This window comes from Paraburkholderia solitsugae (genome assembly GCF_013177695.1).
Classification (GTDB): Bacteria; Pseudomonadota; Gammaproteobacteria; order Burkholderiales; family Burkholderiaceae; genus Paraburkholderia; species Paraburkholderia solitsugae.
Genome location: NZ_WOEY01000028.1, coordinates 57,132 through 106,210, shown reverse-complemented (window position 1 = coordinate 106,210; position 49,079 = coordinate 57,132). Strand labels below are relative to the sequence as shown.

43 protein-coding genes and 1 tRNA gene (1 of these 44 only partly in view) are annotated in these 49,079 nt (G+C 62.7%); 24 read left to right on the top strand and 20 right to left on the bottom strand.

What is annotated here, in order from left to right; all coding sequences use genetic code 11:
- The coding region (locus GNZ12_RS07730; protein WP_328805964.1) for a DNA translocase FtsK at positions 1-3,446 on the top strand (3,446 nt) is incomplete at its 5' end.
- A gap of 221 nt (positions 3,447-3,667) precedes the next feature.
- On the opposite strand, the gene GNZ12_RS07725 is transcribed toward GNZ12_RS07730, so the two are convergent.
- Positions 3,668-4,957 carry a lactonase family protein gene (locus GNZ12_RS07725; RefSeq protein ID WP_172309782.1) on the bottom strand — a complete coding sequence of 430 codons (1,290 nt, stop codon included), beginning with the start codon at positions 4,955-4,957 and terminating at the stop codon, positions 3,668-3,670.
- A gap of 172 nt (positions 4,958-5,129) precedes the next feature.
- Here GNZ12_RS07725 and GNZ12_RS07720 point away from each other — a divergent pair, with 172 nt between their 5' ends.
- A complete protein-coding gene (locus GNZ12_RS07720) occupies positions 5,130-5,282 on the top strand; it encodes a DUF3096 domain-containing protein (RefSeq protein WP_073429502.1) in 153 nt (50 codons plus the stop codon).
- 231 nt (positions 5,283-5,513) lie between these two features.
- Here GNZ12_RS07720 and GNZ12_RS07715 read toward each other — a convergent pair whose 3' ends face one another.
- A complete protein-coding gene (locus GNZ12_RS07715) occupies positions 5,514-5,759 on the bottom strand; it encodes a hypothetical protein (RefSeq protein ID WP_054035019.1) in 246 nt (81 codons plus the stop codon).
- A 230-nt stretch (positions 5,760-5,989) separates the two neighbouring features.
- On the opposite strand from GNZ12_RS07715, the gene GNZ12_RS07710 reads away from it, so the two are divergent.
- Positions 5,990-7,870, top strand: a complete 1,881-nt coding sequence (locus tag GNZ12_RS07710) for a glycoside hydrolase family 15 protein (RefSeq protein ID WP_172309781.1) — start codon at positions 5,990-5,992, stop codon at positions 7,868-7,870.
- A gap of 179 nt (positions 7,871-8,049) precedes the next feature.
- Positions 8,050-9,327, top strand: a complete 1,278-nt coding sequence (locus GNZ12_RS07705; protein ID WP_172309780.1) for a polyhydroxyalkanoate depolymerase — start codon at positions 8,050-8,052, stop codon at positions 9,325-9,327.
- Between the two features lie 87 nt (positions 9,328-9,414).
- Here GNZ12_RS07705 and GNZ12_RS07700 read toward each other — a convergent pair whose 3' ends face one another.
- Positions 9,415-10,047 (bottom strand): TetR/AcrR family transcriptional regulator, encoded by a 633-nt coding sequence (locus tag GNZ12_RS07700; RefSeq protein ID WP_172309779.1) that lies wholly within the window; start codon positions 10,045-10,047, stop codon positions 9,415-9,417.
- A gap of 230 nt (positions 10,048-10,277) precedes the next feature.
- On the opposite strand from GNZ12_RS07700, the gene rsxB reads away from it, so the two are divergent.
- The 3 genes from rsxB to GNZ12_RS07685 all read left to right on the top strand — a co-directional run bounded on the left by rsxB (position 10,278) and on the right by GNZ12_RS07685 (position 12,310).
- Positions 10,278-11,114, top strand: a complete 837-nt coding sequence (rsxB, locus tag GNZ12_RS07695; RefSeq protein ID WP_172309778.1) for an electron transport complex subunit RsxB — start codon at positions 10,278-10,280, stop codon at positions 11,112-11,114.
- A 20-nt stretch (positions 11,115-11,134) separates the two neighbouring features.
- The gene (nth, locus tag GNZ12_RS07690; protein WP_074285000.1) at positions 11,135-11,779 is read left to right on the top strand and encodes an endonuclease III; all 645 of its coding nucleotides are present in this window, start codon (positions 11,135-11,137) and stop codon (positions 11,777-11,779) included.
- Between the two features lie 96 nt (positions 11,780-11,875).
- On the top strand, positions 11,876-12,310 hold the full coding sequence (locus GNZ12_RS07685; protein ID WP_172309777.1) for a DUF1841 family protein: 435 nt from the start codon (positions 11,876-11,878) through the stop codon (positions 12,308-12,310).
- Positions 12,311-12,503: 193 nt separating this feature from the next.
- Here the strand turns inward: GNZ12_RS07685 and GNZ12_RS07680 are convergent, their stop codons facing one another.
- Positions 12,504-12,887, bottom strand: a complete 384-nt coding sequence (locus tag GNZ12_RS07680) for a c-type cytochrome (RefSeq protein WP_172309776.1) — start codon at positions 12,885-12,887, stop codon at positions 12,504-12,506.
- A gap of 59 nt (positions 12,888-12,946) precedes the next feature.
- Entirely contained in the window at positions 12,947-13,315 is a 369-nt protein-coding gene (locus GNZ12_RS07675) for a c-type cytochrome (RefSeq protein WP_172309775.1), read from the bottom strand.
- Positions 13,316-13,755: 440 nt separating this feature from the next.
- On the opposite strand from GNZ12_RS07675, the gene GNZ12_RS07670 reads away from it, so the two are divergent.
- The 5 genes from GNZ12_RS07670 (at position 13,756) to GNZ12_RS07650 (ending at position 18,871) form a co-directional block, all read left to right on the top strand.
- Positions 13,756-14,598, top strand: coding sequence for an AAA family ATPase (locus GNZ12_RS07670; protein ID WP_063495172.1), 843 nt, complete (start codon positions 13,756-13,758; stop codon positions 14,596-14,598).
- Between the two features lie 72 nt (positions 14,599-14,670).
- Positions 14,671-15,846, top strand: a complete 1,176-nt coding sequence (locus GNZ12_RS07665; RefSeq protein ID WP_172168581.1) for a vWA domain-containing protein — start codon at positions 14,671-14,673, stop codon at positions 15,844-15,846.
- A gap of 40 nt (positions 15,847-15,886) precedes the next feature.
- Positions 15,887-17,107 (top strand): benzoate/H(+) symporter BenE family transporter, encoded by a 1,221-nt coding sequence (locus GNZ12_RS07660; RefSeq protein ID WP_172309774.1) that lies wholly within the window; start codon positions 15,887-15,889, stop codon positions 17,105-17,107.
- Positions 17,108-17,267: 160 nt separating this feature from the next.
- Positions 17,268-18,221 (top strand): transaldolase, encoded by a 954-nt coding sequence (gene tal, locus GNZ12_RS07655; protein WP_172309773.1) that lies wholly within the window; start codon positions 17,268-17,270, stop codon positions 18,219-18,221.
- 236 nt (positions 18,222-18,457) lie between these two features.
- On the top strand, positions 18,458-18,871 hold the full coding sequence (locus tag GNZ12_RS07650) for a VOC family protein (protein ID WP_172309772.1): 414 nt from the start codon (positions 18,458-18,460) through the stop codon (positions 18,869-18,871).
- A gap of 5 nt (positions 18,872-18,876) precedes the next feature.
- Here GNZ12_RS07650 and GNZ12_RS07645 read toward each other — a convergent pair whose 3' ends face one another.
- The 6 genes from GNZ12_RS07645 to GNZ12_RS07620 all read right to left on the bottom strand — a co-directional run bounded on the left by GNZ12_RS07645 (position 18,877) and on the right by GNZ12_RS07620 (position 24,523).
- The gene (locus tag GNZ12_RS07645; RefSeq protein WP_172309771.1) at positions 18,877-20,001 is read right to left on the bottom strand and encodes an FUSC family protein; all 1,125 of its coding nucleotides are present in this window, start codon (positions 19,999-20,001) and stop codon (positions 18,877-18,879) included.
- A gap of 125 nt (positions 20,002-20,126) precedes the next feature.
- Positions 20,127-21,677 (bottom strand): monocarboxylate uptake permease MctP, encoded by a 1,551-nt coding sequence (gene mctP / locus GNZ12_RS07640; protein ID WP_172309770.1) that lies wholly within the window; start codon positions 21,675-21,677, stop codon positions 20,127-20,129.
- Complete coding sequence (locus GNZ12_RS07635; protein ID WP_172309769.1) at positions 21,677-21,925, bottom strand: DUF3311 domain-containing protein; 249 nt, start codon at positions 21,923-21,925, stop codon at positions 21,677-21,679. The genes mctP and GNZ12_RS07635 overlap by 1 nt, the downstream gene beginning before the upstream one ends.
- A gap of 443 nt (positions 21,926-22,368) precedes the next feature.
- A complete protein-coding gene (locus GNZ12_RS07630) occupies positions 22,369-23,292 on the bottom strand; it encodes a class I SAM-dependent methyltransferase (RefSeq protein ID WP_172309768.1) in 924 nt (307 codons plus the stop codon).
- Positions 23,289-23,762, bottom strand: coding sequence for a DNA-deoxyinosine glycosylase (locus GNZ12_RS07625; RefSeq protein WP_172309767.1), 474 nt, complete (start codon positions 23,760-23,762; stop codon positions 23,289-23,291). Before GNZ12_RS07625 ends, GNZ12_RS07630 begins: the two co-directional genes overlap by 4 nt.
- Positions 23,762-24,523: a chorismate--pyruvate lyase family protein gene (locus tag GNZ12_RS07620; RefSeq protein WP_172309766.1), complete on the bottom strand. Its 762-nt coding sequence runs from the start codon at positions 24,521-24,523 to the stop codon at positions 23,762-23,764. The genes GNZ12_RS07625 and GNZ12_RS07620 overlap by 1 nt, the downstream gene beginning before the upstream one ends.
- Positions 24,524-24,767: 244 nt before the next feature.
- On the opposite strand from GNZ12_RS07620, the gene GNZ12_RS07615 reads away from it, so the two are divergent.
- The gene (locus tag GNZ12_RS07615; RefSeq protein ID WP_172309765.1) at positions 24,768-25,274 is read left to right on the top strand and encodes an OmpA family protein; all 507 of its coding nucleotides are present in this window, start codon (positions 24,768-24,770) and stop codon (positions 25,272-25,274) included.
- Positions 25,275-25,386: 112 nt separating this feature from the next.
- Here GNZ12_RS07615 and GNZ12_RS07610 read toward each other — a convergent pair whose 3' ends face one another.
- Entirely contained in the window at positions 25,387-27,189 is a 1,803-nt protein-coding gene (locus GNZ12_RS07610) for a hypothetical protein (protein ID WP_172309764.1), read from the bottom strand.
- Between the two features lie 272 nt (positions 27,190-27,461).
- Here GNZ12_RS07610 and GNZ12_RS07605 point away from each other — a divergent pair, with 272 nt between their 5' ends.
- Positions 27,462-27,731 (top strand): FHA domain-containing protein, encoded by a 270-nt coding sequence (locus GNZ12_RS07605; RefSeq protein WP_172309763.1) that lies wholly within the window; start codon positions 27,462-27,464, stop codon positions 27,729-27,731.
- 157 nt (positions 27,732-27,888) lie between these two features.
- Here the strand turns inward: GNZ12_RS07605 and htpG are convergent, their stop codons facing one another.
- A complete protein-coding gene (gene htpG, locus GNZ12_RS07600) occupies positions 27,889-29,787 on the bottom strand; it encodes a molecular chaperone HtpG (protein WP_172309762.1) in 1,899 nt (632 codons plus the stop codon).
- Positions 29,788-29,916: 129 nt separating this feature from the next.
- A complete protein-coding gene (locus GNZ12_RS07595; protein WP_172309761.1) occupies positions 29,917-31,371 on the bottom strand; it encodes an aminotransferase-like domain-containing protein in 1,455 nt (484 codons plus the stop codon).
- Between the two features lie 279 nt (positions 31,372-31,650).
- On the opposite strand from GNZ12_RS07595, the gene GNZ12_RS07590 reads away from it, so the two are divergent.
- The 6 genes from GNZ12_RS07590 (at position 31,651) to GNZ12_RS07565 (ending at position 39,501) form a co-directional block, all read left to right on the top strand.
- Positions 31,651-32,340, top strand: a complete 690-nt coding sequence (locus GNZ12_RS07590) for a VOC family protein (RefSeq protein WP_172309760.1) — start codon at positions 31,651-31,653, stop codon at positions 32,338-32,340.
- A gap of 75 nt (positions 32,341-32,415) precedes the next feature.
- Positions 32,416-33,612, top strand: coding sequence for an aminotransferase-like domain-containing protein (locus GNZ12_RS07585; protein ID WP_172309759.1), 1,197 nt, complete (start codon positions 32,416-32,418; stop codon positions 33,610-33,612).
- 56 nt (positions 33,613-33,668) lie between these two features.
- Positions 33,669-34,133 carry a RidA family protein gene (locus tag GNZ12_RS07580; RefSeq protein ID WP_172309758.1) on the top strand — a complete coding sequence of 155 codons (465 nt, stop codon included), beginning with the start codon at positions 33,669-33,671 and terminating at the stop codon, positions 34,131-34,133.
- A gap of 181 nt (positions 34,134-34,314) precedes the next feature.
- Positions 34,315-35,226: a PhzF family phenazine biosynthesis protein gene (locus tag GNZ12_RS07575; RefSeq protein ID WP_172309757.1), complete on the top strand. Its 912-nt coding sequence runs from the start codon at positions 34,315-34,317 to the stop codon at positions 35,224-35,226.
- Between the two features lie 469 nt (positions 35,227-35,695).
- Complete coding sequence (locus tag GNZ12_RS07570) at positions 35,696-38,071, top strand: bifunctional diguanylate cyclase/phosphodiesterase (protein WP_172309756.1); 2,376 nt, start codon at positions 35,696-35,698, stop codon at positions 38,069-38,071.
- A gap of 221 nt (positions 38,072-38,292) precedes the next feature.
- Complete coding sequence (locus GNZ12_RS07565; protein ID WP_172309755.1) at positions 38,293-39,501, top strand: chromate transporter; 1,209 nt, start codon at positions 38,293-38,295, stop codon at positions 39,499-39,501.
- 72 nt (positions 39,502-39,573) lie between these two features.
- Here the strand turns inward: GNZ12_RS07565 and GNZ12_RS07560 are convergent, their stop codons facing one another.
- From GNZ12_RS07560 to GNZ12_RS07550, 3 genes are all read right to left on the bottom strand, one after another.
- Complete coding sequence (locus tag GNZ12_RS07560) at positions 39,574-40,032, bottom strand: CopD family protein (RefSeq protein WP_169486642.1); 459 nt, start codon at positions 40,030-40,032, stop codon at positions 39,574-39,576.
- A gap of 269 nt (positions 40,033-40,301) precedes the next feature.
- Positions 40,302-42,626: a DNA topoisomerase IV subunit A gene (gene parC / locus GNZ12_RS07555; RefSeq protein WP_172309754.1), complete on the bottom strand. Its 2,325-nt coding sequence runs from the start codon at positions 42,624-42,626 to the stop codon at positions 40,302-40,304.
- Positions 42,627-42,688: 62 nt separating this feature from the next.
- Complete coding sequence (locus tag GNZ12_RS07550) at positions 42,689-44,674, bottom strand: DNA topoisomerase IV subunit B (RefSeq protein ID WP_172309753.1); 1,986 nt, start codon at positions 44,672-44,674, stop codon at positions 42,689-42,691.
- A 54-nt stretch (positions 44,675-44,728) separates the two neighbouring features.
- Between GNZ12_RS07550 and GNZ12_RS07545 the strand changes: the two genes are divergently transcribed.
- The gene (locus tag GNZ12_RS07545; RefSeq protein ID WP_172309752.1) at positions 44,729-44,977 is read left to right on the top strand and encodes a hypothetical protein; all 249 of its coding nucleotides are present in this window, start codon (positions 44,729-44,731) and stop codon (positions 44,975-44,977) included.
- Between the two features lie 147 nt (positions 44,978-45,124).
- Here GNZ12_RS07545 and GNZ12_RS07540 read toward each other — a convergent pair whose 3' ends face one another.
- Together GNZ12_RS07540 and GNZ12_RS07535 are read right to left on the bottom strand one after the other, a co-directional pair.
- A complete protein-coding gene (locus tag GNZ12_RS07540) occupies positions 45,125-47,047 on the bottom strand; it encodes an ATP-binding cassette domain-containing protein (RefSeq protein WP_172309751.1) in 1,923 nt (640 codons plus the stop codon).
- Positions 47,048-47,283: 236 nt separating this feature from the next.
- Positions 47,284-47,685 carry a DUF4399 domain-containing protein gene (locus tag GNZ12_RS07535; protein ID WP_172309750.1) on the bottom strand — a complete coding sequence of 134 codons (402 nt, stop codon included), beginning with the start codon at positions 47,683-47,685 and terminating at the stop codon, positions 47,284-47,286.
- Positions 47,686-48,012: 327 nt separating this feature from the next.
- Between GNZ12_RS07535 and GNZ12_RS07530 the strand changes: the two genes are divergently transcribed.
- The 3 genes from GNZ12_RS07530 (at position 48,013) to GNZ12_RS07520 (ending at position 48,969) form a co-directional block, all read left to right on the top strand.
- Positions 48,013-48,204 (top strand): rubredoxin, encoded by a 192-nt coding sequence (locus GNZ12_RS07530; RefSeq protein WP_074285028.1) that lies wholly within the window; start codon positions 48,013-48,015, stop codon positions 48,202-48,204.
- Between the two features lie 231 nt (positions 48,205-48,435).
- Positions 48,436-48,510, top strand: a tRNA-Arg gene (locus GNZ12_RS07525).
- Positions 48,511-48,759: 249 nt separating this feature from the next.
- The gene (locus GNZ12_RS07520; RefSeq protein ID WP_172309749.1) at positions 48,760-48,969 is read left to right on the top strand and encodes a hypothetical protein; all 210 of its coding nucleotides are present in this window, start codon (positions 48,760-48,762) and stop codon (positions 48,967-48,969) included.
- Here the strand turns inward: GNZ12_RS07520 and GNZ12_RS07515 are convergent.
- Positions 48,930-49,079: the 3' portion of a helix-turn-helix domain-containing protein gene (locus tag GNZ12_RS07515; RefSeq protein WP_172309748.1), read on the bottom strand. Its footprint extends 669 nt past the window's final position; 150 of the gene's 819 nt are visible here — the last part of the coding sequence; its start codon lies off the right edge, out of view — the gene reads right to left on this strand; its stop codon occupies positions 48,930-48,932. The two genes, GNZ12_RS07520 and GNZ12_RS07515, sit on opposite strands and share 40 nt — an antisense overlap.

Here is a 49,079-nt window from a genome sequence, read left to right as displayed (position 1 = left end):
GCCCGGGCATGGCGGGTATGGCCGGTCTGGCGGGTGCAGTCGCCGCTCCGGCTGCTGCCGCGCAAGTGGCGCCCACCATGGCGGCAGCGCGGATGGTGTCAGGTTCGGCCGCCGGTTCGGTAACAAACGCCTCGGCCGGCGCAGGCCATCCGTCGCCGATGCAGGGTTCAGCCGCCCGTGGAGGCGCGCAAGGAAGCCGCTCCACGGCCGCCCAGCAGCCGTTCTCGTCCGCTCCGCCCGCGAACCCCAACAACACGCCGGCGCAGACAACGCAGCGTCCGGCTTCGTTCGGCGCACCGGCACCGAGCTATACACGGCCGATGGCCACCGAACAGAAGGTCACGCCGCCCGCCAGCGTCCAGGAGACGCTTCGCAGCATCGCGGAAAACGCCGCGCGCTGGACCGACATCGCCGGCGTCAGCCTCGCGCGCAGTAGCGGCGCGGAAAACGCGATCGTCACGACGAATTCGTTGAGCACCGAGCCGCTGGTCGAGACGGGGCCATCGGGTGTGGCTTCGTCGCGTGCAAGCGAAGTTGAAATCGCCGCGATGCCGAGCGTTAGCGCGCCCTTGCAGAACGTAGCCGAGAATGCGCCGGACCATACACCGCCGCAGTCGCCAATAGAGACGCAGCGGATCGAAGCGGCATCCGAGGCGCCGATCGAGGACAACACCGAGCCCGTCGTGCAGTGGCCGATTGAGCCGCCGCTCATCCAGACACCGTTGGGCACGGCGGCCACAGCAGCGTCCGCATTGGCATCGACACAGGCGGAAACACCGCTAGTACCGGCGTCGACACAAGAAGTAGCACCGCCAGCACCGGCGACGACGCAAGCAGTAGCATCCGCACCGGCGGAGGTATCGGCACCGACACCGTTAGCCGCACCGGCACCTGCACCTGCACCTGCACCTGCACCTGCACCTGCACCTGCACCTGCACCTGCACCTGCCTCGCAGTATGCAGCGCCGGTGCCCACCCCCACGCCGTTTCAGATCTTCGCGGCCCAGTTGCAGGCGAGCGACGCGCAAACGGACGTGTCGTCGCTCGTTGAGGACGAACCGACGCAATTCGCGAATCAGAGCGACAGCAATGCAAACGCAGCCGCTGAACGCGAGCAACCGATCAGTCATGCGGTGCCGTCGCAGGTGGCGGCATCGGATGTCGCCAACATCGCCGTTCCCGCAGAAGCAGCGCATGCCGAAACTTTGCGCACTGAGCAGGGACGGCCGTTTGATCAGCCTGCCGCGTATTCACAAATCGCAGCGTCGAATGGGACGACTACTGCTGATACAGCGGCAGTAGCGCACGTTAGCGAAATGTGCACCGAAGAAGTGCCGCTGTCCAACCCGGCTGCCGCACTGTCGCAGGACGCGACGACGCACATTGGGCAGATCACACCCACGCAAGCGCACAGCGCGACGCCCGTGCCAATGCATCACGCCACCCCGCCATGGCACGTCGCGAGCGTGAGCGAAGCACCCGCGCCCGTCGATGCGGAAACGGTGGACGCCCCTGCCCTATCGGATGTATCGGATGTATCGGATGTATCGGATGTATCGGATGTATCAGGTGTATCGAACCTATCGGACATATCCGGCGATTTGAACTCGTCACCCGCCTCGGACGCTTCTACCGCCGTCGCCGCAGTACAGCCGCAAAGCGCTGCATTGCACGCGTCGAATGTGGTTCGTTTCCCTGGCTTCGCTATTCAGGCCACACCGGCGGCCTCTGCCACCATCGTCGACGAAAGCGCCGACGGGTTGGGTTACGCGCCGAACGCACCGGCAACACCGGCAGCACCGGGCTTCCCCACCACCCCAACCGCGTCTTCCGCCGCCCACTTCACAACCGAACAGTCGACCGAGCCCGCAGAGCCCACCGAACTCGCAGAACCCGCCGTCCCGCGCACGCCGCTGCGCGGCCACAGCCCGGCCAACGGCTTCGAATTCCGCGCGCCCGCGGCATCGATGGTCGAGTTGCCGACCCTCGACCTGCTCGCGCTCGCCGATACCGATGTCGAGCCTGTTTCAGAGGAAAAACTCATCGAAACCGGCCTGCTGATCGAGCAGCGTCTGCAGGAATTCAAGGTGCCGGTCACTGTGGTCGGCCATTCGGCAGGCCCGGTCATCACGCGCTTCGAAGTCGAGCCGGCACTCGGCGTGCGCGGCAGTCAGATCGTCGGCCTGATGAAGGACTTGTCGCGCGGCCTCGGCCTCACGTCGATTCGCGTGGTCGAGACGATTCCCGGCAAAACCTGCATGGGTCTCGAACTGCCGAATGCCAAGCGGCAGACGATTCGCCTGTCCGAAATCATCGAAGCCAGCGTCTACCAGAACTCGCATTCGCAGTTGACGTTGGCGATGGGCAAGGACATCACCGGCCATCCGGTGGTCGCCGATCTGGCGAAGGCGCCACACATGCTGGTCGCGGGTACGACAGGTTCGGGCAAGTCCGTGGCGATCAACGCCATGATCTGCTCGCTGCTCTTCAAGGCAACGCCCGAAGAAGTGCGGCTCATCATGATCGACCCGAAGATGCTGGAACTGTCGGTGTACGAAGGCATTCCGCATCTGCTCGCGCCGGTCGTCACCGATATGAAGCTGGCGGCCAACGCGCTGAACTGGTGTGTCGGCGAAATGGAAAAGCGCTATCGGCTGATGTCTGCGGTCGGCGTGCGCAACCTGGCAGGCTTCAACCAGAAGATCCGCGATACGGAAGCCAAGGGTAAGAAGCTCGGTAACCCGTTCTCGCTGACGCCTGAAGCACCCGAGCCGCTCGCGCCGCTGCCGCTGATCGTGGTGGTGATCGACGAGCTGGCCGACCTGATGATGGTCGCGGGCAAGAAGATCGAAGAGCTGATCGCACGTCTCGCGCAGAAGGCTCGCGCCGCCGGCATTCACCTGATTCTGGCGACGCAGCGTCCGTCCGTGGACGTGATCACCGGCCTCATCAAGGCGAACATTCCGACACGCGTGGCGTTCCAGGTGTCGTCGAAAATCGACTCGCGCACGATTCTCGATCAGATGGGCGCTGAATCGCTGCTCGGCCAGGGCGACATGCTGTTCCTGCCGCCAGGCACGGGTTACCCGCAGCGCGTGCACGGCGCATTCGTCGCCGACGAGGAAGTGCACCGGATTGTCGAGTATCTGAAGCAGTTCGGCGAACCGCAATACGAAGAAGGCATTCTCGACGGCCCGGCGACCGAAGGCGCGTCGCCCGACCTGTTCGGCGACACGCCGGATGCCGAAGCCGATCCGCTTTACGACGAAGCCGTCGCGTTCGTGGTGCGCACGCGGCGCGCGTCGATCTCATCGGTGCAGCGGCAGTTGCGCATCGGCTATAACCGCGCGGCGCGTCTCGTCGAGCAGATGGAGACGGCGGGCCTTGTATCGGCAATGGGCATCAACGGCAGCCGTGAAGTGCTCGCGCCGGGACCGGCGGAATAAACGGGACGGGCCAGTAGCAGCCAACCAAAAGCCAACCAAAGCCGGACAAAAAAACGGGTCGCTCGAAGCGACCCGTTTTTCATGCAACGCGGTATTCAGATCAGGCTCAGCCAACGAATGCTTACCCGCATCCGCATCACACGCCGAACGCATGCTTGCTCATATTCAAGTCGAGCGCTGAACGCAACCTCACCCATGTGCATATCGCGCGCAACCCCACCTCACGACGGCGACACCAGCTTGAAGTCCACCGGCGAATCGATCTCGATACGCTTCGGATTCGCTTCGAGCAAGCCGCTCTGCTGATCGCGCTTGAACACATACACCGTGCCGCTATTCTGATTGCCGACGATCAGCCAATTGCCGGTCGGGTCGATCGCGAATTCGCGCGGCGACTTGCCGAGGCTCGACTGATGCCCGATCGTCTTCAGATGACCATTGACCGGATCGACCGAGAAGATCACGATCTCGTTCGCATCGCCGCGATTGGTGGCGTAAAGGAAGCGCCCGTCCGGCGACAGATGAATGGCCGCGGCGCCTACCGCGCCCTTGAAGCCCGGCTCGGTCAGCGGCATGGTTTGCACCTGCGTGAGCTTGCCGTCGGCGTAGTTGAAGGTGCTGACTGTGGCGGCCAGTTCACTCGTCAGATATGCATGCTTGCCGTCCGCACCGAACACCAGGTGACGCGGGCCCGTGCCTGCTTTTTCCTGGGTGTAGCGCCAATCGGTCGGGCCGAACAGGCCGCGGCTACCGTCCGGCGTGTAACGGTACGAGTACAGCTTGTCGGCGCCCAGGTCCTGCGCGAACAGGTAGTGACCGTCCGGCGAGAACACGGTGGAGTGAACGTGCGAGTTGTCCTGACGTCCCTTCACCGGACCGCCGCCTTCATGGTGCACCGTGAGCACGGACGCACCCACCTGACCGTCCGCCTGCAATGGGAACACCGCGAAGCTGCCGCCCGGATCGGCCGCCACCGAGTAGTTCGCGGTCAGCAGATATTTTCCGTCCGGCGACAGGCTCAGATAGCACGGGTCATTGCCATCCGACGAGACCTTGTTGAGAAAGGTCAACTGGCCGCTCGCGGCGTCGAAGCGAAACGCGCTGATGCCGCCGCGTTGCGTGGCCGGGCCGTTGTCGCCGGGCAATTCGTTGACCGCATAGACGAAGCGGCGGTCACGGCTCACCACCAGGTACGACGGGTTGACCGTCTGCGCGACCGACACGCGGGTCGCTTCGCCAGTCTTCGTGTCGAAGCGATAAACGTATATCCCCTCGCTCTTGCCGCCGGTGTAAGTGCCGACCAGCATGTCATAGACGCCGTCGGCGGGAGCCGGGCCGGCATCTTGCGCGAACGCATGCGAAGCAACAATCGAGACCATGAGCACGAAACCTTTTATTATCGAGCGGGCGGAGCGCAGAGGAGCTGGCCGCCCGCCGCGCCATGAGGTGGATTGAGCAGAAGGCAATGGAGATGAAACGGCACGCACTGCGGCCCGGTGAGGACGAAGCATGGGACCTCCTGGACATCGGTTATCTAGTTAATTCGGTTGTAACGGTGTCTCTGGTCTGCCGCGCAATCGGTCGAATTGTTTTGTCGAAGCAAGTATAAAAGCGTTGCGTCGGATCATGCAGTGAATCCGGCTTTTCAACCGCGTCTCACCCCTCTCACACTACGGAGTCTTCATGAACGTCACACTCAGCCTGGGCCCGCTCGTTTCGTTGATCGCCGGTATTCTGATTCTCGTCATGCCGCGCCTGTTGAACTACATCGTCGCGCTCTATCTGATCATCATCGGCATCATTGGGATTTTCGGCGTGGGGGCGTCCCACTTCTAGGCGGCGACCGTTAGCAGGACGAGCAGGAAAGGACGTGCAACCGGGCGCAGTGCCGGCTCGGCAACGTCTCGCACATAGGGATTACCGGCGTGGAAGCGGCACGCGTGTCGATACCGGCTGCGGCAGCGCAACAGTTGACGCAGCGAAGCGGTACGTGCGCGACCGATTCGCGCGAGGCGCAGCGTGCCGGATGCAAGACCGCCGCGCGGCGCAAACCCGCGCAGTGGACGGTCAGCCGTTCGAAAGCTGGTCGAGCCGCAAACGCCCCTGCAGCGACAATCCACCGACGGCATAATGACCGTCACCTTCCTGATGACGCCGGAAGCAGGCCCGTTCGATCAGAAAGGCCGCCGCAGCCAGCATTCCGTTGCGGCTCAGGCCCAGCCGGCCATGTTCGAGCGGCAACATCGAATCGTCAGCCAATTCGCTGGCGGCGGAGAGAATCGTGATGCAATCGGATTTCGACGGGTTCAGCATTGCTTGGGTCCTCGAAAACGGCGTCTGCATGCGCCATGGGCAAGGCCGGTGCATGATCCGGGGAGCTCCGCGCATCGGCATGAAAAATGATTGTAGGCAGTGATTTGACAATTACCAACTCGCGTTTTGCCGCATTGCGTGCTGAACCAAAGCGCATAGCGCGAGTCCGGTAATAACAACAACCCCAAGCGCGGTGACCTTCGCCCCGCGTAAAACCGACGCGTTCCTCCATGCCCGCACTCATCGAAGACTATGCGCTGATCGGCGACGGCCACACAGCAGCGCTCATCTCCCTCGACGGTTCGGTCGACTGGCTCTGCTGGCCGCGCTTCGACTCCGGCGCCTGCTTCGCCGCCCTGCTCGGCACGCCCGACAACGGCCGCTGGCTGATTTCTCCGGTCTCGGATACAGCGCCCAAGATCACGCGCCGTTATCGCGGCGAAACATTGGTCCTTGAAACCGATTTCGAAACGCCCGAAGGCGCGGTCACGCTGATCGATTTCATGCCGCCGGGCAACGGCTGGTCGGAGATGGTGCGGATCGTCGTCGGCAAACGCGGCACGGTGCGCATGCAGATGGAACTGGTGCTGCGTTTCGATTACGGCTTTTCGATTCCGTGGGTCGATCGCCTGAAGCACGACAGCGGCATCAAGGCGATCGTCGGCCCGGACACCGCGGTGCTACGCACGCCGGTCGAGTTGCACGGCGAGAACATGAAGACCGTCGCCGAGTTCACCGTGAGCGAAGGTGAGCGCGTGCCGTTTTCGCTGGCCTATGCGGCCTCGCATCTGCGCATTCCGCCGGGCCGCGATCCGCACACGTCGCTCGCCCGTACCGAGAACCATTGGCTCGAATGGTCGGCGCGCAGCACGGTCGAAGGCAAATGGGCCGCGCAGATCCGCCGTTCGCTGATTACGCTGAAGGCGCTGGCGTACGAGCCGACCGGCGGCATCGTCGCGGCACCCACCACGTCGCTTCCGGAACAGTTGGGCGGCACGCGCAACTGGGACTACCGCTACTGCTGGCTGCGCGACGCCACTATCACGCTACTGGCGATGATGCGCGGCGGCTACTACGACGAAGCCCGCGCGTGGCGCAGCTGGCTCGGCCGCGTGATGGCCGGCGCGCCCGATCAGTTGCAGATCATGTACGGGATCGCCGGCGAGCGGCGCCTGCCCGAGTTCGAAATCGACTGGCTGCCGGGCTATCAGGATGCCAAACCCGTGCGGATCGGCAACAACGCGGTCGGCCAGCGCCAGCTCGACGTCTATGGCGAAGTGATGAACGCGCTGCATCTCGCGCGCGTCGGCGGCCTGCAGGCAGACGACACCGCATGGAACGTGCAGCGCGCGTTGCTAGGCCACCTCGACACGATCTGGGAAGAGCCGGACGAAGGCATCTGGGAAACACGCGGCGGCCGCAAGCACTTCACCTTCTCGAAGGTGATGGCGTGGGTCGCCTACGACCGCGCCATCCGGTCGGCCGAGATGTTCAAACTGGATGGCCCGCTCGATGAATGGCGCGCAACCCGCGCGACCATCCACGCGGAAGTCTGCGCCAAGGCATGGAATCCCGCGCTCAACGCGTTCTCCCAGTCGTACGGCAGCGACCAGCTCGATGCGAGCGTGCTGCTGATGCCGCTGGTCGGCTTCCTCCCGCCAGCGGATCCGCGCGTCAAGGGCACGGTGGAGGCGATCGAAAAGGACTTGATGCACGACGGCTTCGTGATGCGCTACCGCACCACCGAATACGACGACGGCCTGCCGCCCGGCGAAGGCACCTTCCTCGCGTGCTCGTTCTGGATGGTGGACAACCTGGCATTACAGGGGCGCATCGATGAAGCCATCGCGATGTACGAACGGCTGCTCGGCCTCTGCAATGACGTCGGTCTGCTCGCGGAAGAGTACGATCCGGCCGCGAAGCGCCTGGTCGGCAACTTCCCGCAGGCGTTTTCACATGTGGCGCTGGTGCACACCGGCCTGAACCTGATGAAGCACGAGCAGGCAATGGCTCAGGCGACCGGACAGCCGCCGCATAACGGCACCGCGGCAGAAGAACTTGATGCTGCGGCAACCCCTGATAGCGGCACGGCAACATCGCCAGTACCATGATTTGATGACAGTTTGCGCGCAGCCCGCACGCAAATTGCTGCATTGCACAAGTACGCTTTGTTCAGTATGATCGAGCAGACTGTTGGCCGAAAATCAATGTGCCTACAACCAATACGGCCTGCCGCAACGCCACACGCGTGTTTGCCAAGCCCCATGCGAACCGCTTAAACGGAGCACCCATGCTCTACCAACTGCACGAATTCCAGCGGGCGATGTTGAGCCCCCTCACCGCCTGGGCCCAGGCCGCGTCGAAATCTTTCGCGAATCCCGCTAGCCCATTGGCCTATGTGCCCGGTGCCACACGCCTCTCAGCCGGTTACGAACTGCTTTACCGGCTCGGCAAAGATTACGAAAAGCCTGAGTTCAACCTTCATCAGATTGTCAAAGACGGTCATAACATTCCGATCATCGAACAAACGATTATCGAGAAACCGTTTTGCCGCCTGATGCGCTTCAAGCGATTCGCCGACGACAGCGACGCTGTCACCCAATTGAAAGATGAGCCGATCGTGCTGGTGTGCGCGCCGTTGTCAGGCCACCACGCCACGCTGCTGCGCGATACCGTGCGCACGTTGCTGCAAGACCACAAGGTCTACCTGACCGACTGGATCGACGCACGCATGGTGCCGCTCGAAGAAGGTGAGTTTCATCTCGACGATTACATCGCTTACATCCAGGAATTCATCCGGCACATCGGCGCGAAGAACCTGCATGTGATCTCGGTATGCCAGCCCACCGTCCCGGTGCTCGCCGCCATTTCGCTGCTGGCGAGCCGCGGCGAAGACACGCCGCGCACCATGACGATGATGGGCGGCCCGATCGACGCGCGCAAGAGCCCGACCTCGGTCAACTCGCTCGCCACCCAGCACTCGTATGAATGGTTCGAAAATAACGTGATCTTCACGGTACCGCCGAACTATCCGGGCGTGGGCCGTAAGGTTTACCCGGGTTTCCTGCAACACACCGGTTTCGTCGCGATGAATCCGGAGCGGCACGCGGCCTCGCACTGGGATTACTACCAGAGCCTCCTGCGCGGCGACGAAGACGACGCGGAAGCGCATCGCCGCTTCTACGACGAGTACAACGCCGTGCTCGACATGGACGCGGACTATTACCTCGACACGATTCGCGTCGTGTTCCAGGAATTCCGTCTCGCCGAAGGCACGTGGGACGTCGCAGGCGAACGGGTGCGTCCGCAGGACATCAAGAAAACCGCGCTCTTCACCATCGAAGGCGAGCTGGACGATATTTCCGGCGACGGGCAGACGTTCGCCGCGCAAGAGTTGTGCAGCGGCATTCCGGAAGAGAACAAGCGTCACTTCACCGCGGAAAAATGCGGCCACTATGGCATTTTCTCGGGCCGTCGCTGGCGCACCATCATCTATCCGCAGCTGCGCGACTTCATCCTCGAGCACAATAAGGCGCCGAAGGTAGCGAAGGAAAAAGTCGAAGCCTGAGCACCGCGCGCGCAGACATAAACAACGGCCTCTTCTTCAGAGGCCGTTGCTTCTTGTGACGCGTCTTATGCCGTTACGCGCAGCCGCTTACTTCCGCAACAGATACGCAAGCAGCAACTCGGTGTTCATCTGAATCACTTCGCTGCGTTCGCTCGCACTGCTGAAATCGCGACCGAGCGTCGCTTCGAGCGTGAAGCGGTTCGACACGACGTAGTAGCCCATGCCTGACAGCGTCACGTAAAAGCGCAGCGGATCAACGTTGGTGCGAAACAGCCCCGCGCGTTGACCCCGCTCAAGAATGCCGCCGAGCGTGGCAACGATTGGCGAGATCATTTCGCGGATGCGCGTCGACTTCTGCATGTAGCGTGCCTCATGCAGATTCTCGTTATTGACGAGACGCAGCAACTCGGGATGATCGCGGTAGTAATCCCAAACAAAATGCGCGAGACGTGTCACCGCCTCGACCGGCGCAATGCCGTTCAGTTCGAGTGCGCGTTCCGCTTCATTGAGCGCGCTGAATGCGTGCTCGAGTACCGCAGTGAAAAGCTGCTCCTTGCTACCGAAGTAGTAATAGAGCATGCGTTCATTCGTCTCCGCGCGGCGGGCGATCTGATCGACGCGCGCGCCGAACAACCCTCCATTTGCAAACTCTTCGGCAGCCGCAAGCAGAATGCGGCGCCGCGTGCCTTCAGGATCTCTTTTGATTTTCGGCTGATTCATGGTGGCATCGTCTTCGTGAGCCGCGTTATCCGGATCGCGCCGCCGGCCTCTCCTCGGGCCTTGCACCGACAGCACTGAACGGGCTGGTTGGGGGAACACCCTTATGCGGTCTTTCGAAAAAGCGCTTCGATTATGGCACATGGATTGCGGATGGCAATTGGGGAAATCGGCGATAATGTGCTATTTAGTTCAGCCCACGCGGCCGCAAGGCAAGCTCCAACGTTGTGACCGTGATCGACTCCAAAACACTCGCAGACCGTATCGAGGATCTGCTGCCCCAAACGCAATGCACAAAGTGCGGCTATCCGGCATGCCGTCCGTATGCCGAAGCCGTCGCCCGTGGCGAAGCGAACTACAACCAGTGCCCGCCGGGTGGTGCCGAAGGCATCGCGCGTCTCGCCGCCCTGCTCGGCAAACCGGTGATTCCGCTCAATTCCGCCAACGGCGTCGAACGGCCGCGTCCGTTGGCGGTTATCGACGAACAAGTTTGCATCGGCTGCACGTTGTGCATGCAAGCTTGTCCAGTCGATGCAATAGTTGGCGCACCGAAACAGATGCATACGGTCATCGTCGAGCTCTGTACCGGTTGCGACCTGTGTGTGCCCCCCTGCCCGGTCGACTGCATTGCGATGCCGCCGGTCACGGGTGAGGCAACCGGCTGGGACGCATGGAGCCAGAGCCAGGCCGACGCCGCGCGCGAGCGCCACAACCAGCGTGAGGCCCGTCTCGCACGCGAACGCGAAGCTGCCGAAGCGCGTGCTGCAGCGCGGCGAGCGGTCAGCAGCACACCCGCTCAGGTGACAGAGATCAATGCCACGGCAACCGTCGCCGCGCCCGCAGCGGATGACGCCGAAGCGAAAAAACGCGCGATTATCCAGGCCGCACTCGAGCGTGCCCGCCAGAAGAAAGAAGAGTTGACCGCCAAAGGCCAGGGTCCGCAGAACATCGAGCGCGTCAGCGCCGACGTGCAGGCGCAGATCGACGCCGCCGAAGCACGCCGCCGCCGTCTCGGACTTGCCGCGGACAACACCGCGGGTAACACTGAAATTCCGCCAACGAAGCGCTAACCCTTGACTCTACGCTGCGCATGAACGCGAACAAACGCCGCGCCATCTACGAGACGCTTCAGAGTCTCAACCCGCATCCCACGACCGAGCTCGAGTACACCACACCGTTCGAACTGCTGATTGCCGTGCTGCTGTCGGCGCAAGCCACCGATGTGTCGGTGAACAAGGCGATGCGCAAGATGTTCCCGGTCGCGAACACGCCGCAGAAGGTATTCGATCTCGGCGAAGAAGGGGTTGCCGGCTACATCAAGACGATTGGCCTGTATCGGACCAAGGCGAAGAACGTGATCGCAACCTGCCGCATTCTGCTCGACCAGTACGGCGGCGAAGTGCCGGAAGATCGTGAAGCGCTTGAAAGCTTGCCGGGAGTCGGCCGTAAGACGGCGAACGTGATCCTGAACACGGCGTTCGGTCATCCGACCATCGCCGTCGATACGCACATCTTTCGGGTTGCGAATCGAACTGGGCTCGCGCCAGGCAAAGACGTCCGCGCGGTCGAAGCAGCGCTGGAGAAATTCACGCCCGCCGAGTTCAAGCAGGATGCCCATCACTGGCTGATTCTGCACGGCCGCTATGTCTGCAAAGCACGCCGGCCGGAATGCTGGCATTGCGTGATCGAGCCACTGTGCGAATTCCGGCCCAAGACGCCGCCACCGGATCTTTGAGGGTGGTGCGCCGCCAGCACGCTACGTTGGCCCGGCGTAAAATGGCGCCCTGCACGCACGCCTCAGGCGCCCCACACCAACCGCACCGCTCCCACGATGTTCAATCCTAGCCGCGACGAAGTCCGCCAATTTTTCACCGACACCTGGCGCAAGCAGCGTCAAGGCGAGATTCTGACGCCGCTCGAAGCGATCGCGGCCGACTGGATCGTCGAGCATCCGGAATATCACACCGATCTGGCCAGCACGGAAGCCGCCCAGGCTCAGGACTACTCGCCCGAACGCGGCCAGACCAACCCGTTCCTGCATCTGTCGATGCATCTGGCAATCACCGAACAGTTGTCGATCGACCAGCCACCGGGCATCCGCGCGGCGCACGAGCGGCTCGCCGCACGGCTCGGCTCGACCCACGAGGCGCAGCACGCGATCATGGACTGCCTCGGCGAAACCATCTGGGAAGCGCAGCGCACCGGCACTCCGCCAGACACGGACGCCTATTTGCAGCGCATCGAGCAGCGCGCCACGCGGGACTGAAGCATTACCCCAGGCAATTCAGGCGCTCAAGGGATTTCAGGGCGCCCAAAGCCCCGCCGCGAGCACGCCCGAGCCTCGAGCCGCCGCACCATCCATCCGCCACACCGCGCGAATCACGGCCCCAAAAGCACAACACCCCGCCGAAGCGGGGTGTCGTTCAATCTGAAAGCAACGCAAAAACAGCGCGACGCGATTACTTCTTCTGCACCAGAGCGCCGTCCAGCGATTCGATGTAGGCCGCGATATCTTTCATATCGCTTGGCGACAGGCTTTGGACCTGCGCCTGCATGATCGCGTTGTTGCGACCGAGGTGCGGGTTGCCGTTGCCCATCTGGTACTGGCGCAGCGCCCAGTAGACGTAGTCGGAATGCTGACCGGCGAGCTTCGGATATTCCGGGCTCACCGGATTGTTCAGGTTGGCGCCGTGGCAAGCCGCGCAGTTGTGGTTGCCGGCCAGCACCTTGCCGTTGCCGGCGTCAGCGGCGTACGCGCCGTTCGCTGCAACCAGACCGATAACTGCCGCCGACGCGCATGCAGCCTTGAACACCGTGTGGAGTGCCTGTTGGGGCTTATTCATGAATTCTCCTATCCCGCGAATATATTTAGCCGAGTGACCGGTTGGGTGACCGCAGCCGATCACTTGTCGGGATTGTTCTTCGAAGAGGCATTTTGCGCTGCGTAGTAGGCAGCGATGTCGGCGATGTCCTGATCCGACAGCGACGTGGTGATCGCGCGCATCGTTTCGAAATGGCGGTCGCCCTTCTTGTAGGCGTGCATGGCGTTTTCGAGGTACGCCTGATTCTGGCCGCCGAGCATCGGCACGCGGTAGACCTCAGGGTAAGCCGTACGGTATTCAGGGATGCCGTGGCAGCCAATACACATCGCGACCTTGCCTTGGCCCGCCTTCGCGTTGCCGACGACATCCGCTGCCTGCGCACTGGCCGCATAGCCCGCGAGCACCGACAGCGCTGCGATCACGACGTGTTTGCCGACGAATTTATTCATAGCATGTAACCTGGCTTGAGGGGAAACGGGCGCCCGAAAAGGCAACGGCCCGCGCCGTCATTCTTATAGGGTAGCCACGCAGGCTAAAAAAATCGGGCTAATTGTACCGCGACGCCGCGCCGAACGTCCACCGCGCGGGGCCAGCGGCGCATCCGGCCACCGCAAAGCCACGACTAGCGCCATTTTGCTCCATCGCGCCTGCTGCGCGTGGCTTCGTGCCACCCGCAGCGTTTCCGCCGGCCTTGCCCGAGACGTCCGACGCCCAACGCCCGGCGCACCCGCCCACCGGGCACGCCGGACGCGTAGAGGCTGCTCGCAAGCGACGCAACCGCACGCGAGCCGGTGTCCGACACCGCGGGTGACACCTTACGCGAGCCCGTTTCAGCGCAACAGGCCTTCTGACTTATACTGGGTTTTTTCCCAAAAAAGAGCATCTCGCCATGCGTTTTGAAGGCTCATCGCAGTACGTCGCCACTGACGACCTCAAGCTCGCGGTCAACGCCGCGATGACGCTGAAGCGCCCGTTGCTGATCAAGGGCGAACCCGGCACCGGCAAAACGATGCTCGCCGAAGAAGTCGCCGCCGCGCTCGGCATGCCGCTGTTGCAGTGGCATATCAAGTCCACCACCAAGGCCCAGCAAGGTCTGTACGAGTACGACGCGGTGTCGCGCCTGCGCGATTCGCAACTCGGCGACGAGCGCGTCAAGGACATCCGCAACTACATAGTCAAGGGCGTGTTGTGGCAGGCGTTCGAGTCGGACGAGCAAACGGTGCTCCTGATCGACGAGATCGACAAGGCCGACATCGAATTCCCGAACGACCTGCTGCGCGAACTCGACCGCATGGAGTTCTACGTGTACGAGACCCACGAGCTGATCCGCGCCAAGAAGCGCCCGCTCGTGATCATCACGTCGAACAATGAGAAGGAGCTGCCCGACGCGTTCCTGCGCCGCTGCTTTTTCCACTACATCAAGTTCCCCGACCCGGTCACGATGCAGCAGATCGTCGAAGTGCACTACCCCGGCATCAAGAAAGAACTGCTCGCCGCGGCCATGCAGAGCTTTTTCGAGTTGCGTAACGTCGCCGGCCTGAAGAAGAAACCGTCCACGTCGGAACTGCTCGACTGGCTGAAGCTGCTGCTCGCTGAAGACATTCCGCCCGAAGCGCTGCGCTCGTCCGACCAGAAGCAGATCATCCCGCCGCTGCACGGCGCGCTCCTGAAGAACGAACAGGACGTGAGCCTGTTCGAGCGGCTGATCTTCATGAACCGCAACAACCGCTGACTGACCGTTGATTAACCGCTAACACCCGTTGATGAAGGCGCCGCGCCGCACACCCGCCGCCGAGGACACAGCATGCTGATCGACTTCTTCTACTCGCTGCGCGCAGCCAAACTGCCGGTGTCGGTGAAGGAATACCTGACGCTGCTCGAGGCGCTGAAAGCCAATGTGATCGCACCGTCGCTCGACGAGTTCTACTATCTCGCGCGCATCACGCTGGTCAAGGACGAGCAGTATTTCGACAAGTTCGATCAAGCGTTCGGCGCGTATTTCAAAGGCGTCGCGCAAGCCTCGGAGTTGGCTTTCGACGTCCCTCTAGACTGGCTGAAGAAAAAGCTGCAACGCGATCTGTCGCCGGAAGAAAAGGCGCAGATCGAAGCGATGGGCGGCCTCGACAAGCTGATGGAGCGCCTGAAGGAACTGTTCGACGAACAGAAAGAGCGCCACGAAGGCGGCAACAAATGGATCGGCACGGGCGGCACCTCGCCGTTCGGCAACGGCGGTTATAACCCGGAGGGCGTGCGCATCGGCGGCGACGCGGCGGGCAATCGCACCGCGGTGAAGGTGTGGGAAGCACGCGCCTATCGCGATTACGACGACCAGGTCGAAATCGGCACGCGCAACATCAAGATCGCCCTGCGCCGCTTGCGCCGTTTCGCTCGCGAAGGCGCGGCCGAAGAACTCGATCTGCCCGACACGATCCGCAGCACCGCCGCGAACGCCGGCTGGCTCGACCTCAAGATGGTGCCGGAGCGGCACAACAAGGTGAAAGTGCTGATGCTGCTCGACGTGGGCGGCTCGATGGACGATCACATCAAGCGCACCGAAGAGCTCTTTTCGGCCGCCAAGGCCGAGTTCAAGCACCTCGAGTTTTATTACTTCCACAACTGCGTGTACGACTTCCTGTGGAAGAACAATCGCCGCCGTCACGCCGAGCGCATGCCGACGTGGGACCTGCTGCACAAGTTCACGCCCGACTATAAGCTGATCTTCGTCGGCGACGCGACCATGAGCCCGTACGAAGTGCTGCAACCGGGCGGTTCGGTCGAATACAACAACGCCGAAGCCGGCGCCGTGTGGCTGCGGCGCCTCGCCGATCACTTCCCGCACTATGCATGGCTGAATCCGGAGCCGGAGGGGTTGTGGGCTTACCGGCAGTCGGTCAGCGCGATCCGGGAAGTGCTCGGGCACCGCATGTATCCGCTTACCCTCGCCGGACTCGAAACGGCGATGCGCATGTTGAGCAAATAGTCAGGTCGCGTTTTCACTCCAACTACAAGAAATTTTCAGTATGAGTCCGTCTTCATCGCCTGATTTGTCCCCTGCCAACGTACACGCAGGGCGGCTCAGGCCGTTTGCCGATACGTCGTTATCCGCTGTCGTCGCCGGCTTCGTCGCGATGATGACGGGCTATACCAGCTCGCTCGTGCTGATGTTCCAGGCAGGCCAGGCCGCGCATCTCACCGATGCGCAGATTTCGTCGTGGATCTGGGCATTGTCGATCGGCATGGCTGTCTGCACGATCGGTCTCTCGCTGCGCTTTCGCGCGCCGATCGTGATTGCCTGGTCGACGCCCGGCGCGGCGCTGCTGGTGTCGTCGCTGCCGCATGTGGCCTACCCTGAGGCGATTGGCGCATTTATCGTCTGTGCGGTGTTGCTGACGGTGGTCGGCCTGACCGGCTGGTTCGACACGCTGATGAAGAAAATCCCGGCAGGCATCGCCTCGGCATTGCTGGCGGGCATTCTGTTCGAGATCGGCATCGAGATTTTCCGCGCCGCGCAGTTCCAGACCGCGCTCGTGCTAACGATGTTTTTCACCTATCTGATCGTCAAACGCCTCGCGCCGCGCTATGCGATCGTGACGACGCTGATCGTCGGCACGGCTGCCGCCGGCGGCCTCGGCCTGCTCGACTTCAGCCGTTTTCACATCGCGCTCGCGCATCCGGTGTTCACGATGCCGGCGTTTTCGCTGGCTGCGAGCATCAGCATCGGCATTCCGCTGTTCGTCGTCGCGATGGCCTCGCAGAACGTGCCGGGGATCGCCGTGCTGCGCGCCGACGGCTACACCACGCCTTCCGCACCGCTGATTTCGACAACCGGCATCGCCTCACTGCTGCTCGCGCCGTTCGGCTCGCACGGCATCAATCTTGCTGCGATCACGGCGGCGATCTGTACCGGCCACGAAGCGCACGAAAACCGCGACAAGCGGTACACCGCGGCGGTCTGGTGCGGCATTTTCTATCTGATCGCCGGTATCTTCGGTGCGACCATCGCCGCGCTGTTCGCCGCCCTGCCGAAGGCGCTGGTGGTCTCCGTCGCGGCGCTCGCGCTGTTCGGCTCGATCATGAGCGGCCTTGCCAACGCGATGCAGGACCTGAAACAGCGCGAGGCTGCCTTGGTGACGTTCATGGTGACGGCCTCAGGCCTCACCCTGCTGTCGATCGGCTCGGCGTTCTGGGGGCTGGTGGCGGGCGTGCTGACGCAACTGGTGCTGAACGCCCGGCGCGCCTGAATCCGCCATAGAATAGAAGCATCCGGCAGCGTTTTCCGCCAACATGGCGAGCAGACGCTGCAGCGTGACCCGCGGCCGCCGGAACTGTTTTGCCTTTTCCGTCCGGTGGCAATCTCATTTCTCCTGAACCACGGCGCACGCGCGCCATGAAGGCTCGAACATGACAACCGCACTCGACCAACTCAAGCAATACACCACCGTCGTGGCCGATACCGGCGACTTCCAGCAGCTTGCCCAGTACAAGCCGCAGGACGCGACCACCAATCCGTCGCTGATTCTGAAGGCTGTCCAGAAAGACGATTACAAGCCGCTGCTCGAAAAGACCGTGAAAACCCACGCGTCGAAGCCGGTTGGCGCCATCATCGACCAGTTGCTGATCGCCTTCGGCACCGAAATTCTCAAGATTATCCCGGGCCGTGTGTCGACCGAAGTGGATGCGCGCCTGTCGTTCGACACCGCAGCGTCGATCGCCAAGGGCCGTGAACTGATCGCGCAGTACAAAGACCATGGCATCGGCCGCGAACGCGTGCTGATCAAGCTGGCCTCCACGTGGGAAGGCGTCCGCGCCGCCGAAGTACTGCAGAAGGAAGGCATCCACTGCAATATGACACTGCTGTTCTCGCTCGCCCAGGCCGCTGCCTGTGCCGAAGCGGGCGCGCAACTAATCTCGCCGTTCGTCGGCCGTATCTACGACTGGTACAAGAAGAACGCCGGCAGCGCGTGGGACGAAGCGAAGGACGGCGGCGCCAACGACCCGGGCGTCAAATCGGTCCGCCGCATTTACGCGTACTACAAGAAGTTCGGCTACAAGACCGAGGTGATGGGCGCGAGCTTCCGCACCCCGGGCCAGATTCTGGAACTGGCCGGCTGCGACCTGCTGACCATCAGCCCGGATCTGCTGCAAAAGCTGCAGGAGAGCACCGACAAGGTCGAGCGCAAGCTGTCGCCTGAAATGGGCGAGAGTGGGGACATCGAACGCGTGCCGGTCGACGAATCGTCGTTCCGCTTCCTCGTCAACGACGAAGCCATGGCAACTGAAAAGCTCGCTGAAGGCATCCGCGCGTTCGCTGCAGACGCCGTCAAGCTGGAAAAAATGATCGAAGCGCTGCGTTAAGCCGAGCCTTCGCGGCTGGAGTACGCGGTCGGGCACGTAGTCCAATACGCGGCCCTGAACCCTCCGGTTCAGGGCCGTGTGCCGTTTACAGGCTTACGCTCGATACGGGCCAGCCCCTTACGAAATATTGTCACAATCGCTGCCCTGACAGACGACTACAATCGTCTGCACGCCGCGCCCTCGGTACGTTTATCCAAGGCATGCGGCGCCGCTGACCCCTATTCCGGGAGACGAACATGTACGTTCAGCCTTACGTATTTTTCAACGGCCGCTGTGAAGAAGCGCTCAAGTACTACACCGAGAAGCTCGGCGCTGAGGTGTTGTTAATGATGCGCTACAAGGACGCGCCGCCCGACCCGCAAAATCAGCCGCGCCCCGGTCTGGAAGAAAAGATCATGCACGCCTCGGTCAGGATCGGTTCGACCGTCTGGATGGCCTCCGACGGCCACTGCGACCCTCAGGCTACGTTCAGCGGCTTCAGCCTCTCGCTGACGGCTGACGACGCCGCGTCGGCGGAACAATATTTCAATGCGCTGGCCGACGGCGGTTCGGTGACGATGCCGTGGCAAGCCACCTTCTGGAGCAAGGGCTTCGGGATGCTGGTGGACCGCTTCGGTCTCGCGTGGATGGTGACGGTACCGGAGGCTTAAAGGCCTTACACCTTCAGCAAAGTCCGCGAATGCCGCTCGATATTCCAGTTCGGCTCGGTTTCCAACAATAGCGCGCGCAGCCGATCCACCTGTTCGGCTAATCGCTGGCCGAGCCAATACGGCCCCTGAAGGTCGGGTGGCAATTCAAGCGCCACGTCGCCGCACGCCTGCACAAGCGGCGACGCGGCCGGAATGCCGAAGTGTGTCGCGCGGCCAAAGCGCAGGCCGCGCGCCATCGCTAGCAGAATGCCACGCACGGCGTGCACCTCGGCGCCACACTCCCGCACATACGCAGCGCGCGCCGCGGCATCGGCGCGCATCAGCGGGCCGGTTGCCAGCAACTCCAGCGAACTGAGCACCGATCGATGCAGCCGCTGGATCTCTTCGAGCGTGGCCTTCGGCACATCGATCTCCTTCGCCACCGAAGGCATCAGCGAGCGCAACTGAACCAGCCGCTTGTTGATCGCGAGGAAGCGTTTGACCTGATCCTCCTCGCTGATCGTCTCGCCTTCCAGCAAACGCGTATAGATCTGCGCACAGGCCCGCAGATTGTCGGCGATCCCGTAGCGCCACGAATAGGTCGCATGCAGCGGCAACGCGAACGAAAACGCCAGCGCGATCACGATGCCGATCAGCACGTTCAGCGTGCGCCAGAGGCCGACGTCGATCAGATTGTCACCATGGCCCGCGACGATGCACATCGTGATTGCCGTCAGCAGGCCGATATACCCCGACGAACCGATCGCGAACCAGGCGCAGATTCCCGCGACGATCGACATCAGCACATAGGTGAGCGGCAGCGAGCCGGTCAGGTTCTGCAACAGGATCAGCGCAAGACCGATCGCCGCGCCGAGCAGCGTCCCGGCGGCCCGGTCAGCGGCCTTCTTGCGGATATTGCCGTGATGCTGCAAGCCGCCGATCACCACCAGCAGCGTCACCGACGACCAGATACCGTGAGGAATGTTGATACCGGTGGTCGCGAGAATCGACACCAGCATGGCGACGCCGACGCGCAGGCTATGCAGCATCTTCGCGTGGCGATAGCGGTAGTACGGCGACGTGATTGTGCGCACCATGCGGCTAATGGCCGAGCGGGGGGCGATTACGCGGGGGGAATCGGCAGAAGCCATGGCTCGCGCGACGGACGCTTTGGAGGACGGTTCCGCTATCGTGCCCTGGAGTGCCCCGGAAAGACAAACGCCCGCAAACTTTTGTCTGCGGGCGTTGCTTTCTCAAGCGGACCGGACCGGCTGACTTAGCCTTCGACCACGTCCAGATAGTCTTCCGGACGGGTGCGGTCTTCGGCGCGCTGCATGCCGAACATCCGCACCAGCAGGCTCACCACCACCGACACCACCAGGTTGACGATCAGCGACCACACTGCCGCGTAGCCCGGAATCGCCATGCCGAACAGGTGGATCGTGAAGATCGAACTCGCCAGCTTCAGCGAGATCGCCATCCACGTGCCGGTGGCGATGCCGACCGCCCAGCCGATCAGGAGGCCGCGGTAGTCGAGCACGCGCGTGTAGAGACCCAGCACGATAGCCGGCAGCGTCTGGATGATCCAGATGCCGCCCAGCAGTTGCAGTTGAATCGCGTACGTCAGCGGCAAACCGAGAATGAACGCGACGGCGCCGACCTTGACGATCAGCGACACCAGCTTCGCGACATTGGTCTCCTGCTCATGCGACATGTTGCGGTTCACGAACTCCTTGTGAATGTTGCGCGTGTACAGGTTCGCTGCCGCAATCGACATGATCGCCGCCGGTACCAGCGCGCCGATACCGATCGCCGCGAACGCCACACCGACGAACCACGACGGGAAGAAGTGCAGGAACAGCGCCGGCACCGCGAAGTTCGGGCCGAACGCCTTGAAGTACGGCGCGAATTCCGGCATGTCCTTCACGCCCGAAGCCAACGCCATGAAGCCCAGCAGGGCGAGCAGGCCGAGCACCAGCGAGTAAGCCGGCAGCATCGCCATGTTGCGGCGGATCGTGTTACCCGACTTCGACGACAGCACCGCGGTGATCGAGTGCGGATACAGGAACAGCGCAAGCGCCGAGCCGACCGCAAGCGTCGCGTACGCGCTGTAGCCGTTCAGGCTCGACACGTCCGGTGCCTTCAGCAGCAGCTTGGCCGGCGGCACCACGCTGAAGATATGGCCGAAGCCGCCCAGTTGCGGCGGAATCACGATGATCGCGGCAAAGATCACGATATAGATCAGCACGTCCTTGACGACCGCGATCATGGCCGGCGCGCGCAGGCCCGACGTGTACGTGTAAGCCGCCAGAATCGCGAAGGCGATGATCAGCGGCAGATCGCCGACGAAGCCCTTGGTGTCGAAACCCAACGCGCCGATCACCACTTCGATACCGACCAGTTGCAGCGCGATGTACGGCATCGTCGCGACGATGCCGGTCACGGCGATCGCCAGCGCCAGCATACGGCTGCCATAGCGAGCCGAGACGAAGTCGGCCGATGTCACATAGCCTTGACGTTTGGCGATGCTCCACAGCTTCGGGAAGACCACGAACGCGAACGGATAGATCAGGATCGTGTACGGCAGCGCGAAGAAACCGGTTGCGCCCGCACCGAACACCAGCGCCGGCACGGCGATGAAGGTGTAGGCGGTGTACAGGTCGCCGCCCAGCAGGAACCACGTGACGATGGTGCCGAAGCGCCGGCCGCCGAGGCCCCACTCTTCCAGATGAGCGAGGTCACCCTTGCGCCAATGGGCCGCGATAAAACCGAGAATGGTGACGCCGATGAAAAACAGGACGAAGACGAATGTTGCGGTGGCGTTCATTATTTTGCGCCCCCTTGCGAGCTGCCCGGGTTGCCCGATGAGCGGGTCTTGGTCTTGAAGTACACGAGCGCCGTGATGACCGCGCTGATCAGCACCCAGAGGAGCTGATACCAGTAGAAGAACGGAAAATCGAACAGCTGCGGTTCGACCTTGTTATATGACGGCACCCAGATCATTGCGATCCAGGGCAACAGCAGCAACCAGAGCCAGTGCTTGCTGGCCTTGTTCGCGTCGGCGTCGTGAGCCATGACGTCTCCTCTTCCCTATTATTGAAATGTTGGCCCGTGTTTTGACGGGTGGTGGATCCCACAGCGGACGGCAGCCCTGCGAGGGATCGCCCCGCTGATGCCCACGGGCGCCCCGAAAGCTTCGAAAGAGTATAGGAGCGGTGAACGTCCGGTCAAGCAGGGACGACCCGATGCGGGACAATGCTTTTGAGGCTGGCGGGACGGGGCTTTGACGTGGGCGGGGCACTGCGTCGGAAGAGGGGGCGCGAGGCTCGGTGCGACCGTAAGCCTGGAACCGGATAGCCGATGCCCGGCTCGCGCGTGAGCCCCTAAGCGGAACGCGGATCGGCTGTGCGATGCGTGATGAGTTGCGGCGTTGAAGACCGTCGCGTGGGCGCAACGGCGGAGGCCTTCCCAGGCTTGCAGCAGTCGAGCCAGCTTGCCCGGCCCGACCGTTTCACTCGTCAGATTGTGAACGAGCCGCCGTTCTGCCCGGTCGATTCCTGCAGACCCTTGATCCACTTGCGCGCCGGCAAACCGAGTTCAGCTTCGATCAGCTTCGCGCGTGCTTGCAGTGCCGCGAACGGCACGTCGAGCGCCGGGCCCGAGAAGGCGATCGCGATGCGGTTGCCGTCATGCACTTCCGGCAGCGCGACCACGCGGCCATCGAAGGCTTCGTTGAGGCGCTTCATGTTGCGCACGAAGCTCGGATGATCGCCGAACAGGTTGATCGTCACCACGCCCGCGTCGGTCAAACATGCGCGCACCGCACGGTAAAAGCCGACGCTGTCGAGCACCGGGCCACGCGCGGTCGCATCGTAGACGTCGATTTGCAGCGCGCCGATCGTGCCGTGATTGGTGCGGTCGTTGACGAAGTCCCATGCGTCCATTTCGTGCACGGTCAGGCGGGCATCGTCGTGCGGCAGTTCGAACATCGTGCGCGCGGCCACGACCACCGCCGGGTTCACTTCAACCGCCTCGACCTTCGCGCGCTTCAGGAAACGGTACGCAAATTTGGTCAGCGCTGCGGCGCCCAGACCGAGCTGAACGATACGCTTGGGCGTTTCGATGAACAACAGCCAGGCCATCATCTGCTGCGCGTATTCGAGTTCCACATGATCCGGCTTGCGCAGACGCATCGCGCCTTGCACCCATTCCGTGCCGAAATGCAGGAAACGTACGCCGCCCTCTTCCGAGAACGTGACCGGCGCGAAACGCGGTTTGCGCGGTGCTTCGATTTGCGGCGCATCGTGCAGGTCGTCGTCGTGCAGCACACGTTTTTTGTTGCGCACTGCTTTTTGTTTGTTCAGCGTGTGGTCGCCGGCGTCAGCGTCTTTGTTGCGGAATGCACGGGCTTCAGCCGAGGCGCGCTTGATCAGTTTCGTCATGTAAGGATGTCGCGCCAGAGACGCAATTTTTGGTCGAACGAGAGCATAGCATTCGCCGGGCTCGACGAAGGCAATACGAGGGTGGCGTAGCCCGCTTCGCCAATTACCGACGCAAAGCGGCCCGCCGTCTTGCCGTTAAAGCAAACTTTGGCGAGCTTCGGTGCGTGGGCGCGGAGCGACGCGAAATCGTTGGGACTGGCATTGCGGATCGCTGCGTCGAGACTGCCTTCTCGCTCGCATGCGGCGAGCACGTCCCACACGCCGATGCCATGCGCGAGCAAACGCCCTAGCCGCTCTTCGTAGGCGAGCTCGGGAAGCGGTTCGTCGAGCACCGTGCCGAGCAAACGCCAGAACTGATTGCGCGGATGCGCGTAATACTGCGTCACCGCGAGCGACGCCTCGCCGGGGAAGCTGCCGAGAATCAGCGTATGCGTATGCGCCGCGACGACGGGAGGAAAGCCGCGCAGCATCAGCGCTTCACCTGACTGTCCGATACCGGCGCTTGCGCGGATTCACGCGCGCCCCGATCGGCAAGGTGTTCTTGCTCCGCCCGCGGCGCAGCATGGGCGCGCGACGCCGTATGCTCGAGCGGCCGGCCATGTTCCCGCACATGAGTGCGCTGCGGCGCGGGCGCGGACGCCGGGTGCGCAGACGGCACGCGCGCCGTATTCACAAGATTCGCCAGCTGCGCCCACAGCGCGGGCAACATGCATTCGGTCACCAACAGCGGCGCTCCGTGACGCTCGAACACCGAGCGGCGCGCAACCAGCGCGTGCGGCGGCATGTCATCGATTTCACGCGCCGCCAGCCGGTACAGCGGATGACGTGCCGTCAACCTGCGGCTTACCAGCGACGATCGCGCGACGCTGCTATCGCTGTAGAGCAACTCGGCGAGCGGCCGCGTGCGCAGCCGGCGCGTGGCCTGCCACACACCGACGCTCGCCGCGAGGGGCGCCACGCTATGCGCCGCGACAAACGGCACACCATCGACCGACAACACCACCTCCCGAACCCACACCGGTGCACGCGGCGCAAGGCCGAGCGCGGCGTATTCGTCGGCCCACGGCAGGGCGACGGCTTCGCGCGTCACGCGCACCGCGACTTCGCCGAGCGTGCGCAGATGCGCGGTCAGTGATCCGCCGCGGGTCAACCAGTCTTTCTGGGCGGCGCTCAAACCGGGTAAGGGCGTGACGCGCCAGTGGGCGTCGGCGGCATCGAAACGGATAGGCATGGTGTCGGATTATAACGGCGCAGTTGTCAGAGGATCGCGAGTCCCTCATCGGCCGTCCCGGCGGAAACGTCAGTCGAGCGCCATGCCAGGCGGAACCAACTCAATCAGTGTATCGATTTCAGACAGTTCCGATTCTCCTCGTCCAGCGATGCGCGATACAACCGTCGTGCTTTAACAAGTCGACGGCCCGCCCGCGATCGAAGGGCGTGCCATGTGATCGGATATTGAAGGAGAAAAAAGAGACATGAGAACATTCCTGGCCGCTACCGCATGCGCAATGTCTGTCGTGCTGATGGCGGGTTGCGCAGCCCCGCTGAACCGCGATACTGAAACATCGTTGAACAAGGCCGTCGGCATCGAAGTGACGCCCGTCGCTAACGGTGTCTCAGTCAAGCTGCCCGAAGCTGCGCTGTTCGAGTTCGGCAAATCCGAAGTGCGCGGCGATGCAGCGGCAGTCGTCGATCGTTCAGCCGTTCTGCTCAAGCGCAGCAAGAAGCCAATTCTAGTCGAGGGATACACGGACAACGTCGGCACGCTCGACTATAACCAGCAGCTTTCCGAAGCACGCGCCACTGCGGTAGGTTATGCGCTCGTGGCGCGTGGTGTGGCGATGGACCGGATCCGGACGAAGGGCAACGCGTACAACAACCCCGTCGCCAGCAACGAGACAGCCGAAGGGCGTGCGCTGAACCGGCGCACCGAGGTCGTCGTGCGCGGTGAAACGATGGATACGCTGATGGGAAAGAAGTAGGCGTTCGCCACCTGACGCCAGATTCGTAAAAACGCCCGCGTCATGCGGGCGTTTTTATGTGCGCATTCTTATAGACGCGACTTTCCAGTTTCCGCGCCATTCGCGCGAACAACTACCGCGCGCCTGGCATCGCTCGCAAACGGGCCGCCACGCGCTCGACTACCGGCTCCCACGCCCCCGGCTGCGGCTGCCGGAACAGTTGGACAGCGTCGTACCAAGGCTGCGCTTCCTCATTACCCCAACACCAGTGCGACACGTGATCGAGCATCGCCAGCACGGGACGCCCCAACGCGCCGCCCAGATGCAAAGGCGCGCTATCGATGGTCACGACCGCATCGAGCGCGCTCACGTGAGCGGCCACGTCGTCGAAACCGGCCTCGTAGTGCGCAGTCAGATCGCGAACGCGATACCCCTGCGCGCTCAAAGCCGCCACATCGGCGTGACGACCCGGCGTCAACGGATGGAACACCACATTGGGCAGCGCAAGCACCGGAGCCAGTGCCGCAAGCGGAATCGACCGCTTCGCGTCGCGACGATGCGTCGGGCTGCCCGACCAAACGAGGCCGACATGCAATCGCGCTGCCTGTCCGTCACCTGCGCTGACCCGTTCGCTCCATGCGGTGACGCGGCTTGCATCGGCATACAGATACGCCGCGCCGCGCACGTGGTCAGGCAGCAAGCCAAGGATCGACGGCACGCTCATGATCGGCAGGCCAAAGTGCGGCTTGCCGAGCGGTCCATCTTCGATGGACACGCAATCCGCGTAAAAACGCGCAAGCAGCGGCTGTAACGCCCGGCGCACCGCGAGTACCAACCGGCCGCCCTCGTCGCGTACGCGCGCCGCCAGCTCGGGCACAAAGCGCACCATCTGGATATCGTCGCCGTTGCCCTGTTCGCTGTGCACGAGCAAGGTCTTGCCGGCGAGCGGTTCACCCTGCCAGCGCGGACACAACCGCTCCATCACTGTTACGACGTTGTTCGGCTCGCGGTCGTCGCGCGTCAGGCGCGCCGCGAAGTGCGGCCATGCGTTCGACCAGTCGCCGCGCCGCAATTTCAGATCGGCGAGATCGACGGCCGCCTGCGGCGCGGCCGGGTCGAGGGTGAGGGCTGCATGCAGCGCCGCTTCGCTATCGGAAAAACGCGCCTGCTCGGCGAGATACATACCGATTGCGCCCAGCACGTGGGCATTGCCAGGTGCGGCGGCATCGACAGCACGCATGGTCACCTCTGCCGCGGCGGCGTCGTTGCACTGCCATTGTGCGTGGCTCAGTTGCCAGGCGATTTCGGCATCGGCGGGATCGCGCGTCAGCACCTCGCGGCAAACACGCTCGACCGTGGGCCAATCACGAATCTCCCGGAAAGCCAATACGAGCTGCAACGGCAACGCGGGGTGGATTGCCGGATCGAGCGCATAGGCCCGCAACAGCGCTGCGCGGCGCTCGGCTCGCGCGCTCGCATCCGGCAACGCCGCAAGCGCAATCGACAACCACCAGGGCGTTCGGGCGTCTTGCGGCGCGTGCGGCTCATACGCGCGCAACATGTGCGCGGCGGCCGAATGCGCGCCACAGCGATCGATCAGCCAGACGATCCATTCGACCGTCGCAGCGAGCGGTTGCGCGGTGACCGCCAATTCACTGTTGCGCTGCGCAGCCTCGGCGCGGCCGAGTGCGTCGGCGAAAAGTGCCACGCGGGCATGACGCGCGCCGTTGCCTCCAGCCTGCGCTTGCGAAGCACTGTGGTACGCCGCTTCAAAACGCTCTGCGCTCGCGCACAGGTCTGCATGTAATTGCGGCGTGACACCCTCTGCAACGAGTTCGAGGGCTCGTCGCTCGGCAGCGTCGAAACCTTGCTCGCGCAAGATTGACCACAGGAGCCGCACGGGATCGGCAGGGGTTAGCAATGCGGAATCGGACATGGGAATACAGAGAGCTATCGCAACGCGTCAATGCGCAATCGCAGAAATAAGATCGGATGCGCAAACGGCTTGGATATTGCAAATAATCCTTTTAAGCATCCGAATTTCGAACGCGAGAGCATAAGACAAAACTGCGTTTCCACATCTCATAAACCAATCTCAATTTAAGGTCGTTGAATAGTTTTAATTAGTTAACCATAATTATTTTTCAGGCGATTTTTTCGGGCTTGAAAATCGTCTGGATCAACAACAAACTACAAAGGATCTTAGGCTTGAATACTACGAACTCGAAAGAAACCTCTGACCGCATCGCACATCTGGCCGCCGTCGTATTGCGGCGTCCGGGTGCCTGGTATCAGGAAAAGGAACTTGCCGGTTCTGCGCTCGCGCAGCACCACACGTCGAAACAGACCAGCACGGCGATCGGCAGTCTCGCGGCGAAAGTCCTGGCTGATCCTCATTCCTGCATCGAGGCAAAGGAACTGGCCGGCTCCGTGCTATCGCAAGTGCGTCATTTGCATGGGCAAGCGCCCGCGCACTAAAACCTTACCGCGCCCCATCCAGGTACCTGCGCGAGACCTTCGCCAGGCAGCCGCGACAATAAAGCACGGAGCAAAAAAATGCGCTGCCGAAGCAGCGCATTTTTCAATCACAAGCGTCAAGGCGACACCGGTTCGAGTTCAGTTCAAACTCGCAAACTCAACTCGCACGCGCAAGCAACAACGCGTTGGTACGCTTCACGAAGCTCGCAGGATCTTCCAGCGCGCCGCCTTCAGCGAGCAGCGCCTGATCGAACAGCAGATGGCACCAGTCGTCAAAATTCGCGCTATCCGCGTGCAAGCCCTTCACCAGCGCATGCTCCGGATTCACTTCGAGAATCGGATGGAACGACGGCGCTTCCTGACCCGCCGCCTTCAGCATACGTTGCAAATAGCCGCTCATTTCGCCATCGTCAGCCACGAGGCAAGACGGCGAATCGGTCAGGCGGAACGTCAGGCGCACGTCCTTGGCCTTGTCCTTCAGCGCTTCCTTCATCTTCTCGACGAGCGGCTTGAACTCCTCGCCGACCTTCTCCTGCGCCTGCTTTTCTTCGTCATTCAGCGCGCCCAGATCGAGATCGCCACGCGCGACGCTTTGCAGCGGCTTGCCGTCGAATTCGTTCAGGAACGACAGCATCCATTCATCGACGCGATCGGTCAGCAGCAGCACTTCCACGCCCTTCTTGCGGAACACTTCGAGATGCGGGCTGTGGGTCGCGGCCTGCCAGGTGTCGGCGGTCACGTAGTAGATCTTGGTCTGCTCGGGCTTCATCCGCGCGACGTAGTCGGCGAGCGACACGGTCTGCTCCGGCGATTCCGTATGCGTCGACGCAAAACGCACCAGCTTCGCAATACGCTCGCGATTGGCGAAATCTTCGCCGATGCCTTCCTTCAGCACCTGACCGAATTCCTTCCAGAAACCGGCGTACTTTTCGCGGTCGGCATCGTTTTCCGAGTTCGCCAGTTCTTCGAGCATCGACAGCGAACGCTTGGTCACGCCTTCGCGGATCGCCTTCACGTCGCGGCTTTCCTGCAGGATTTCGCGCGACACGTTCAACGGCAGATCAGCCGAATCGACCACGCCTTTCACGAAACGCAGATAGCCCGGTAGCAGTTGCTCGGCGTCGTCCATGATGAACACGCGCTTCACGTACAGCTTCAGCCCGGCGCGATGATCGCGGTTGAACATGTCGAACGGCGCATGCGTCGGCACATACAGCAGTTGCGTATACTCGCTGCGGCCCTCGACGCGGTTATGCGTCCACGTCAGCGGATCCTGATGATCGTGCGAGAGGTGCTGGTAGAACTGCTTGTACTGTTCTTCGGTGATGTCGTTCTTCGAACGGGTCCACAGCGCGCTCGCCTGGTTGACGGTCTCGTCCTCGTCCTTCGTGACCATCTCGCTCTTTTCAGCGTCCCACTCTTCCTTCGCCATCAGGATGGGCAGCGCGACGTGGTCCGAGTACTTCTGGATGATCGACTTCAGACGATGCGACGACAGCAGTTCGTCTTCATCGGCACGCAGGTGCAGCGTGATGGTCGTGCCGCGCGCGGCACGTTCGATACTCTCCACCGCGAAATCGCCCTCGCCTGCGCTTTCCCAGCGCACGCCTTCCGAGGCCGGCAAGCCGGCGCGGCGCGTTTCGACCGTGATCTTGTCCGCGACGATGAAGCCCGAGTAAAAGCCCACGCCAAACTGGCCGATCAGCGCCGCATCTTTCTGCTGGTCGCCGGAGAGCTTGCCGAAGAATTCCTTGGTACCCGAGCGCGCGATCGTACCGAGGTTGGCGATCGCTTCGTCGCGGCTCATGCCGATGCCGTTGTCGTCGAGCGTGATGGTGCGCGCCGCCTTGTCGTAGGACACGCGAATCCGCAAGTTCGGATCGTTTTCGTACAGCGCGCTGTTTTCGATCGCTTCGAAGCGCAGCTTGTCGGCCGCGTCGGACGCGTTCGAAATCAGCTCACGCAGAAAAATTTCCTTGTTGCTGTACAGCGAATGGATCATCAGGTGCAGAAGTTGTTTAACTTCTGCCTGAAAGCTCATGGTTTCTTGTGCCATGGTCGGACTTCCTCTCTGTTACGAATGGGGTTCTAGTCAGGCGTGGCGCACGGCCGGCCGCGGACCACATTGGCCGCGGAGGCCGTGTCGCCGGATCGTCCGGCTAAATTGGGGCAAGCCGGCGCAGTTTCAAGAGGCGCGCCGCGCGACGCCGTCCAGATAGCGGCACAGGAACGTCGACAGCTCGGGGTCCCCGCAGTTGGCGATATTGAAACGCATCCACGTGGTCGGCGACTGCTGCGGTGAAAACAGACTCCCCGGCGTCAGCAGAAAGCCTTCTTCGTGCCCGGCGGCGGCGAGCGCGCTCGCATCGACGCCGGTATCGGCCCACAGGAACATGCCCGCCGCGGGCGTCAGGAACAGCTTCAGGCCGGTCTTTTCGAGCATCCGCACGGATTTTTCGCGCACGCCGTCGAGCCGCGCGCGCAACCGCTCGACGTGCCGGCGGTAATGGCCCTCGGTGAGAATCTTGTAGAGCACGCGCTCGTTCAGTTCGGGGCTCGTCATGCCGACCAGCATTTTCTGATCGCTGACGGCCCTTGCCACCTCCGGCGCGCAGGCGACAAAACCGACGCGCAGATTGGGCGCGAGCGTCTTCGAAAAACTGCCCAGGTAGATCACGCGCTTTAACTGGTCGAGGCTTGCGAGCCGCGTGCCAGGATGGCTCGGCGGGCACAGATCGCCGTAGATATCGTCCTCGACGAGGATGAAGTCGTACGCTTCGGCAAGCCGCAGAATGCGGAACGCCTGCGCGGCCGTGAGTGACGTGCCGGTGGGATTCTGCAGCACCGAATTGATCACCAGCATTTTCGGCCGCCACGTCTCTACCAACGACTCGAGCGCGTCGAGGTCCGGCCCATCCGGCGTGTACGGCATGCCGACCAGCCGCGCGCCTTGCGACGCGAAGCGCCCGAACATCTGAAACCAGGCCGGATCGCCGACGATCACCGCATCGCCCGGCTTCACGTAAATCCGCGAAATCAGGTCGATTGCCTGGGTAATGCCGGAGGTCATCACGATCTGATCCGGCGAAACGCCGATTTCCAGCTCCTCCAGCCGCGTCTGCAACTGCTGGCGCAGCGGCAAAAAACCCTGCGGCGTGCCAATGCCGAGCATCTGTGCACCGCTTTGCCGGCCGAGCGTGCGCAGCGCGTTAGTGATCAGATCGCCGTCGAGCCAACGTGCAGGCAGGTAGCCCAGGCCTGGGCTGCGCTCGGGGCGCGCACCCGTATGCAACATATTGCGCAGCAGCCAGACGACGTCGATCGTGGCCGGCGCGGGCGCTGCGGCGGCAATGGTGCGGATCTCGGCCGTCGGCGCACCGCCCAATCGTTCGCGCACATAGAAACCGGAACCGCGCCGCGACTCCAGGTAGCCCTGCGCCACCAGCCGCTCATACGCCTCGACCACGGTGAAGCGCGACACGCCCTTGTCCAGCGCCAGCTTGCGGATCGACGGCATGCGCATGCCGGGACGGAATACGCGCTCCTCGATGCGGCGGCGCGCCCACTGAACGAGCTGCTCGACCAACGTCAGCGACGCCGTATCGTGCGGAGTGGGAATCTGGGCAAGCGGGACGGACATAACGGGCTCCAACTGTACCGAACGGTATCGAGTCGATTGTACCGTTACTGTGCCGGTCGCCGACGCTACATTTAAAGCTACATTTAAGATAAGCAACGGATGATGAAGCGGCTCGGGTTACACCATGCCGCTCACGCGCGACTTCGGGCAAGACCAGCCCAAACGCCATCCGTCTGGCCCGCCGACCCGGCAAACGGTTATGCTTACGACCCCGGCCACGCTGCTGCCGCACCCGGCGCGCGTTCCGGCTTACCGCAGAAACCGCTTTCCTGATCCGCCATGACTGCCCATTCGCTCCGTCTCGATCACCTCGTGATTTCCGCCCGTACCCTCGACGAGGGCACGCAGTACGTCGCCGACACGCTCGGCGTCGCACCGGCCGGCGGCGGCGCGCATCCGCTGATGCGCACGCACAATCGCCTGCTGAACCTGTGGGGCGGCGTGTATCTGGAAGTGATCGCGGTCGACCCGCAGGCCGCCGAACCCGCGGAGGGTGCCGCGCCGCGTGCCCGCCTGTTCGCCCTCGACGACCCGGCGACGCACGCGCGGCTCGAAAAAGGGCCCTACCTGTCGCACTGGGTCGCCCGAGTCGACCGCCCAAGGCGGCTCACGGCGTGGCAGACACAATATCCGCAGCGCATTGCACCGATCGTGCCGATGACGCGGGGCGATTTCAGCTGGGGTCTTTCGGTGCCTGACGACGGCACCTTCCCCGCGTGGCAAGGCGCCGGCGACGGCGTGCTGCCGTCGCTGATCCAGTGGGACACGCCGCGGCATCCGTCGGCGGCCCTGCCGGAAACGGACATTGCACTGAAAGCTTTGAAAGCAGTCCATCCGCAGGCCGACGCAATTGCCGCGCAATTGCACTGGCTGGGCGCGGCGCACCTAATCGCACTCGAGCCCACGGAAGGCGCAGCCGCGCTCGTCGCCGAGTTTGAAACACCCGAGGGTCTACGGACCCTTAAATAAGCAGCGCGCGCAGGTCGACGACTCGCGCGATAATCGAAGTTTTGACCGGTTCCAGAGATACCAGCAGAGGAGACCATGGACCAAAGCGACTTGAAAGCCCCCACGTGGCAACTGTCCGAACGCGCACGCAAGCTCACGAGCTCGGCGATCCGCGAGATCCTGAAGGTCACGGAACGGCCCGAAGTCATTTCGTTCGCGGGCGGCCTGCCCTCGCCGGCGACCTTCCCGGCCGAACGTATGCGCGAAGCATCCGACCGCATTCTGCGCGACGCGCCCGCCGCGGCTTTGCAATACAGCGCGACTGAAGGCTACCTGCCGCTGCGCGAATGGGTCGCGCAACGCTACTCGGTGAACGGCGCGCAGATTCGCCCTTCGCAGGTACTGATCACGACTGGCTCGCAGCAAGCGCTCGACCTGCTCGGCAAAGTGCTGGTGTGTCCGGACAGCCCGGTACTGGTTGAAACGCCGACTTACCTCGGCGCGCTGCAATCGTTCTCGATGTACGAACCGCGCTACGTGCAGGTGCCGACGGACGAGCAAGGCCTGATCCCCGAGGCGCTCACGCCTGAGCTGACGGCCGGCGCGCGCCTCTTGTACGCACAACCGAACTTTCAGAATCCGACGGGGCGACGCCTGCCGCTCGAACGCCGCCGTGCGCTGGCGGCGTTTGCGAAGACCGCACCGTTCCCGGTCATCGAAGACGATCCCTACGGCGCGCTCGACTACGCAGGTGTTCCGCTGCCCACCATGCTGTCCATGGCGCCGGATCATATTGTCCATCTCGGCTCGTTCTCGAAAGTGCTGGCGCCGGGCCTGCGGGTCGGCTACATCATTGCGCCTGAAGAGTTGATCTTCAAGCTCGTGCAAGCCAAGCAAGCCACCGATCTGCACACGCCGAGCTTCACGCAACGCATCGTGTACGAAGTGATCAAAGACGGCTTCCTCGACACGCACGTACCGACCATTCGCGAGCTGTACCGCGATCAATGCGCGGCGATGCTGGCCTCGCTCGAACGCTACATGCCGGAAGGCGTTACCTGGAATCGTCCGGAAGGCGGCATGTTCGTGTGGGTGAATCTGCCCGCGCAGATCGACAGCATGAAGCTGCTCGAAGAAGCCGTCGCACAGAACGTCGCATTCGTGCCAGGTGGTCCGTTCTTCGCGAGCGAAGCCCAGCACAACACGCTGCGCCTGTCGTTCGTCACGGTGCCGCCGGCCAGGATCGACGAAGGCGTGTCGCGTCTCGCGGCACTGATCCGCGCGAAGATCTAAGCGACCCCGGCCACCCCGCCGGGTTACCGAATTTCACTACTGACCAAGGACACACCATGGCTCAAACAAATGTGTACGACAAGCTCAAGGAACTGGGTATCGAACTGCCGATCGCAGGCGCGCCGGCAGCCGCCTATGTGATGAGCGCGCAAAGCGGAAACACGGTATACCTGTCGGGCCACATCGCGAAGAAAGACGGCAAGGTGTGGACCGGCAAGCTCGGCGCCACCCTCACCACCGAAGAAGGCAAGGCCGCCGCGCGCTCGATCGCGATCGATCTGCTCGCGACGCTGCACGCGCACGTGGGCGATCTGAACCGCGTCACGCGCATCGTCAAGCTGATGAGCCTCGTCAACTCGACGCTCGAGTTCACCGAACAGCATCTCGTGACCAACGGCGCGTCCGAACTGGTCGCTGACGTGTTCGGCGAGCGCGGCAAGCATGCGCGCTCGGCGTTTGGCGTGGCGCAGATTCCACTCGGCGCATGCGTCGAGATCGAGATGATCGCCGAAGTCGAATAACGAACTCAAACAGAACGGGCTGCCGGTTTGTCCGGCTAGTCGTCCTGAACGGTCTGAACGCGTCGCGAGGTGTCTGTCACCTGCGGCGCGTTTTGCATTTGTGGCGAGGTAGATCGTTCCGTTGTCACCAGGTAGAATCCCTGAACCCTACCAACCTGCTGGATTCGCCGGACCGCGCCCGATGCCCGCCAACACCGTTCGTTTCAAACAGGTCGACGTGTTCACGTCGGTGCCGTTCAAAGGCAATCCGCTTGCAGTCGTGTTCGATGCCGATGCACTTGATGCGGATCAGATGCAGGCGATCGCGCACTGGACCAATCTGTCCGAAACAACCTTCCTGCTGAAGCCGACCGACCCGGCTGCCGACTATCGCGTACGCATCTTTACGACGCACGGCGAATTGCCGTTTGCCGGTCACCCAACGCTCGGCACCGCCCATGCACTGCTCGAAAGCGGCTATCAGCCGAAGCAGGCCGGTCAACTGGTGCAGCAGTGCGGCGTGGGCCTCGTCGAATTGAAGGCGCTGAAGGCGCCGACTGAATCGACCGGCGAAGCCCCAGACACATGGGCATTCGCCGCACCGCCCGCGCGCGTCACAGCGCTTCCCCAAGATCGATACTCGGCACTTACTACCGCTTTACGTAGCGATGCAATCGATTTCAACGCGACACCCTGCGCGGTCGACAATGGGGCGCCATGGCTCGTGGTGCGCGTCAATTCAGCACGCGACTGCCTCGCGCTCGACCCCGATGCCGCTGCGCTCGCCGACATCGTGCATGCGATGGATACCCATGGTCTCGCCGTCTACGGTCCGCACGACAGTGACGGCCCCGCCACCTTTGAAGTGCGCTGCCTGATGGCAGGCGGTCGCTTCGGCGTCGGCGAGGATCCGGTCACGGGTAGCGCGAACGCCGCGCTCGCGGGCCTCCTGAGCGCCCAGCAGTTGCGTCCTGGCTCACACTACACGGTCCGCCAGGGCACCGTGCTGGGTCGTGCCGGCAACGTTTCGGTGCACTACGACGACGCCGCCGGCAAGACATGGATCGGTGGGCCGTCGGTAACGGTCGTCGACGGCACGTTCCGGTTGCCATGAACGGCGCAGCACACGATTGCAGGCAGGCAACCGCCGGGCTGCCGCTGGACGCCGGCCGTGTCTCGCCGCTTCCGGCCACGCTTGAGCACAAAACGTCGCACGGTCTGCACGATTAATGCGCCATGCATGACCCGAGGCCTGGCACACCTGAATTCCGGATCCCGATGAAATATTCGAAGACCACTGCCGGGCCGCGGCCCCACGGCTGGCCGCGCCGGCTGCGAATTCAGCCGGCTGGAACGATTTGCTGCGCCCGCGTATACCCGATGCGCGGACCCTTCCTTAATCCAGTGGCATTCAGTAATATCGAAATGTACCCGGTGACCTGCGGACGATCACGCACGACGCCACGCTCCCTTTTCCTGCGCAGTAGTTCTGGCACCTTGGGCACCATGCAGCCACCCATGAAATTAGCGCAGTCAATGCTCGCGCAGTTGCAAATGGCCGGCGCCAGGGAACGGGCCAGCCAATGAGCCAGCTCCGCTTCTCCGACCCGCGCGAAGCCAAACCCCGCCGCGATCCCGCTCTGCCGCGCCGCCGTGCTTTGCTCGCCATTCCCGCGCTCGGCGTGCTGGTCCTGATCCTGCTTTGGACTGTCATCTTCGCGCGCCTGTCGGTTGAGAAAGAAGCCACTAATCGTGAAGCCATGGCCTCTGCCGCGATTCTCTCCGCGGCGCTGGAGCAACACACGGTCAAGGCGATTCACCAGGTCGACCAGATCACCCGCTTCGTCAAATACGAGTTCGAGAAAACGCCGAATCATTTCGATCTCGCCAGCACGGTTGAAAAAGGCGTGGTGCAAAGCGAAACGCTGGTGCAGGTGTCGCTGATCGACGAGCACGGCACGCTGATCGCCAACACGGCCGAGCTCAATCCCAAACACATCGACCTGTCGGACCGCGAACACTTCAAGGTCCACGAACACGAAAACGACGACCAGTTGTATATCAGCAAGCCCGTGCTCGGCCGCATATCCGGCCACTGGACCTTGCAGATGACGCGGCGTCTGAATCATCCCGACGGCTCGTTCGCGGGCGTCGTGGTGGTCTCCGAAGACCCGAGCTATTTCACCAGCGACTTCTATAACAACGCGGCCATCGGCCGTGAAGGCGTGATCGCGGTGATCTCGGACAACGGCACGGTGTTGGCGCGCCGCACGGGCAGCGCCAACAGCGCCAACAGCGCCAACGGCTCATTCTCGGCGAGCGGCTCGTATCCGACGTCGGAGCATGTGTCGGGCACCTACGTCGATTCGATCGACAATGTCACGCGCATCGTTTCGTACCGGCATATCGACGGCTATCCGCTCGGCGTGCTGGTGGGCCTGTCGCAAGCCGAAGAATTCGCCGACTACAACCACACGCGCAACGTCTATCTGTTGATGGCGGGCTTCATCTCGCTTGCGATGCTGAGCTTCTTCGCGGTGGCCACCGGTTTGATCGGCAAGCTGCTCGGGCGCGAGCGGGAGATGACGCATCTGGTCGAGTACGATCTGCTGACCGGCTTGCGCAATCGCTACGCGACGCTGCAAACATTGCGGCACGACGTGGCGCAGCCTGCCAATCTCGGGCACCTCGCGATTCTCTTCATCGACCTCGACAACTTCAAGACCGTCAACGACACGCTAGGCCACAACGCCGGCGACATCGTGCTGCAAATGACGGCCTCGCGCCTCGCCGCCGCGGTTGGCGACGGCGGCACGTTGAGCCGCATCGGCGGCGACGAGTTCGTCGTAGTGATCAAGGGCGACGACGTCGAGAAGCGCGCTGTCACACTCGCCGAAGCGGCGGCCGACGCGTTCTCCAAGCCTTTCGAGGTGCGTGGCAGTTCGTTCGTGTTGCATGCGAGCATCGGCATCGCGCTCTACTCGGTCGCCAACGAGAGCGAGATCGATCTGCTGAAAAAAGCCGACCTCGCCATGTACAGCGCGAAGGACGCGGGCAAGAACTGCTACCAGTTCTATTCGCCGCAGTTGTCGCACCGCGCAGACCATTTGATGAAATGGGAGCAGCAGTTGCGCGTCGCGCTCGCCGAGGGCCAACTGTTTCTCACCTATCAGCCGAAGATCGATCTGACGCGCCGTTGCATCACCGGCTTTGAAGCGCTGGTGCGCTGGAATCATCCGCAACACGGTCTGATTCCGGCCAACGAATTCATTCCTGTCGCCGAATCCACCGGACTGATCGTGCCGATCGGCGACTTCGTGATCGAGACCGCCTGCCGCCAACTGGCGTTGTGGCAGCAACAGGGCTACGACACGCTGTCGCTCGCGGTGAACATCTCCGCAGTGCAGTTCTGGCGCGGCGATCTGTACGAAACCATTTCGCACGCGATCGAGGAAAGCGGCATCTCCGCGCGCCGTCTTGAACTCGAAATCACCGAGACGGCGATGATGGAATATCCCGAACTCGTCTCGGAGAAGATCTTCGCGTTGAAGCGCCTCGGCGTGCGGATCGCGCTCGACGATTTCGGCACGGGCTATTCGTCGCTCTCCTACCTGAACCGCTTCTCGGTCGACACGCTGAAGGTGGACCGTTCGTTCATCCAGGCGATTCCCGGCGACCGCAGCGTGTGCGTGATGGTCACCGCGATCGTCAATCTGGCGCGCTCGCTCGGACTCACGGTGGTGGTCGAAGGCACCGAGACTGAAGAGCAGATTGCATGGCTCGCCGCGCTCGGCCATATCGAGGCGCAGGGTTTCCTGTTCTCGCGTCCGGTGCCGGTCGACGCAATTCCGGCACTGCTCGAACGCTTCGGCGTATGCGGCATGAAGGGTCACCGCGCCGCGCGTGAACCCGACAGCACCCGCAGCGTGTCAAGCACCAGCACGAGCGCCAACAGCTGAGCGTGGCCTGGCGGTGGCGCGTGTGCCACGCACATGCGCGCCGCACGCGGCCGATAAGCGTATAAGCGGCGCCCCCGCGCATATCCCACCGCCGCATTACAAAACCAGCTACATTCACGCTGTACTGCATCACCGCGCGATGCCGGCTACCGGCCGCGCCAACACACACACAATGATGATCTCAGAGGGTGGGCCGCCCGCGTGCGGGGGCCCGCGTCGCCATGCAGACGATCACGAGCCAGGATGCCGCCAGGCGAGGAAAACGGGAACCGCTATGGACGCTGTTCAGGGTCGTGTTCGGCCTGTCGGCGCTGTCGTGGGGCGGCCTCGCGCTGATGGCGCAACTTGAAAACCACTACGTAGAACGCGAGGGACGGCTCTCGCGCGTGGCCTTTTCCGATCTGATCGCGCTGGCCTGGATGGTGCCCGGGCCGGTGGGCTGCAATGTCGCCGTACAACTGGGGCATGCGCTGCGCGGACGCGCTGGCGCCTGGGTGGCGGGCGTCGCGAGCGTGCTGCCCTTTTTCACGCTGATGACGTTGTTCGCGATCTTCTATCGCACGCCGCTCGTGCGCGCCGCGGCTTCCCAAACATTGCTCAATCACTTCAGCGTGGTGCTGGCGACACTGATCGCGATCACCTGGTACAAACAGACGCGCGCGCTGGTGCGCGGCAAGGTCGAATGGATCGCTGCGGGGCTCGGTTGCGTAGCGCTCTTCTATGCGCACAGTCCCGCGGCCTACGTGGTGATGCTCGGCACGGCCTTCGGCACCGGGTGGCTGGTCAGTCCGGAGCGCAATTCGCGCATCGTCGTGACGATCGGCCGGGGCGACTGGCACATGCTGGCGGCACTATGCGTGTTGCTGGTGTTGTTCGCCCTGCCGTTGCCGCATCGCTATGAACTTGCGCTGCTATGGCCGCGACTGGCCGGCGCGGGCATGACGTTGTTCGGTGGCGGCTTCTCGGCGTTACCGGTACTCAAGACGCTGTTCGTCACGCCGGCGATCGGTGTGTCGGATAACGACTTCACTTTGGCGTTTTCGCTGTCCCCGTTGTCGCCCGGACCACTGCTGAACGTGGTGCCGTTCTTCGGCTATCTGGTGGATGGCTGGGCAGGCGCGCTGATCGCGACGCTCGCGCTTTTTGTGCCGTCGGGGTGCCTGGTGGTGCTGGCGCAGCGGCATCTGCATCAATTGAAGGCCAATCCGCGCTTCGAGCATGGCATGCGGATCTTGCGCGCGGTCACCACCGCCTTTCTTGCGGTGGCCGTACTGCGCATTGCGGGGCATGTGCCGTTCAAACCGGTGTATCTGGTGACGGCACTGTTCTCCGGCATGTGCTTCGCGAAGCTCAAGGTGCCGGTGTATGTGGTGTACGGGACCGTGGCGGTCGTGTGTGGGCTGTGGCTGGCTTACTGCGCCATGCCGTAGGCGGGTGAGTCGCCCGCGCTGTGAAGCCAGACTCCAGAACGCAAGCAGAAATCCACCGTCAGTAGCGAGGCTTCAGAATCCGCGCGACAGCACCGCCACACCGATCGTCACCACGCCCAGCACGATATTCACCAGCACCAGACGCCGGATCGTGCCGACCGCCTGCGCGCCGTCAGGCCACTTCTGCGCCTGCACTGCACGCCGAATACGCGGGAACACGGCGAAGCGAATGTGCCCGAAGATCAGCATCATCACAATGCCGAGGCCGGCCATGGCATGCAACGGCCATGTGGCGTGACCGCCACCGAATTGCATCAGCAGGAAGCCACCGGTGAGGAGAATCACCAGCACGGCTGCGGCGACCCAATTGAAGAAGCGGCCGAACACCGATTCCCACAAAGGCAAGCGCAGTTGCGGCGAAAGATCGGCAATCGCCGGACGCAGACAGAAATGCGCGAACACCATCCCGCCCACCCACACCGCGACCGCGAGCAGATGCAAAAAGAGCGCGAGTTCGATAGCTTTGTTCATGTTGTTTTCCTCTCCCGACGATGCCACACCGCTTATGACGAGTGATATTAGTAGCGGCTATTGAGCGCATTCGACCGCACACCATGCGTGCAGTTCCATGTACTGGCAACGTCTTAACATTCTTTGTAGTTGTTATTGCAGCGCGTCCGATATCGCGACGGTACTGCACCCCGGATTTTTGCTACGCGTGGCGTGCGCTTCGAAGCACACGCCGCGTTCATGCCTGACTCTACTCTGCTTCCATCTATTTCTATCTACTTCTTCTACTATTACGCAGCGAGCACCGGACGCATACCGTCGAGCTTCATCTTGCTCTCAGGCGCACGCCCCTTGCGCGCCCGTTTGCCAACATGCGGCGTGAGCGTGGCGCCGCTCAGCTTTTCTTCGTCGACACGGCCACCGCGGCGCGTGCCGATCAACACCACGCCCGCTTTGTTGATGGACAGCGCCTGCACCAGTGTTTCGTTGTCGTCGAGCGCCATCAGCGTGACGCCACGTCCGCCGCCCGAGAGCGTCTTCATCTCGTCGAGGCCGAACACCAGCAGGCGTCCACCTGAAGACAAACAAGCGACATGCGTCGCATCCGGCAACATCGGCATGGGCGCGAGCGGCGTGGCACCCGCGTCGATCGTCATGAACGACTTGCCGGCCTTCACGCGGCTCACCATGTCGCCAACCTTGGCGATAAAGCCGAAGCCGTTGCTCGACGCGAGCAGCAACGCCTGATCCGCGGAAGCCGCGTAGTAATGCATCAGATGACTGCCCGACTCGAGCTCGATCAGCGACGTGACCGGCACACCATCACCTCGCCCGCCCGGCAGCAAGGCCACCGCCACCGAATAGACGCGGCCATTGCTGCCCCACGCGACCAGCGTATCCGGCGTGCGGCACTGGAACGCTGCGTAGAGTCCGTCGCCGGCCTTGAACGTGAAGCCGGCTACATCCAGGCCATGGCCCTTCAACGCGCGTACCCAACCCTTCTGCGACACCACCACCGTCACCGGCTCGTCGACCACGCGCGCTTCGAACGTAGCGCGCTTTTCCTGCTGGATCAGCGTGCGGCGCTCGTCGCCGTATTGCTTCGCATCGCCTTCGATTTCCTTGATGAGCAGACGCTTCATCGCGGATTCGCTGCCGAGCAGTTCTTCGAGCTTGGCCTTCTCGTCGCGCAGTTCGGACAGTTCCTTCTCGATCTTGATCTTCTCGAGACGCGCCAACTGACGCAAGCGGATTTCGAGAATGTCTTCGGTCTGTCGATCCGACAAGCCGAACGCGGCCATCAGCGCGGCCTTCGGTTCGTCCGATTCGCGGATGATGCGGATGACTTCGTCGATATTCAAGAAGACGATCATCCGGCCTTCGAGGATATGAATCCGGTCGTCGACCTTGCTCAACCGATGACGCGTGCGGCGCGTAACCGTCGCAAAGCGGAACGCGATCCACTCGTGGATGATTTCGCTCAAGCCCTTCTGACGCGGCCGGCCATCGCCGCCCACCATCACCATATTGAGCGATGCGTTCGATTCGAGACTCGTATGGGCGAGCAGCGAATTGACGAACTCGGTTTGATCGATGCGACTCGACTTCGGCTCGAACACGAGACGCACGGGTGCATCCCTGCCCGACTCGTCGCGCACGGCGTCGAGCAGGGCGAGCATGGTCTGCTTGGTCTGCAGCTGTTCGGGCGTGAGCGTCTTCTTGCCGAGCTTGATCTTCGGGTTGGTCTGCTCTTCGATTTCTTCGAGCACCTTCTGCGCGGCCGTGTTCGGCGGCAATTCGGTGATCACGAGTTGCCACTGGCCGCGCGCGAGCTCTTCGATCTTCCAGCGGGCGCGCACCTTCAGGCTGCCGCGGCCGGTTTCGTAGGCCGCGGAAATCTCGGCGTCGCTCGAAATGATCTGGCCGCCGCCCGGGAAGTCCGGCCCGGCGATGTGTTGCATCAACTCGGCGTGCTCGATCTTCGGATTGCGGATCATCGCGACCGCCGCAGCCGCCACTTCGCGCAGGTTGTGCGACGGGATTTCCGTGGCCAGCCCCACCGCAATGCCGGATGCGCCGTTCAGCAACACGAACGGCAAGCGCCCAGGCAACAGCCTCGGTTCTTCGAACTCGCCGTCATAGTTCTTCATGAAGTCGACCGTGCCCTGGTCGATCTCATCGAGCAACAGCTTCGCGATCGGCGTCAGGCGCGCTTCGGTGTACCGCATCGCCGCTGCGCCGTCGCCGTCGCGCGAACCGAAGTTGCCCTGGCCGTCGATCAGCGGATAACGCATCGAGAAGTCTTGCGCGAGACGCACGAGTGCGTCGTACGCCGACTGGTCGCCGTGCGGGTGATACTTACCCAACACGTCGCCGACCACGCGCGCCGATTTCACGGGCTTGGCGTTGTCGCCAAGGCCCATGTCGTTCATGGCGTATAGGATGCGGCGTTGCACCGGCTTCTGGCCGTCGCACACATCGGGCAGCGCGCGGCCCTTGACCACGCTTACCGCGTAATCGAGGTACTGGCGTTCCGCATAATTGCCGAGCGTCAGGAAGTCGCCTTCCGGGGGCGGCGGCTCGGTGAAAAGGTCGAGAGTGTTATCGTCGTCCATCTAGAATCCGTATCCGTGTTTGGCGTGAAGTGAGTAGTTCAACTGAGGCGCTGTTAGCGTGCTCAGATATCCGCTTCCACGTCGTTGCCCTTTTCTTCCAGCCAGCTGCGCCGCGACGCCGCTTCGCCCTTGCCCATCAGCATCGTCATACGCGCCACTGTGGCGTCATAGTCGAGTTCGCCGAGTGCCACCGGCGTCAGGCGCCGCGTGTCGGGGTTCATCGTCGTGTCCCACAGTTGCTCCGCGCTCATTTCGCCGAGGCCTTTGAAGCGGCTGATGGACCACTGCGTCTCGCGCACACCGTCCTTGCGCAGCTTGTCGAGGATCGCCTCGAGTTCGCCTTCATCGAGTGCGTAGAGTTTTTGCGCCGGCTTCTTGCCGCGCGCGGGCGCATCGACCCGGAACAGCGGCGGACGCGCCACGCACACATGCCCGCGTTCGATCAGTTGCGGGAAATGTTTGAAGAACAGCGTGAGCAGCAGCACCTGGATATGCGAACCGTCGACGTCAGCGTCCGACAAGATGCAGATCTTGCCGTAGCGCAGATTCGACAGATCGACCTTGTCGTCCGGGCTATGCGGATCGACCCCGATCGCCACCGAAATGTCGTGCACTTCGTTGTTGGCGAACAGGCGGTCGCGCTCGGTTTCCCACGTGTTCAGCACCTTGCCGCGCAGCGGCAGGATCGCCTGGTATTCCTTGTCACGGCCCATCTTTGCCGAGCCGCCCGCCGAGTCACCCTCGACGAGGAACAGTTCGTTGCGGCCAATTTCCGTCGATTCGCAATCGGTCAGCTTGCCCGGCAGAACGGCCACGCCCGAGCTCTTGCGCTTCTCGACCTTCTGTCCGGCGCGGGTACGTGCCTGCGCCTGCTTGATGACGAGGTCGGCGAGTTTCTTGCCGTGCTCGACGTGCTGATTCAGCCACAGCTCCAAAGCCGGCCGCGAGAACGACGACACCAGTTTCACCGCATCGCGGCTATTCAGGCGCTCCTTGATCTGCCCTTGGAATTGCGGATCGAGCACCTTTGCCGACAGCACGAACGACACGCGCGCGAACACGTCTTCCGCCAGCAGCTTGACGCCCTTCGGCTGGAGGTTATGCAACTCGACGAAGCTCTTCACCGCCTGGAACAGACCGTCACGCAAACCGGATTCGTGCGTGCCGCCCGCAGGCGTCGGAATCAGATTGACGTACGACTCGCGCATGAGCGTCCCTTCTTCGCTCCACGCGACGACCCATGTGGCGCCCTCACCTTCAGCAAACGTCTCTTCACTCGTGCGTGAATTTTCGACATAGCGCTCGCCCTCGAACAGCGGAATCAGCAGATCGCTGCCATTCATGCCTTCGAGCAGGTAGCCGCGCAAACCGTCTTCGTATTTCCAGGTTTGCGTTTCGCCGGTTTTCTCGTTGATCAGCGTGACTTCGACGCCCGGCAACAGCACCGCTTTCGAGCGCAGCAGACGTTGCAGCTCGCCGAGCGGCAGGTTCGGCGAATCGAAGTACTTCGGATTGGCCCATGCGGTGACGCGCGTGCCGGATTTCTTGTCGCCTTTGGTCGCGGGGCGTACTTCAAGCTGCTTCGCGACGTCGCCGTTGGCAAAGCTCAATTCGGCGATTTTGCCGTCGCGCCACACGGTGACGTCGAGGCGGGTGGACAGCGCGTTGGTGACCGACACGCCGACGCCGTGCAGGCCGCCCGAGAATGTGTAGGCGCCGCCAGCGGCTTTATCGAACTTGCCGCCCGCGTGCAGGCGCGTGAAAACGATTTCGACGACCGGCACGCCTTCTTCCGGATGCAGGCCGAACGGAATGCCGCGGCCGTCGTCTTCGACCGAGACCGAATGGTCCGCGTGCAGCGTGACCGTGATTTGCCGGCCGTGGCCGCCAAGGGCCTCGTCCGACGCGTTGTCGATAACTTCCTGAATGATGTGCAGCGGATTTTCGGTGCGGGTGTACATCCCAGGCCGTTGCTTGACCGGCTCCAGGCCCTTCAACACCTTGATCGACGCTTCGCTATACGCGGCGTTTGGCTTTTTCGTAGACATGGTTGACTCGGGTGCGTCGGTTCATCGTTGTCCACAGGTCCTGTGGACAGGTCCGTGGACAATGCGTTGAGTTTTCAAAAAAAGCGAAACGAAACAACGGGGTTAGGTGGGGTGCCCGCAGTGCGGGCAACGTGTTTTATCGCCTGGCTTCCCATGGGCGCGCTCGACGGCGGCTCGATGCGGGCTCCACAGCCCGGCAACGGCCAGCCGGTGCGAACGCCGGAGGAAGCCTGTTCGCGGGGTATTTTACTGATTTCGATACGGGCGGCAATTCACGACGTGCGGGATTGGCCGTTTGGATAAGAGACTGCGCACTGCTTCGGCCAGTGATGCAACCGCTGCAAGACCGCTGCGGGACCGCGAAAAAGCTGTGGCGGGGCCGCTGCCCAGCTGCGGCACCCGACCTCGGCATGGGTTCGGCGCAACCTCGGATCGCGCCGCGCCCGCGCATCACTTGCGCTTGTTTTCCAGCTCGTCCCAACGTTCCAGCGCGATCAGCAGTTCCTCGTCGATCGCGGCGTAGCGCTCGGTCAGACGTGTGCCTTCCTGAGCGTCTTTCGCGAAGACCGAACCGTCTTCGAGTTGAGCGCCGATGGTTTTCTGCTCGGCTTCGAGCGCGGCGATTTTTGCCGGCAATGCCTCGAGTTCGCGCTGATCCTTGAACGACAGCTTGGCGGCGCGCTGCGTATTGCGGCCCGCGCCACCGTCTTTCGCCGCCACTTCTTTGGCTGCTTCTTTCTGCGCTTCCTGCGCCATCTGCTGCGAGCGGTCGCGCTGAATCTGCCAGTCGGTAAAGCCGCCGACATACTCGCGCCACTTGCCCGCGCCTTCCGAAGCGATCACGGAGGTCGCGACGTTATCCAGAAACGCGCGATCGTGGCTGACCAGCAGCACGGTGCCGTCATACTCGGTAAGCAGTTCTTCGAGCAATTCGAGCGTCGGGATGTCGAGGTCGTTGGTCGGTTCGTCGAGCACCAGCACGTTGGCCGGCCGCGCGAACAGGCGCGCCAGCAGCAAGCGGTTGCGCTCGCCACCCGATAGCGACTTGACCGGCGAACGCGCGCGTTCCGGCGCGAACAGGAAGTCGCCCAGATAGCTCATCACGTGCTTCTTCTGGCCGTTGACTTCGACCCACTCGCTGCCCGGGCTGATTGTATCGGCGAGGCTCTTGTCCAGATCGAGCTGCGCGCGCATCTGGTCGAAGTACGCCACCTGCAGATTGGTGCCGATGCGCACCGTGCCTTCGTCCGGCGGCAATTCGGCGAGGATCATCTTCAGCAGCGTGGTCTTGCCCGCACCGTTCGGGCCGACAAAGCCGATCTTGTCGCCGCGCATCACCGTCGCCGTGAAGTTGTCGACCACCGTGCGCGAACCGTAGCGCTTGGTGACGTCGGTCAGTTCGGCGACGATCTTGCCGGACTTCTCACCTTGACCCACGTCGAGCTTGACGTTGCCCTGCACGTTACGGCGTTCGGCACGCTCGTTGCGCATCTCCACGAGCCGCGCGATCCGGCCGACGCTACGCGTACGGCGCGCTTCCACGCCCTTGCGAATCCACACTTCTTCCTGCGCGAGCAGCTTGTCGAACTTGGCTGCTTCGACTTGCTCGACTTCAAGCTGCTGCGCCTTCCGGGTCTGATAGGCGCTGAAATTGCCCGGATACGACAGCAGACGCCCGCGATCCAGTTCGACGATGCGGGTGGCGACACGGTCGAGAAACGCGCGATCGTGAGTGATGAAGAGCAGACCCGCGCGCAGCGAGACCAGCAGTTCCTCGAGCCAGCGGATGCCGTCGAAATCGAGGTGGTTGGTTGGCTCGTCGAGCAGCAACACATCCGGCTGCACGACCAGCGCGCGCGCCAGCGCGACGCGCTTTTGCATCCCGCCCGACAGCGAACCGACACGCGCCTCGCCATTCAGACCGATCTGCTGCAGCGTAGTGGCCACGCGCGTGCTCCAGTTCCAGGCGTCCGAATGGTCGAGCGCCGACTGCAACGTGTTCATGCGCGACATCAGCGCGTCGTGCTCCGGGCCTTCCGGCTCGTCAGCAAGCTGATTGGCGACTACGTCGTACTCGTCCAGCAGCGCACGGGCGTGAGTCAAGCCGGCGGCGACCGCTTCGAACACAGTGTCGTCCGTATCGAACTCTGGCTCCTGCGGCACGTAGACCGAAGTCAGGCCCTGCTGACGCGTGACAAGGCCATCGTCAGGCTTGGTCAGATCGGCGACGATTTTCAGCAGCGACGACTTGCCCGCGCCGTTACGGCCGATCAGCCCAACGCGCTCGCCCGCTTCGAGAGAGAAATCCGCGTGATCGAGCAACGCGACGTGACCGAACGCCAGTTGGGCCCCGGTAATGGTGTAAAGCGACATGGAGAATTGGAGAAGACAGCGATGAGTCGGAACTGCTCATTGTACCGGGCGCGCGGGCGGGTGCCTGTATGCCGGAAGAGATAGGCCGAATGGCCAGCTTGAAAAATGGGGATGAACCGTACGCAAGTCCGACGCAGACCGGATCCGACTGGGTTCAAGCCCTGCGCAAGCCAGGATACAAAACGAAAACGCGGCCGGACGGCGCTCGCGCACGCCCAGCCGCCTCAACCGTCACGTTACTTCACATGCACCGTGATGGTTTTGCTCATTTCAGGGCCATACGAACGATGCGCGCCGTCGCCGAATTGCAGCGTCAGCGTATGGTCGCCCGGCGGCAGCGTCAGGTCGGTTTCGGTCTGGCCTTTGCCGAAGTGGAGCGATTTGTCGTTGGCGGGAATCACTTCGCCCTTGGGAAGCGGCTTGCCGTCGATCAGCAGATGATGATGGCCCGTGCCTTCAGTCATCGTGCCGGCCGGCGCGATCGTCATTCCTTCGACGCCGAACACCACGTGCACTGGATTGGTGACGGTTGCGCCGTCCGCCGGCTGCACGAAAGACACACTAGCGGCCTGCGCTGCGCCCGATACGGCGAGCAACCCGGCCAGTACCGTACCGGCCAACCATTTATTTTTAAACATTGTTTTTCTCCTTTTTTGGGAAACGAGAGTCATGCGCGGGTCATACGGGCGTCGATTGCGGCTCCGGTTGCCTGAGGCCGATCGTCGCAACGTATGCCGGGCGCCCGGCGCGCCTGTCCAAAGAACGAGCTGCGGATCAAAGCATACACGCCGTGTATGACGGGGTCCGGCACGCGGGCCCGGACACGTCTCAGGCACTTTGCGGCGATGCCGCATGGGTAATTAGCGGTCCGTTTGTCAAATTCCGGTAATATTGCGGGTCGCCGCCGTGCCCAAAAAAGGGGCAGACTGGGCGGATCAATGCACTGAACCAAAGAAGAGTACGTCGTGAGCGAAGTAATTGAAGTGACTGAATATAAGAGCTGGGTCTGCCTGATTTGCGGCTGGATCTACAACGAAGAAGAAGGCCTTCCCGAAGAAGGTATCGCCCCGGGCACGCGCTTCGCCGCGATTCCGGACGACTGGCGCTGCCCGCTGTGCGATGTAGGCAAGGCGGAGTTTGCGGTGGTGGAATTCTGAGTTAGCTCGATTGAACCGGGGGTGCGCTGCTTGATGTGGTGCACCGGCCGGTTCGCGCGGCCCAGTGGGTGATGCCCGCTGGGCCGTTTGCTTTGTGGGACGGGCTTTGCCGCCCTCCTCGCGGCTGAGCGTGTTTGATATACTCTGCGCTCGCTGGCGAATTTGGACTCGCCGGATCCTGCTAGGGGTTGTGAGTCGGCGGGATTGCAGCGATTATTTTAGTTCGGTCCTCTCCCCGTAGTTCAATGGATAGAACAAGTGCCTCCTAAGCGCTAGATACAGGTTCGATTCCTGTCGGGGGGACCAATCAGCGTCCCAGCGTCACCCAAGTTTGCCTAAGAAGCCCCGCATAGCCTTGCGCTGCGGGGCTTTTTTGTTGCCGTCACTGCCCACGGTTGCGAAACGCACTGATCTATTCGTATGCGCAGACGGTTTACGAGAAGGCGTCTGCATGCCGAACGTCCTTCCGGACGACCCGTGCAGTTCGGCTTTCCATGCTGTTGCGACTTACGCGGGCGCCACTAAAGTATTTTCGGTGCTTGCCGAAAATCAGGCATGGACAACGACGACTGCCTCCGCCCCGGCCACCCTCTATATGAAGAAGCAATGGCCCTCGAATTGACCGTGCGCACCCTGCGTCACGCACAGGGCAAGAAGAATCCCGAAGACGTTCTCTATGGCTCGCCTGCATGGGACACCGTCAGCGAGGAGTTTGTGCGCGACCTTTATCGCGCAATGGGTGGCGATCCACACAAATTGCCTTGATTCAGCGCCCGCGCAAACCGCTCCGCTGCACATGTAACCCCAAGCGCCGCCCGCTGGACCATCGACACGGCATCCACGCCCTCCTGCACGCCAACAGACAGTGCATACAC

Coding starts and splice junctions, on each gene's coding strand:
- GNZ12_RS07725 (WP_172309782.1), bottom strand. CDS start 4,957: ATGCTTCGTCCTCACCGGGCCGCAGTGCGTGCCGTTTCATCTCCATTG.
- GNZ12_RS07720 (WP_073429502.1), top strand. CDS start 5,130: ATGAACGTCACACTCAGCCTGGGCCCGCTCGTTTCGTTGATCGCCGGT.
- GNZ12_RS07715 (WP_054035019.1), bottom strand. CDS start 5,759: ATGCTGAACCCGTCGAAATCCGATTGCATCACGATTCTCTCCGCCGCC.
- GNZ12_RS07710 (WP_172309781.1), top strand. CDS start 5,990: ATGCCCGCACTCATCGAAGACTATGCGCTGATCGGCGACGGCCACACA.
- GNZ12_RS07705 (WP_172309780.1), top strand. CDS start 8,050: ATGCTCTACCAACTGCACGAATTCCAGCGGGCGATGTTGAGCCCCCTC.
- GNZ12_RS07700 (WP_172309779.1), bottom strand. CDS start 10,047: ATGAATCAGCCGAAAATCAAAAGAGATCCTGAAGGCACGCGGCGCCGC.
- nth (WP_074285000.1), top strand. CDS start 11,135: ATGAACGCGAACAAACGCCGCGCCATCTACGAGACGCTTCAGAGTCTC.
- GNZ12_RS07685 (WP_172309777.1), top strand. CDS start 11,876: ATGTTCAATCCTAGCCGCGACGAAGTCCGCCAATTTTTCACCGACACC.
- GNZ12_RS07680 (WP_172309776.1), bottom strand. CDS start 12,887: ATGAATAAGCCCCAACAGGCACTCCACACGGTGTTCAAGGCTGCATGC.
- GNZ12_RS07675 (WP_172309775.1), bottom strand. CDS start 13,315: ATGAATAAATTCGTCGGCAAACACGTCGTGATCGCAGCGCTGTCGGTG.
- GNZ12_RS07670 (WP_063495172.1), top strand. CDS start 13,756: ATGCGTTTTGAAGGCTCATCGCAGTACGTCGCCACTGACGACCTCAAG.
- GNZ12_RS07665 (WP_172168581.1), top strand. CDS start 14,671: ATGCTGATCGACTTCTTCTACTCGCTGCGCGCAGCCAAACTGCCGGTG.
- GNZ12_RS07660 (WP_172309774.1), top strand. CDS start 15,887: ATGAGTCCGTCTTCATCGCCTGATTTGTCCCCTGCCAACGTACACGCA.
- tal (WP_172309773.1), top strand. CDS start 17,268: ATGACAACCGCACTCGACCAACTCAAGCAATACACCACCGTCGTGGCC.
- GNZ12_RS07650 (WP_172309772.1), top strand. CDS start 18,458: ATGTACGTTCAGCCTTACGTATTTTTCAACGGCCGCTGTGAAGAAGCG.
- GNZ12_RS07645 (WP_172309771.1), bottom strand. CDS start 20,001: ATGGCTTCTGCCGATTCCCCCCGCGTAATCGCCCCCCGCTCGGCCATT.
- mctP (WP_172309770.1), bottom strand. CDS start 21,677: ATGAACGCCACCGCAACATTCGTCTTCGTCCTGTTTTTCATCGGCGTC.
- GNZ12_RS07635 (WP_172309769.1), bottom strand. CDS start 21,925: ATGGCTCACGACGCCGACGCGAACAAGGCCAGCAAGCACTGGCTCTGG.
- GNZ12_RS07630 (WP_172309768.1), bottom strand. CDS start 23,292: ATGACGAAACTGATCAAGCGCGCCTCGGCTGAAGCCCGTGCATTCCGC.
- GNZ12_RS07625 (WP_172309767.1), bottom strand. CDS start 23,762: ATGCTGCGCGGCTTTCCTCCCGTCGTCGCGGCGCATACGCATACGCTG.
- GNZ12_RS07620 (WP_172309766.1), bottom strand. CDS start 24,523: ATGCCTATCCGTTTCGATGCCGCCGACGCCCACTGGCGCGTCACGCCC.
- GNZ12_RS07615 (WP_172309765.1), top strand. CDS start 24,768: ATGAGAACATTCCTGGCCGCTACCGCATGCGCAATGTCTGTCGTGCTG.
- GNZ12_RS07610 (WP_172309764.1), bottom strand. CDS start 27,189: ATGTCCGATTCCGCATTGCTAACCCCTGCCGATCCCGTGCGGCTCCTG.
- htpG (WP_172309762.1), bottom strand. CDS start 29,787: ATGGCACAAGAAACCATGAGCTTTCAGGCAGAAGTTAAACAACTTCTG.
- GNZ12_RS07595 (WP_172309761.1), bottom strand. CDS start 31,371: ATGTCCGTCCCGCTTGCCCAGATTCCCACTCCGCACGATACGGCGTCG.
- GNZ12_RS07590 (WP_172309760.1), top strand. CDS start 31,651: ATGACTGCCCATTCGCTCCGTCTCGATCACCTCGTGATTTCCGCCCGT.
- GNZ12_RS07585 (WP_172309759.1), top strand. CDS start 32,416: ATGGACCAAAGCGACTTGAAAGCCCCCACGTGGCAACTGTCCGAACGC.
- GNZ12_RS07580 (WP_172309758.1), top strand. CDS start 33,669: ATGGCTCAAACAAATGTGTACGACAAGCTCAAGGAACTGGGTATCGAA.
- GNZ12_RS07575 (WP_172309757.1), top strand. CDS start 34,315: ATGCCCGCCAACACCGTTCGTTTCAAACAGGTCGACGTGTTCACGTCG.
- GNZ12_RS07570 (WP_172309756.1), top strand. CDS start 35,696: ATGAGCCAGCTCCGCTTCTCCGACCCGCGCGAAGCCAAACCCCGCCGC.
- GNZ12_RS07565 (WP_172309755.1), top strand. CDS start 38,293: ATGCAGACGATCACGAGCCAGGATGCCGCCAGGCGAGGAAAACGGGAA.
- GNZ12_RS07560 (WP_169486642.1), bottom strand. CDS start 40,032: ATGAACAAAGCTATCGAACTCGCGCTCTTTTTGCATCTGCTCGCGGTC.
- parC (WP_172309754.1), bottom strand. CDS start 42,626: ATGGACGACGATAACACTCTCGACCTTTTCACCGAGCCGCCGCCCCCG.
- GNZ12_RS07550 (WP_172309753.1), bottom strand. CDS start 44,674: ATGTCTACGAAAAAGCCAAACGCCGCGTATAGCGAAGCGTCGATCAAG.
- GNZ12_RS07540 (WP_172309751.1), bottom strand. CDS start 47,047: ATGTCGCTTTACACCATTACCGGGGCCCAACTGGCGTTCGGTCACGTC.
- GNZ12_RS07535 (WP_172309750.1), bottom strand. CDS start 47,685: ATGTTTAAAAATAAATGGTTGGCCGGTACGGTACTGGCCGGGTTGCTC.
- GNZ12_RS07520 (WP_172309749.1), top strand. CDS start 48,760: ATGGACAACGACGACTGCCTCCGCCCCGGCCACCCTCTATATGAAGAA.